Genomic DNA, 57671 nt, shown 5'->3' with positions numbered 1-57671 from the left:
GTAAGAAAAAACGTCCACAATTCCTCCTCTCACAGAAAATTCCCCTGGTTCGGAGACAAAATCAGTGTGGTTAAAATTATAGTGGTTCAGTAATTCTTCCGTAAAATCGAAATCCAGGGAATCACCTACTTTTATGGTGTGGGAAATTTGCTTGAAATCCTCCTTTTTCATCACTTTTTCAGCCAAAGACGAAAACGGAGCCACCATAACCTGCGGTTTTCTATTCTGGTGGATGCTGTTTAAAACTTCTGTTCGCAAAACCAGATTCGCGTTCTGGGTTTTTTCCATTTGATAGGGATCCAGATGGGTCGGCGGAAAATACAGCACGTTTTCCTTTCCCAGCAAATCTTCCATTTCTGCAGAAATATAGAGCGCTTCTTCTTTGTCATCGGTCAAAAAAAGAATAGATTTCTTTTGAACCAGAAACAGTTCCGCAGCAAAGACTGACGGAAAAGATCCTGCAAATCCTTTGATGGAGAGGTGCCGATGCTGCTCGATTTGATTGAAGATTTCCTTCCCGAATTCATTTTGCAAAAGATTCGGAAGAAAGGTTTCGTTAATTTTTTTTAAACCCATGGATTGAAAACGTTGTTGAATGCCGCAATTAATTTAAAACGACAAAAGCGATTTCGGGAGTACTCCGAAATCGTGAATCAAACGACAAATTTAGTGAAACTTCAGGAAAACGGTTCCCTTTCGCTTTAATTAAAATTTGGAAGCCCGTCTTCACTTTCCAGATCATCTTTCAGCCAAACTGATTTTGAAAGGAAATCTTGATCCGGATAATAAATAAAGAGGCAATTTTTTCCTTTGATCGTGTTGATAATCGGCTCCGCCAAAGCACGCGGAACGGCGGGACAACCCCAGCTTCTGCCGATTCTGTTTTGCGACCTGATGAAATCTTCACTCACATAATCCGCTCCGTGCATCACGATCGCGCGTTGCGTAGCATTGTCATTGAATCCGCGATCCATTCCCAAAAGCTTTAGGGAAAACCCGTTATTGCCATTGTAAGTTGATTCAGTGACATAAAAACCGAGGCTGCTTTGGTAGGAACTTTCGCGGTTTGAGAAATTTTTCGCAAATTCCTCGCCGGTATTTTTTCCGTGCGCAACCAGGGAATTAAACAAAACTTTCCGTTCGTTTAAGTCAATAATCCAAAGTCGCTTTTGGGTAGAAGAAAGAGAAAAATCACCGATGCTCAAAAGATGGGAATCGGCATCCAGTTTCCCCGCTTTTTTCAGATTGTTGAATCCTCGATACGCCTTCTCAAAAACTTCAGCACGGAGAATATTCGATGATTTAAAGTCGATGGATTCATAGATCTCAGCTGCGGCTGAGATCGTGTTTGCTTTAGGATTTTCGACTGATTTATGATTTAAGGAATCGGTAGAAACTTTGGGTTGGTTTTCGGAAACGGATTTGGGATGAATTTCATTTTTATAAAAAGATGTCGCAATAAATAAGACAAGGATAAGTGACAAAAGGATTTTCTTCATTCGATATTATGTTAAATAAATTGACCGGCGCAAATCTACAAAGATTTAGTTATCAGAGTATTGCCTTAAAAATTTTTAACGGTTTTTTATGAAAGATTAACGTATTCCTTTTCTTAAAATTAATTTCATTAAATTTGCGCAATCATGTTCAAGACATTGAAATTATTGCTGATCGTTTTGAGTTTGGGGGCATTTATCCTTCCTAAGCAAATGCTTTTTGCTCAGCAGACAGCGCAATGTTGCGAACAAAAAAAGCAGGAAGACAATTGCTGCAAGACTGAAAAAAAACAACCTTGCCACGACAGCAATTCAAAAAGTCATTCAGATAAGAATCATTGTGGAAATGATTGTGCAAATTGCCATTCATGCTCCCTTTTTTCATTATTTAATTTCGTTTCGCCGGAAACCCTGGCATCTGAGTCCATTCATCTGGTGGAGACCAAATTGAATTTCAACTACAGCATCTGCTTTATTTCCAACAATTTCAAAAACATTTGGCAACCGCCGAAAATAGCTTAATTTATTGAATTACAGCCAGAAGTCCGTTCTTTTGGCAACAAGTTTTTTAAATTAAATTATTTTCAAAATATGAAATCTTTACTGAAAGTATTTCTTACTTTCTCCATCTTATGTTCAACATTTATCTCCGCACAAACCATTACCAAATCTACTTTTTTGGTCAAAGGTGAATGTGGAATGTGCAAAGACCGAATTGAAACCACCGCCAAAAAGAATGGTGCAACCTCCGCAAATTGGAACGCGGAAACCCAAAAACTCGATGTGGAATTTGACGCCGACAAATTTTCTGCAGATGAAATCCTAAAAAAAATCGCCGAAGCCGGTCATGACAATGAGCGATTCTCTGCTTCCGATGCGGTTTATGAAAACCTTCCCGCATGTTGTCATTATGATAGAACACCCTCTTTCCTGAAAGCCAATACCACGGAGCAACCCCAAAAGAAAGACAATGAGTTTTTCGTTCATGGAAATTGCAGTTCATGCAAGGCAAGAATCGAGAAAGCCGCAAAAGATGCCGGAGCTAATTCTGCAAACTGGGATGTAGAAACCCAGAAAGTGACCCTTGATTTCAATCCCGCAAAAACTTCTGCCGACAAAATTCTGAAGAAAATTGCCGAAGTGGGGCACGATAACGAAAAGTATAAAGCTTCTGATGAAGTTTATAAAAATCTTCCGAGCTGCTGTTTATACGACCGAAGTCTTCCACTCGGTGTAAAAGGTGAATTGGCGCACAGCGATGAGGATTTGGCTCCGAAACAAAACTCGCCTTCAAAAGCTGACCATCTCGGGAAAACCCTGGAAGAGGTTCGTTTGCTAAAAATCCAACAAGCAACCGCTTTAAGCAAAAAAGAGGCCGGCTTGACCTACAACATCGGTTCAAAAGAGCTTTTGAAAGCGGCTTGCTGCAACCTTTCCGAAAGTTTTGAAACCAATGCCACAGTTGATGTTTCCTTTAGCAATGCCGTGACCGGAACCAAACAGCTTAAAATGCTCGGTTTAGACCAAAAATACACCGCATTGACCAAGGAACTTTTGCCTGAAATTCGTGGACTGGCTTCCGCATACGGACTAAATCTCATTCCGGGAAGATGGATTTCCGGAATTCAGCTGACCAAAGGCGGAAGCACCGTGACCAACGGTTACGAAAGCGTTACCGGACAAATCAACACTGAACTTCTGAAATTCAAAAATGAAAATGAAACTTCGATCAACCTTTTTGCAGATGCAAATTTGAGGACTGAAGCCAACATCACTTCTACCCAAAAACTTTCTGAAAAATGGAACCAAAGTGTTCTTCTTCACGGAAACGGAACTTTCGGAGAAGCCGACTACAATGACGACGGATTTCTGGACCAACCCAAAGGAAATCAACTGAATGCGGCTTACTTGTTAAATTTTGACGACTTGAATCAAAGCGGATTCGGATCCCATTTTGGGATTAATTTCCTGAAAGACGAAAGAATTGCCGGACAAAAGGGATTTGACAAGAAATTGCCACAATCTGCACAAAGCCTTTATGGAGTCGGAATCGATATTTCAAGAATTCAGCTTTGGAATAAAACAGGTTATGTCTTTAAAGGAAAACCCTACCAAAGCCTCGGTTGGATGAACCAGTTCACCCATCATGAACAGAATAGTTTTTTCGGTTTCAGGAATTATGACGGGCAGCAAAACACCTATTATTCCAATTTGATTTTCGAGGGAATTTTCGGGAATACCAATCATAAATACAAAACCGGGGCGAGTTTTCTATATGATGACTTCAATGAAAACTACCTGACTCAAAATTATAAACGCACCGAAACCGTACCGGGACTTTTCTTTGAATATACTTTGACCGGAGAAAAATACACTTTGGTAGCAGGTGCGAGAACCGATTTCCACAATTTGGCGGGAACACAGTTTACCCCGAAAATCAACTTCAAATATGACCTTTCGCCAAAAACCATTCTGAGACTTTCTGCAGGAAGGGGATTCAGAACTGCGAATGTTTTCGCGGAAAACCAACAGTATTTCGCTTCGAACAGGCAGATTGAAATTTTAGGAAATGGTGGAAAAATTTATGACCTAAAACCTGAAATCGCATGGAATTACGGCATCAGTCTTCAACAGGAATTCCAATTATTCAACAGAAAATCAATGATTGTAGCAGATTTTTTCAGAACAGATTTCCAAAATCAGGTTTTGACGGATTTGGACGCATCGCCTCACAAAATACTGTTTTATAATTTGGATGGAAAATCTACCGCAAACGCTCTGCAGACCCAATGGGATTTTTCCCCGGCAAAAAATTTCGACGTCCGATTGGCTTATAAGTATTATGATGTACAGGCAGAATATCTTTCCGGCAAAAGAGAGGTGCCATTTATGGCAAAAAATCGTGGATTTGCGAATTTTTCATATTCCACCAATAAAAATGATCAGGGCGGATTTTGGAGTTTTGACACTACTTTAAACCTGGTTGGGAAACAAAGAATTCCTGACACCAAAAGTAATCCTGCCGAATTCAGGCTTCCGGAATATTCCAATTCTTACGCTACTTTGAATGCACAAATCGCGAAAGATTTCAATAAAAATATTCGTGTATATTTGGGAGGAGAAAACCTGACCGGTTATACCCAGAATAATCCCATTTTGGATGCAAAAAATCCATTCGGAAACTATTTTGACGGCGGAATGGTTTATGCGCCGATTATGCCCACAAATGTTTATGTTGGAATTGATTTGAAATTTTAAGAAATATGAAAAGAGTACCCTTGTTAATGATTGTTGCCGCCTCGATTTTTTGGTCGTGTGACAAAAATAAGACCGAAACCGATTTGAAAGAGAATGCAAAGGTGGAATCTGCAACTTCCGATTCTGCTGCCGCGAACAATGCGCAAACGCAGACCGTGGAGTCGCAAGAAGCTGCAAATGTTTCCACACCTGAAAATGCTGTAGCAGTAAATAATTCCGGGAAAAAACCACAGCTTAATCCGCCACATGGAGAACCTTTCCACCGTTGCGAAATTCCTGTTGGCGCACCAATCGACAGTCAACCTGCCGCAACTCCTGCACCGCAAATGATGCCGACGCAAAGTGCTGCAAGCAACAACTTCAACACGAATCCGATTCCTTCGACTCCGCAACCGGTTGCAGCACCTTCAGCACAGAATCTGGGGCCAAAACCGGCGCTGAATCCGCCACATGGTGAACCGCACCACCGATGCGATCTCCAGGTTGGAGCGCCTTTGATTTGATCTTTAATTAATGGATAACAGAAATGCGGAATCTTTTTCAAGGTTCCGCATTTTGTTTATCACGCAAAGAATTTACTACTTAAATTTTCGACAGCAAATTTCTGAAATTCGTCTTTTCATCAATAATTCTTCGCAAATCTGAAACCGGAACTCTTTCTTGTTTCATGGTGTCGCGGTCTCTTAAAGTCACAGTGTGATCAGTCAAAGAATCATGGTCAACTGTGATGCAGAAAGGCGTTCCAATTGCATCCTGTCTTCTGTAGCGTTTTCCGATACTGTCTTTGTCCTCGTAAATCACGTTGAAATCATATTTCAGATCATTGAAGATTTTCTCACCATATTCGCCGAGTCCGTCTTTTTTCATCAAAGGTAGAATCGCCGCTTTCACAGGAGCCAACGCAGGTGGAAGTGTGAGAACTGTTCTTTCGGAACCGTCTTCCAAAACCTCATCTTTCAGACAGGTGGAGAAAATTGCAAGGAACAATCTGTCTAAACCAACCGAAGTTTCCACCACGAAAGGGGTATAATTTTCATTTCTTTCATTATCAAAATACTGCAATTTTCTGCCGGAAAACTTTTCGTGTGCAGATAAATCGAAATCAGTTCTGGAATGGATTCCCTCCAGTTCTTTAAACCCGAATGGAAACTTGAACTCAATATCTGCTGCGGCATTTGCGTAATGTGCCAATTTTTCGTGGTCGTGGAATTTGTAGTTTTCCCTTCCTAAACCTAAAGCCAAATGCCAATTCAGACGCTTCTGCTTCCATTCTTCATAATAGCCAAGCTCTGTTCCCGGTGGAACGAAGAACTGCATTTCCATCTGTTCAAATTCCCGCATCCTGAAAATAAACTGTCTCGCCACGATTTCGTTTCTGAATGCCTTTCCGATTTGTGCAATCCCGAAAGGAAGTTTGTGGCGCGAAGTTTTCTGCACATTCAAAAAGTTCACGAAAATTCCCTGAGCGGTTTCCGGTCTTAAATAAAGGTCGGTTGCATTTTCTGATGCAGCGCCGAGTTTTGTGCCGAACATCAAATTAAACTGTCGCACATCGGTCCAGTTTTTGGAACCCGTATCCGGATCAGCGATTTCCAATTCCTCGATGAGCGCCTTTACATCAGCCAAATCATTATTTTCTAGCGAGCGGGCCAATCTCTTCAAAATCACAGACTGTTTTTCACGGTATTCCAAAACTCTAGGATTGGTCGATTCAAACTGTGCCTTATCGAACGCGTCACCGAATCTTTTTTCTGCTTTTTCAATTTCCTTCTGTGCTTTGTCTTCCAGTTTCGCACAGTAATCTTCCAGCAAAACATCTGCTCTGAAACGTTTTTTGGAATCCTTGTTGTCAATCAAAGGATCATTAAATGCATCCACATGGCCTGAAGCTTTCCAAATGGTGGGGTGCATAAAAATCGCCGAATCAATTCCCACGATATTATCGTTCAGCTGAACCATCGCTTTCCACCAATATTGCTTGATGTTATTTTTCAGTTCTGCTCCATTTTGACCATAATCGTACACCGCCGAAAGTCCGTCATAAATTTCCGAACTCGGGAAAATAAAACCGTACTCTTTCGCATGTGAAATCACCTTTTTGAAAACATCTTCCTGCTTTGCCATCGAATTTTGAATTTGTGCAAAAATAGGGAAATTAATGGTGAGGATAAAATGTAAAAAAGCAGAAAATGATTTCTGCTTTTTTATGTTGAAAAGGAATTTTTCCTTAAAAATTATCACTCAGGGCAATTCCGTTTTCCGCTAAAGTAATTTGTGAAAATAAGGACTGTCCAAAAATAATCATACTAAGAAATAGTAGTTTCTTCATAAATAATTTTTCACTAATATACTGTCAAAATTGTGTTTGACAAAATTTATTTTCATTACCAAACCCACATATGTTGAGATGGATCGTAATTATACCTCATCACCGTAGAGCTGAATGTTGCATTTTTTAGATTTAAGACGAGTAGATTTAAGGTATTTTCATAAACCACAAAAAAAGCCTTCACAAAATCATATTTTGTTTTGTATTCTTTATGGTAGAAAACATTCGCAAGACAACTGTTCGTGGAGTACACCTGAAATTTGCGGATCTTCCAGTGTTTGTCAAAAGTCAATATTCGATAGCCTGTTTCCGGTTCGCTTGCTCCACAAAAACCCTGCTTATTGAAATTGGAGTCTCTCTCGAAATAGAAGAGAATCCTGTTTTCCTTTTTGTCTTCGAACGTGGAAATAATTTCGTTTCCACCATATTCATCCAAGACTCTTCGAAGGTTGTATTTTTTTCCGTTGGGCAGATTGAGCCATTCATTTCTTAAGGTGATGTCCAAATCATCCTTGAAAATTTGAATTCGATACTGCTTGCCGTTGTGCTTCATTTTACCATTTTGCGATTTTCCCGATCCTTGGCTGATTTGCAGAAACTCATTATAATTAGAGAATTCCGGGCATGGCGAAGTCCAGCAAAATGACTCTTCGTCTGAGATTTGTTTAAAACCTTGCTCACTATCAAAATTGTAGAGCATTAAATTTCCATTATAGAATCCCATCAAAGGAATTTTCTGCTTGTACTTATCATAATAATACCATCCTTTTACGGTAAAAACTTTGTCGTGCCATCCGGAATGTCCCAGGTATTCCAAATACATGGTAATCGGCTGTCCGGCAACTTTTCCCTTGAAAGTGGCAGAAGTTTGCCAGTCTTTCTGCAGTGAGATCTTCGGATCTATGAATTGGGCGAATAAAAAAATGCTTCCCAGCAGGAAACAAAAGGTGATCATTTTTTTCATTTTAATAATTGGTGTTAAACTTGAGATAAGCCATGAAAATTCAATGCCAATTTTAACATTTCATTAAGAAAAATTTATGTTTTTCTTAAGATTTTATTTTAGCAGTTGATTTTTGTAATTTTACCGAACAATAATTCCCATGTACAAATCCCTAATCCGCCCGTTTTTGTTCAAACTTGATCCCGAAAAAGCGCATCACCTCACTTTCTTTATGTTAAAGAATTTTGGATGGCTCGCAAAAGTCTTTCTGCCAAAGCCGATTGAGGATAAAAGGTTGGAGCGTGAAGTTTTCGGGTTAAAGTTTAAAAATCCGGTGGGTTTAGCAGCCGGATTAGACAAAAACGCTGTTGCTTTCAAAGAATTTTCAGACCTTGGATTTGGGTTTGTGGAAATCGGAACCTTAACCCCGAAACCTCAACCGGGAAACCCACCAAAAAGACTTTTTCGACTCATTGAGGATTCCGGAACTATCAACAGAATGGGTTTCAACAATGAAGGTGTTGATGCCGCCATCGAAAGATTAAAGAAAAATAAAAATGTCCTGATCGGTGGAAATATAGGCAAAAATAAAGTCACTCCTAATGAAGAAGCGGTCAATGATTACCTCATTTGTTTTGAGAAATTATTTGATTATGTAGATTATTTTGTGGTGAATGTTTCCTCGCCGAACACGCCGAATCTGCGCGAACTCCAGGATAGGGAACCTTTAACGAATCTTTTAGGCGAACTGCAAAACCGCAACTCTAAAAAAGAAAAACCCAAACCAATCCTTTTGAAAATCGCTCCGGATTTAACTGATGAACAGTTATTGGATATCATCGAAATCATTAAGGAAACCAAGATCGCAGGCGTAATTGCAACCAACACCACGCTTTCCAGAGAACACCTGAAATCCGAGAACAAAATAGAGTCCGGTGGATTATCCGGAAAACCATTAACCAAACGCTCCACGGAAGTCATCAAATTTTTATCTGAAAAAAGCGGCAATGCGTTCCCAATCATCGGTGTAGGTGGAATTCACACCGCAGAAGATGCCATAGAAAAACTGGAAGCAGGAGCAAGTTTGGTACAGCTATATACCGGATTTATTTATGAAGGGCCGGATTTGATTCGGGAGATTAACCAGCAGATTCTGGAAAAGTTGGAATCCAAATAAAATTACCCCTTTTTAGCATTTCCCAAAAATCAAAAACGCCATCAATCAACAGATTAACAGCGTTTTGAGTACCTCGGACGGGACTTGAACCCGTACGTCCTTGCGGACACAGGATTTTAAGTCCTGCGTGTCTACCAGTTCCACCACCAAGGCAGGTAGATAAATGAGCGAAAAACGGGATTCGAACCCGCGACCCCGACCTTGGCAAGGTCGTGCTCTACCAGCTGAGCTATTTTCGCAGTTCCAGAGAATTTATTCTCCAAATGTTATGTGCGGATGAAGGGACTCGAACCCCCACGCCTCACGGCACCAGATCCTAAGTCTGGCGTGGCTACCAATTACACCACATCCGCTGCTGAACTCTGTTCTTTTTTTTGGTGAGTGCAAATATAAAAACTTTTTCTCTTTCAGGCAAAGAAAAATTTGGAAAAATCTCAATAATTTTTCATCACCCGTTTTATTTTCTCTCGGTAATTTCATACTTTTACATCTTATAACAATTTGATTATGGAATTACAAGGAACAGTGAAGAAAATATCTGAAATCCAGACTTTTGCCAGTGGATTTCAGAAAAGGGAAATGGTGATTTTGACCGAAGAACAATATCCACAACCTATTAATGTAGAGTTTCTGCAGGAAAAAGGCGACCTGCTTAACAACCTGAAAGAAGGTGATAAAGTGAAAATTGGAATCAATCTGAGAGGTCGCGAGTGGACCTCGCCACAAGGGGAAGTAAAATATTTCAACTCCATTATCGGCTGGAGGGTAGAAAAATTAGACGGCACCAACATTTCCAACGAACCCACGGAGGCCGCTCCAGTTCAAAGAGCAGAACCGGCAAGTGAAGTGGCAAAAGGCGAAAATCCTTTTGGAAACGAGGAAGACGACGATCTGCCTTTCTAAATCGCCCGGAAAACAAGACCAAAATCCTGCTGAAAAAGTGGGATTTCTTTTGCATAAATGGTACGTCTCCATCCAAATGAAATTTCGTTTCCCGACCCCGAACTGTTGGAATCAGAATCGGGCTTAATGGCTATTGGAGGCGATCTGTCACCACAAAGATTACTTTTCGCCTATCAGCTGGGACTTTTCCCATGGTTTAATGAAGGTGACGAAATCTTATGGTGGTGCCCTGATCCGCGATTTGTTTTGTTTCCAAATGATTTGAAGATCTCCAAATCGATGAAGAAAATTCTTCGCGACCATGTTTTCACCTTTACCGAAAACCAATGTTTCAGAAAAGTAATGGAGGAATGTAAAAACGCGTTTAGAAAAGGTCAGGACGGAACCTGGATTTCGAAAGAGCTCATCGATTCCTTCGAAATCCTGCACCAACACGGTTTTGCAAAAAGTGTGGAAGTTTGGCAAAATGACGAATTGGTGGGCGGTTTTTATGGTGTTCTCATCGGGAAGATTTTTTGCGGCGAAAGTATGTTTTCCAAAGTAAGCAATGCCTCGAAAGCAGGATTCCTGGATTTTGTGCAAAGAAATGCCGAAAACTTCAAGCTGATCGACTGCCAAATTCACTCCGAACATCTGGAGTCACTGGGCGCCACCATGATTCCAAAACTTGAATACTTAAAAATTTTAAAAGAAAATCAATGAACCACGAAAAAGAAAAATGGATTCTGCTGACGATTTTGACCATCATTTGGGGTTCATCATTTATCCTGATCAAAAAATCCTTGGATTATTACAATCCTTATGAAGTGGGAAGTCTGCGGATAATAATTGCGGCAATTCTATTGATGCCCGTCGCATTTCTAAACATCAGGAAATTCCCCAAAAAACAGTTGAAATGGCTTTTGCTCGCCGCAGCGTGCGGAAATTTCTTTCCAATGTATCTCTTTCCGATGGCTGAAACCAAAATCAGCAGCAGTGTGGCGGGAATCATCAATTCCATGGTACCGATATTCGTGATTCTGATTGGGCCGTTTCTGTGGAAAGAGGTTTCCACAAGATTCCAAAAGATCGGCGTGGCAATAAGTTTCGCGGGTGTTTGCATCCTGACTCTCGGAAGTCATGAAGCCGGTGAGCTCAAACTCATTCCGATTCTACTATTATTGTTGGCCACTTTGATGTATGCGATCAATGCATTGACCGTGAAGAAAAAACTCAATCACGTGGAACCGGTTGCACTTTCTGCGTTTGTTTTTGGTTTCGTACTGTTCCTCCCATCGCTGATTTCGCTTACTATTTCCGGTTTTTTTCGCGATTTTCATTTCACCCAAGAAAATTTCATCGGCATTGGGTTCGTCTCTTTGCTTGCCATTTTCGGAACCGGTTTGGCGATGATGCTGAACTACAGGATATTGCGGATTTCCACAGCTTTATTCGCTTCCACAGTTACTTTGCTCATGCCGATTGTGGCGGTAATCTGGGGAATCATCGATGGGGAAAAACTGACTGCAATGCAAATTTTCGGGGGAATTATTATTTTAGCCGGCCTGATTTTCTTAAGGTCAAAACCAGCCGACAAAAAACAAAAAACTGCATTGCCCGAAGACAGCGCAGTTTGAAATAAATCTAATAAAAAGTAAAAATGAAAGGCGACAAAGATATATAATTGATTCTATACCAAGCAAATTTTTTTTGTCAAAATCCAAAATAATTTTAAAAATACCTTTCTCATTCAGAATTTTCCTAAATTTGAATAATGTTTATCAAAGATTATATTTCCAAAGACTACCCCGCATTTAATGTAAATGATTCCATAGAAGAAGCCAACGAAACCGCAAAAGAATTTGGCTACTCACACGTTTTCGTGAAAAAGAAAGGAATATTCCAGGGTGCGCTGAGCCAGTCTTTTTTAGAGGAAAGTCCGGAGGGAAACCTCTCTTCGCTCGCAATCCATTTTGAGAAATTTGCGATTTTGGAAGACAGCCACTTTTTTGATTCCATCAAACTTTTTCACACGTTCAGTGCGAATGTGGTTCCCGTGATCAACAAGCAGGAAAAATATCTGGGTTATATCTCTACCGATGATGTTTTCAGCGAGCTTTCAAAATATCCTTTGGTTTCGGAAATGGGCGCCATGCTCATTGTGCAGGTTCATGAAAAAAATTACTCCATGACCGAAGTCTGCAAAATAGTGGAATCCAACAATTCTAAAATCTATGGTTGCTATTTAAGCGCCATCGTGGAAGACGAAGTGCGGATTACCGTGAAAATCAGCAGCAACAATCTGACTTCAATTGATGAAACCTTTGAAAGATACGGATACAGCGTGGTCCATAAATATTATGATGACGAAAAAGAGGAACTTTTAAAAGACCGGTTCGGATTCTTCCAAAAATATCTTGAATTTTAATTAATGAAAGCAGCCATCTACACCCAAAAAAACGACCTAGACACCTTTCTGTATCTGAGCAGGTTCGTTTCAGAACTGGAGAAACGCGGAGTAAAGTCCATTCTGTACGAAAAAATGGCCAATGCGATGGAGTTTTCAAATATCTTCGAAACCTTCACCAATAAATCAGATTTGCAGGAAAAAGGAGTGGATCTTTTTTTCACTTTCGGTGGCGATGGAACCATCGTGAATTCATTGCTCTATGTGCAGGACTCGGAAATCCCCGTCGTAGGAGTAAATACGGGACGTCTAGGATTTCTGGCAAGTTTTACCAAAGAAGAAATTTTCCTGGAGCTAGACGACATCATAAAAGGTAATGTGAAAATAAGCAAACGCTCTGTAATTGAAGTAGTTTCGCCTAGAGAAGGAATGTTTTTTCCTTATGCCCTAAATGATGTATCGATTTCCCGAAAGGAAACCACCGCAATGATTACAGTGGATTCCTATATAAATGACGAATTCCTGAATATCTTTTGGGGAGACGGCCTGATTATTTCTACACCTACCGGTTCCACTGCCTATTCGTTAAGTTGTGGAGGTCCGATTATAGAACCCAACAACAACAATTTCGTCATCACACCGATTGCACCCCACAATCTAAATGTTCGCCCTTTGATAGTTAATGACGATGTAGAAATCAGATTAAGGATAAAAAGCCGGGTCCCGGAATATTCCATATCGCTCGATTCCCGCTTATTCCATTTAGAGACAGGAGTGGAAGTCCATATCAGAAAAGCGCCTTTCGAGATTTCTTTGATTCACCCGAATAATTTGAGTTTCTACGAAACCATCCGCCAAAAACTGCTTTGGGGAAATGACAAGCGAAATTAAACTGATCTTTACGCCATGATGAAGCTTAAACTGTTCGTTATGTTCTTGTTTTTAGGATCGCTTTGTTTTGCTCAAATGTGGATCAATGATCTGGATCAGGCAAAAAGACTGGCAAAAACCACCAATAAGTTAATCATCCTGGACTTTACCGCAAACTGGTGCAAACCATGCAAAGAGATGGAGCGCGAATACTGGAACAATCCAAAATATAAAGAATCTTTGGGCAGCTTTATCGCAGTTTCGGTTGATTTTGATTCCGAAAAATTCCTGAGGTCTTACTATGATGTCAAGTCAATTCCAAATGTAAAAGTTATTGATTACCAAGGAAATGTCATCCATCAGTCTTTAGGTTTTTTAAACGCAAAGATGTCTGATCTGGAATTCGGAGGTTTCCCTTCTGATGTTACATTGCTATATGATGTCCTAGAACTTCAAAAACTTAAAAATCCATCCGATGCAGAACTGATCGAACTCGGCAGTGCCTATCAAGGATTGGTTCAAAAGTCTGTAAACTCCAGAGCGAAGAACGCATTTGCCAAATTGAGCGACACTTATTTCAGCAAGTGCATTAAGAAGACCGAAAATGCGGATTTCAAAGAAAAAGCGGGTCTCGCAAAAGCTTTTAACAGTGTATTGACCGATAACCCAAAACGCGCGCTGAAAAACATAGACATTACCAAAGTTTCCGATGGCAACAAGCTTTTTGCATTCTATGTCCTTTTACATGCCTCCTATTCTACCGAAAACAGAGCAGATGCAGAAAAATGGTTCGCCGAAATCGAAAGGACCGGACAAGAAGACTGGATCAGAAACGCCCAAAAACTAAAGGCGAAATACGCCAAATAATTCCTTTAGTTTCCTTATCTTTACGTTTCTAAAAAGTAAAAATCAAATCTTTAAAAAAAATTCAATTATGAGCAGAAAGTTTCCGGCAGGTGTTGCCACAGGACAAATGGTTACAGACATCTTTCAATACGCGAAAGAAAATAAATTTGCACTTCCGGCGGTCAATGTGATTGGATCAAGCAACGTGAATGCCACCATGGAAACCGCAGCAAAACTCAACTCCCCGGTAATTATCCAGTTTTCAAATGGCGGAGCCGCTTTCAATGCCGGAAAAGGCATGAGCAATGATGGTCAAAAAGCCGCAATCTTGGGTGGAATCGCAGGTGCGCACCACATCCACACTTTAGCGGAAGCTTATGGAGCTACGGTGATTTTGCACACCGACCACTGCGCAAAAAAATTATTGCCATGGATCGACGGTTTAATGGATGCCAACGAAGAATATTTCGCGAGAACCGGAAAATCCCTTTATTCCTCTCACATGTTGGATTTATCTGAAGAGCCCATTGCTGAAAACTTGGATATCTCTTGCAAATATTTCGAGAGAATGGCAAAAATGGGAATGACTTTGGAAATCGAACTGGGCGTAACCGGTGGCGAAGAAGACGGAGTGGACAATTCCGGAGTAGATTCCTCAAAATTATATACCCAACCGGATGAAGTGGCATACGCTTATGAAAGGCTGAAAGCGATTTCTCCAAACTTCACGATTGCTGCAGCATTCGGAAACGTGCATGGCGTTTACAAGCCAGGAAATGTGAAACTGACTCCGAAGATTTTGGACAATTCCCAAAAATACGTTCAGGAAAAATTCGGAACGGGAGCGGAACCTGTGAATTTCGTCTTCCACGGTGGTTCGGGTTCTTCATTGGAAGAAATCCGTGAAGCGATCGACTATGGCGTTATTAAGATGAATATCGATACCGATTTGCAGTTCGCCTATACAGAAGGAATTAGAGATTACATGGTCGAAAAACTGGATTATTTGAAATCTCAAATCGGAAATCCGGAAGGTGAAGACAAGCCAAACAAGAAATTCTATGACCCGAGAGTTTGGGTTAGAAAAGGCGAAGAAACCTTCGGAAAACGTTTGGTTCAGGCGTTTGAAGACTTAAACAACATCAATACGCTTTAACAAAGCAATCTTATTTAAAAAGAAATTTTCTTCTCGGAGAAGATTTCTTTTTTTAACTTTGACCCCGAAATTATCAAAATTTCATTGGTCTCAGTTTAAAATTTTTATTTAATAGTACAAATTTGGAACTTGAAATCGATCTGTCGGCAGACAGACCTGCAACCTTAAACAAATTTTACAATGGCATTCGACTGGTTTAAAAGAAAGACACAAAATATCACCACTTCCACAGAAGACAAAAAAGATGTACCCAAAGGACTTTGGCACCAAACCCCGACCGGGAAAATCATCGAACACGAAGAACTGAAGGCAAACAACTACGTTTCGCCGGAAGACGGATTTCACGTGAGAATCGGATCCAACGAGTTTTTCTCCATCCTGTTTGATGACAACAAATACACGGAACTCGATGCAAATGTGGAAAGTGTGGATATGCTGAATTTTAAGGATACGAAAGCTTATTCCGACCGTTTGAAAGAAGTGAAATCAAAAACCAAACTCACTGATTCCATCAGAAATGCAGTGGGAACGGTAAACGGAACCGAAATGGTGATTTCCTGTATGGATTTCGCATTCATCGGGGGTTCACTTGGTTCGGTAATGGGCGAAAAAATCCGCAGAGCAGTCGATTACTGTATTAAAAACAAACTTCCTTACATGATCATTTGCCAATCCGGCGGAGCCAGAATGCAGGAAGCGACCTATTCATTGATGCAGCTGGCAAAAGTTCAGTCCAAATTGGCGCAACTTTCCGAGGCGGGATTGGTTTACATCGCTTATTTATGCGACCCGACTTTCGGCGGAATCACAGCATCTTTCGCAATGACTGCAGACATCATCATGGCGGAACCGGGTGCATTGATCGGATTTGCGGGACCAAGAGTAATCCGCGAAACCATCGGAAAAGATTTGCCGGAAGGTTTCCAGACTTCAGAATTCCTACAGGAAAAAGGGTTTGTGGATTTTATTGTGAAAAGAACCGAAATCAAGCAGAAAGTTTCACAAACCGTGAACCTTTTGACCAACGCTTAATCTTTTAACATCAAGAAAGTTAAAGAGTTAAGAATAGATTAACTTCTGATTTATCAATATCTTCGCGAACGAAAAATTGAGCGGCATAATTTATTCACCCATTAATTCTGTTAATAGTTGGTGAAAAAAGTTTAAACATTCCGCTTATTAAACTATAATAAACCAATACAAATCTCACTTCATCCGGTGGGATTTCTTTTATGAGGACGGCCAGAATTTTCATCAACGCCATCAGAACTCTGAGTTTTAAAAAAATCGTCAAGCTTTTGAAATTGACGGTTCCACATCCTCTGTTCACCATCCTGAGTTTTTTGGCCACCGTAAAAACTTTCACGATTGCACAAAACCATTTCCCAAAAACCAATTCAAACAGCGGAATCGGCAACGCTTTCAGACATGCACTTTGGACTTCCCTGATTTTGATGTATTGCTGCAAGATTTCCTCTCCAAAAAAAGCGCTGGAATTCTGCAAAAAAATGACCGACCTGCATGAGGAATTGTTCCCAAACGAACCCCTTGAAAAAGAAATGGATTTGCACAACAACAAAATAGGAATGAACCTTTTCATGGAAATGTTGCCCGGAATCCACCGGCAGTTTTTCGAAACCAGCTTTTTTGTCGAGCAACTATTAACGAAAGCAAAAACCGCCAGAATCCTTAAAAACATAGATGAAGATTACGGAAATGAGCTGGTTTTTTTAGATGGGGAAGAAAATTGGGAAGAAATCCCCGCACACCTTTAGTACCTGAAATTCCACAAAAAATTCCGCCCATTGCTGAGCGGAATTGCTATACAGATTCTTGCGAAATCTATTTGATTATTCTTTTTCGTAAAGGTTTACTACTTTCTGCGAAACACCGGTATTGCTGAAACCACCGTCGTTATAGAGGTTTTGCATGGTTACTTTTTTAGTCAGGTCAGAGAACATGGCGACACAGTAATTCGCGCAGTCCATCGCATCGGCATTTCCGAGCGGCGACATATCTTCCGCGTAACCCATGAAACCGGTAAAACCTTTCACTCCGCTACCTGCGGTCGTCATTGTTGGAGATTGGGAAATCGTATTGACACGTACTTTTCTTTCGCCCCAATAATACCCGAAAGTTCTGGCGATGCTTTCCAGATAGGATTTGTTATCCGCCATATCATTGTAATCTGGGAACGTTCTTTGTGCCGCGATATAAGTCAGTGCAAGGATGGAGCCCCATTCGTTCATGCAGTTCTTTTCCCATGCAACGCGCATCACCTTGTGAAAGGAAACCGAGGAAACATCCCAACCTTTTTCGAGCCAGTCATAATTCATTTCGGTATAGTGTTTCCCTTTTCGCACATTCACCGACATTCCGATGGAGTGTAAAATGAAATCAATTTTGCCAAATTTGGCGATGGCCGCATCGAAAAGTTTTTCCAAATCTTCGATGGAGGTTGCATCTGCACCGATTACTTCAGAACCGGTTTTTTCAGCAAGGGCATTCAGTTCGCCCATTCTCATGGCGATTGGCGCGTTTGACAGGATGAATTCTGCACCTTCTTCGTGACACCTTTCCGCTACTTTCCATGCGATTGAATGTTCATTCAGCGCACCGAAAATAATTCCCTTTTTCCCTTTTAGTAATCCGTATGACATAATTTTTATTTTCAGCAAAATTAAGAAATATATTGTTTGAGGCATAAAAAAAGGAAGTCAAATTGCTTTGACCTCCTGTCGTTAATATAAAGTCTGATTAATTAGTTGACTTCCGAAATTCGGATCGAACGTCTTCTGCTTTATCCTTGGTTTTTTCCCAAGTTTCCTCTGCAAAATCTTTCGTGCTTTCCCATGCGTCAGAAACTGCGTCTTTCGTATTTTCCCATGCATCAGCAACATTATTTTTTGCCTGTTCCATCCAGCCTTCGCGGGTTGGTTCTTCGTTATTATCACGCTTTTCACGGATATAAGCTTTTGCTTTTTCAGCATACTCGTTAATCGTCCATCTGGCTTTTTCTACAGCATTTTCTGCTTTGTTATAATCCTGTCTGTCCATAACAATATTTTTAAAATTAATAATTTGGTTAATCGAAAAAATCTAATTAGATAAATAGGTTGATTCAATAACCATTCCGTTGACATTTTAAAATTTTGTTAAATTTTGTTTAAATTTTTCACAATACGCCTGCAAAATATTCAAAAACTCATTTTCAGCTGAAATCTTTTATATTTACTTAAAATTTAAGAATAATGGAAATCATCCGATGCGGTTGGTGTGAAAAAGACGACCTCTACCGAAAATACCACGATGAAGAATGGGGAAAACCCGTTTATGACGACGACACGATTTTTGAATTCCTGGTTTTGGAAAGTTTTCAGGCGGGACTTTCGTGGTACACCATTCTAAATAAAAGAGAAAATTTCAGGAAAGCCTTTGAGGATTTCAATTACAGGAAAATTGCCGAATACAATGAAGATAAGATTGAAGAATTGATGCAAAATGCAGGAATCATCCGGAACAGGATGAAGATTTCAGCCACCATTGGCAATGCCCAAAAATTCTTGGAAATCCAGAAAGAGTTTGGGACTTTCAGCACATACATCTGGAATTTTGTTGGCGGAAAACCTATTGTCAATCAGCCGAAAACATTGAAGGAAGTTCCCGCTACTTCTGAAATCTCGGACGCTTTAGCAAAAGACTTGAAAATACGCGGTTTCAAATTTCTCGGTTCCACCGTGATCTATGCACACATGCAGGCAACCGGAATGGTTTGCGACCATTTAGTGGATTGTCATTGCAAGTGATTTGAAAAACCTAATACAGCTTCTTTCGGGATCTTTGAATGAAAAGGCCACGAATGCACGGATTTTGATTTAGAGTCTATCCGTGAATCGTGGCTAATTTAATGGCTTAAGATTTTGATGGAATCCCTTTCTTTGGAAGCCAAGTGTGAAAATCCGGAAAAGGCTTACTTGATAATCCTATCCAAAACCCATTCAATCATATTTTTCTCAGAGGCATGGTGATCGGCTGAAAACTCACCGCGTCTTCTGTTTGCAATCACGCAGTTCACTGTCAATGCTTTGTGTCCCAATAATTTAGAAAGTCCATAAATCGCAGAAGTTTCCATTTCAAAATTGGTAACTCCCAAATCATTCAAAGTTTCCAAAAACTGGTCATCGATGGCTTTCAAACGGAGCTGTCTTCCCTGCGGAGCATAAAAGCCCGGGAAAGTAGCGGTGTTTCCGTGATATTTTGCATCTTTATAATAATCCGAAATATCTTCTGCCCAATCTGCAAAATACAGCATCGGCTTGATCTTTTCATAAGGGAATTTTTCCAAAAAGTTTTTGGAAAACTCGTTTTCAAACTGGTAATCGGAGTAGAAATGTAGAAGTCCGTCCAATCCTACCACGTTTTGGGTAACGAGCATATTGTCCACTTCCACATCGGGATTCACACTTCCGCAAGTTCCCAAACGGAAAATTTGAAGCGCGGTGTGTTCAGATTTGAATTCCTTGTTTTTCAGGTCTATATTTACCAAGGCATCGAGTTCGTTCATCACGATATCGATATTTTCAGCACCAATCCCGCTGGACATCACGGTGATTCTTTCACCACGCAAAGTTCCGGTGTGGGTATAAAACTCCCTTTTATTTTTCTTGATTTCAATGGTGTCGAAATACTTCGAAACCTTCGGAACACGATCCGGGTCACCGACTAAAATGATTTTTCCGGCAATTTCTTCCGGCAATAAATTGAGGTGATAAACGCTTCCATCTTCATTCAGAACCAATTCGGAAGCAGCTAGTTTATTGAGCATAGCAAAAATTTTGTTTAAAGTTTAATTTTGAGGATTGTAGGATTTGAGATGTTTTCTGAAGTAATAGTTTCGAGCTTTAACTCGCTCAAAAATAGACTCGTGAAGCAAAATCGACTTTATTTCAACTTCTATTTCGCGGCGAACCAAATTCACACGGTGGTCTCATCCTCCCACCCTTTTCGTCTTATATCCCATTTCCTGTAGGATTTTCATGATCTTATCTCGATTGTCACCCTGGATTACGATGATTCCGTCTTTTTCAGAACCTCCAATTCCGAGTGTTACTTTGATTTTTTTCGAGATTTTTTTCAAATCTTCGTCACTTCCCTCAAAACCCTCGATCAATGTCACAGGTTTTCCGTTTCTGCCTTTCTTCTCGAATTTGCAGACGAGCGGTTCCTTCTGCACGAATTGTTCTTCCGGCATTTCAAATTCCTGCTCTTCGTGGTTGGGAAAAAGGTTTTTGAGTTGGTCTCTTAAATCCATTAAACAAAATTAAGGAAATAATGGTTTTGACAAAGGCTAAAGTGAAAAATTCTGCAGTTTTGAAAGCGTGATTAATTCCATTTAAGAAAAATCTACTGAATACGGACCGAAATTTATGTGGCCTTTGCACATTTTAACTAATTCCAATTTGGAGTGGAGCAAAAATAGTTTAATGGCAATTTTACTTAAAATTAATCTATACAGCAGATTGCAGCGAAACTGCACTTCAAAATTCATCGTTCCAAATTCTAATAAATAATCTCTATCGTTAAGATTTCACAAAACCCGGGATGAAGTTCGTTTCGTTCCGAACCATTTCCTTACTTTTGCTTCTCATTTGAGAAAAAAATGAAAATCGACAGCAGTATTTTTCAGGATTTGGTCAAATTTTACGGGGAAGCGTTCCATCTACCGCCGCTCTCCGCGAAAATTTATGCTTACCTCATTTTTGATTTTGAAAGAAAAGGGATTTGTTTTGACCAGTTCGTTGAAATTTTCCATGCTAGTAAAAGTTCGGTCTCATCAAATCTACAACACTTGCTTACTTCCAACCTCATTAAGGATTTCACTCCTATTGATTCACGGAAAAGGTATTTCGTCATTAATCCAAATTATATCAAGATTCGTTTCGAGGAAATCATGCGGAAAATGGCAAGCGAGATAGAAATTCTGGACAAACTTCACCATTTTCAAAACTCGGATGATGAGAATTACAATGAAAAATTCGAAATTTACAAGTCGCTTTTAAATAAAAATATTGAAAATATCCAGGAAACCCTTACGAAATTTTAGTGTATGAAAAACCAACTTTTAGTATATTCCATCGCAGCACTGACTATGATCGGCTGTAATAAAAAGGATGAAAAAAAACCGGACGGCCCGAAAGAAGTCCCAGTAGTTTCGGTAGAACAGCGAAATGTGACGGGTTACCAAACTTTCCCGGCATCCATTCAAGGACGAATAAATAATGATGTCCGTGCAAAAATCCAGGGATATATCACCGAAGTTCTGGTGGATGAAGGTCAACGAGTACAGAAAGGGCAACCACTTTTTAGACTGGAAACCAACACTTTAACCCAAACCGCAGATGCTGCCAAAGCCGCCATCGGAGCCGCTCAATCATCGGTCTCTGCCGCAAAAGCAAATGTGAATGCCGCTCAAGCCGCGGTCAACGCCGCACAGGTCGAGGTAAACAAGCTTATTCCGCTAGTGCAGAAAAATATCATCAGCATTGTGCAGCTGGAAACTGCAAAAGCGAATCTTTCAAAAGCGCAGGCACAGCTTTCCCAAGCGCGTGCAGGAGAATTGCAGGCAAGTGCCGGAGTTTCTCAAGCCACCGCAAATTTTCGGGGTGCTCAGGCAAATATTGATTATTCGATCATTCGTGCTCCAATTTCGGGCGTGATTGGAAAACTCCCTTTGAAAGTCGGAAGCTTGGTCGGTCCAACAGATGCTACTCCGTTAACTACAGTTTCTGATACCAGCGAAGTTTTTGCGTATTTTTCAATGAACGAAAAAGAATACCTGAATTTCCTGGAAGATTCCAAAGGAGCCACCGTTCCGGAAAAACTCAGAAATATGCCAATGGTGGAGCTGCAACTCGCCAACGGAAGCATTTATCCCGAAAAGGGGAAAATCCAGACCGTGACCGGGCAAATCGACCCGCAAACCGGAACCATTCAATTCCGGGTAGCTTTCCCGAACGCCGCAAAACTTCTTAGCAACGGAAACAGCGGAACGATCAGGGTTCCAAAACTGTATGAAAACGCGACCATTGTTCCAGAAAGCGCTACTTTCGAGCAACAAGGTTTAGTCTATGTTTACAGAGTGGAAAAAGATACCGCGAAGAACATTCTGATCGGTGTCACTGACCGAGTGAATAATTTGGTGGTGGTAAAAGACGGCGTGAAAAAAGGTGAAACCATAGTTGCACAGGGAGTTGGACAAATTAAACCAGGAACCGCCGTGAAATCAAAGCCAGTCCAATTCGACGATATCGTTAATGCCATAAAACCAATTTTCTGATGGTAAAACATTTCATCAATAGACCGGTTTTTGCATCCGTAGTTTCAATTCTCATTGTGATATTGGGGATTCTGGGACTTCAGGCGCTTCCGGTGACCCAGTATCCAGATATCGCACCGCCCACGGTGAGTATTTCTGCAAATTATACGGGAGCAAGTGCGGAAACCGTTATGAACAGTGTGGTGATCCCAATCGAGGAACAAGTAAACGGTGTAGAAGGAATGGATTATATCTCTTCTTCAGCCGGAAATGACGGTTCGGCTAGGATCCAAGTATTCTTCAAACAGGGAATCAATCCTGATATCGCAGCAGTGGAGGTTCAGAATAAAGTACAAAGAGCTATTCCACTTTTGCCCGCAGATGTTACGCGGTCCGGAGTTACCGTTCAAAAACAGCGAACGAGCGCATTGATGTTTCTTTCGTTTTATACCGAAAATCCAGATTTAAATGAAGTGTGGCTCCAGAATTATCTGAACATCAATGTGATTCCGGAATTGAAAAGGGTAAATGGCGTAGGTGAAGCACAGGCTTTTGGCGGAAAAAATTTCTCAATGAGAGTTTGGATCGATCCCGCAAAAATGGCGGCTTATGGTTTACAACCTACCGATGTCACCGCAGCAATCAACGAGCAATCACGCGAAGCAGCGGCAGGACAGCTTGGACAAAACAGCGGAAGTGCTTTTGAATACGTAATTACCTATAAAGGAAAATTTAACGAAGAACAGGATTATGGCGACATTATCTTGAAATCCCTCGGAAACGGACAGTTTTTGCGACTGAAAGATGTAGCAGACATCAAACTTGATGCGCAATCATACACCACCGTCGGGGAAAATAACGGCCGAAGTTCTGTGAGCATGGGGATTTTTCAGACTCCCGGTTCCAATGCGCAAACGATTATTAACGATATCAAAAAGTTCTTGGAAGAAAATTCCAAAACATTGCCTAAAGGAATCGGCTATACCATTAACTTTGACACCAACGATTTCCTGGAAGCATCAATCGGTAAAGTAGTTACAACACTTCTAGAAGCATTTTTGCTGGTGTTTTTGGTGGTTTATATTTTCCTTCAGGATTTCCGGTCCACACTTATTCCGGCGATTGCGGTCCCAGTTTCGATTGTGGGTTCATTCTTTTTCCTGAATTTATTTGGATATTCCTTAAACCTATTGACTTTATTCGCTTTAGTCCTTGCGATTGGAATTGTGGTGGATGACGCGATTGTGGTGGTGGAAGCAGTCCACGCCAAAATGGAACACGGAATTACCGACGCCAAAAAAGCTACCGTTTCTGCGATGGACGAAATTACCAATGCAATTATTTCCATTACGTTGGTCATGGCGGCAGTATTTATCCCGGTAACTTTTATTACAGGTCCGACAGGCGTTTTTTACCAACAGTTCGGGATTACGCTGATTGTAGCGATTTTGATTTCGGCTGTTAATGCTTTGACTTTAAGTCCGGTTTTATGCTCATTATTTTTAAAGCCAAATCCGTCACATCACCAAGAATATGCCCAATTGAGCTTCATGCAGAAATTCTTTTATAAATTCAATGTGGCATTCAAAGCGGCGACAAACCGATATGGACGAGCTTTCATTTTTCTTTTAAGGCATAAATGGGTAACTCTGATTATCTTCGGTTTGGGTGGATTATTTTTCTGGTGGTCCAATTCCAACATGCCGAAAGGATTCATCCCAAAAGAAGACCGCGGAATTATTTTCACCGATATTTCCCTTCCACCGGGAGCATCGATGGAGCGGACTTATAACGTTTTGAAAGGATTGCAGGAAGATGCTCGGAAAATCCCCGGTGTGGCAAACGTCACTTTCACGGCGAGTCGTGGGTTTATGTCGGGGAGTGGTTCCAACACAGGACAGGCTTTCGTGAGGTTAAAACCTTTTGCCGAAAGAGCACATGATGCAGACCTTTCCGTGGAAACCATTACCAAGAAACTTTTTGGAATTGCCTCGAAATATCCGGATGCGAAAATTGTGTTTTTCTCACCACCGAGTGTGCCTGGATTTGGTTCCAGTGATGGTTTTGCTGCCGTTTTGCTAGATAAGTCCGGAGGCGATTTAAAAGAATTGGACAATGTTTCCAAAAATTATATCAGTGCTTTGATGGAAAGACCTGAAATTCAGTTTGCCAATACCTCCTTCAACACGAACTATCCGCAGTACGAAATGGTAATTGATGTTCCGAAAGCAAAAGAAGTGGGTGTAAATGTTTCCGATATTTTGAGTACGATGCAGGGATATGTCGGCGGAGTTTACGCAGCGGATTTTTCGAAATACGGAAAACAGTTCCGGGTGATGGTTCAGGCATTTCCGGACTCAAGAAAAGAACCTAACGACCTCAACAGTATTTTTGTGAGAACAGCTTCAGGACAAATGACGCCGATTTCCCAGTTTGTCACCATGGAAAAAACCTTTGGACCAAAATCAGTGGAAAGATATAACCTGTTTACTTCAATTTCCATTTCAGGATCGAATAATCCTGGATTTTCTACCGGTGATGCCATTAAAGCGGTGCAAGAAGTTGCTGCTCAGAAATTGCCTTCGGATTATGTGGTGGAATTTACCGGTTTATCCAAAGAAGAGCTGAATTCCGGATCGCAAACCGCCATTATTTTTGTGCTGAGTTTGGTATTCGTCTATTTTATATTGGCTGCACAGTATGAAAGTTTTCTGCTTCCATTAGCGGTAATTATTTCGCTTCCGCTGGGAGTTGCAGGCGCCTATTTTGGACAAAAAATTGCAGGTTTGGAAAACAATATCTATTTCCAGATTGCCTTGATTATGCTCGTGGGATTATTGGCAAAAAACGCCATCTTAATTGTGGAATTTGCAGTTCAGCGAAGACACCACGGCGAAACTTTGGCGATGTCCGCGATCAATGCGGCGAAAGCAAGGTTAAGACCAATCTTGATGACTTCATTTGCTTTTATATTCGGGATGCTGCCATTGGTTTTCGCATCGGGAATCGGTAAAGTGGGTAACCAATCAATTGGTACGGGTGCTGCTGCGGGACTGTTAATCGGAACATTTTTCGGGCTGATTGCGATTCCTGTTTTGTATGTCATCTTCCAATGGTTGCAGGAAAAAATCAAACCGATAAAAGAGAATGAGATTCATTTGGCGGAATAAAGCTCCACACAATCGCAAATGATCGCTTTGAAGAGAAATTGTCAAAAAAATTAATATGAAAAGCATATTCAATATAAAAATTCTGATTTTATCTTTAGTAGGAATTCTCACACTTTCTTCGTGCATGGCACGAAAAAAATATGAGAGACCCAAAGATGCCGTTAATGAAAATCTTTTCCGGACCGATCGTCTTCCGAAAGATTCTTCGAGTATTGCGACCGTTTCCTGGCGCGAGATTTTCACAGATGCAGTACTCCAGAAACATATCCAAAACGGGCTCGACAATAACCTTGATATCAGAATTGCACTACAGAATATTGTGGCTGCAGAATCTTATCTGAAACAAAGCAAAGCCGCCTATCTTCCCACTATTGCTGTAGGACCTGGTTATACTTTTCAAACTCCGTCCTTGAATACTGCGAGTGGTCAACTTGCCAATGAAAGAAGATCACAAAATACTTTCGATGTGGGCGGCGACATTTCCTGGGAAGCGGATATTTGGGGAAAAATGAAAGCTTGGGAAAAATCACAATATGCCAATTATTTAGGAACCACCGCGGCACACAAAGCGGTAAAGACTGATCTAGTTGCAGCTATTGCTTCCGCCTATTATCAGCTTTTGACTTTCGACGAACAGAAACGGATTATCAACGAAACCATTATTTTGCGAAAAAATAATCTGGAAACCACTAAAGCACTGAAAGAAGCCGGAACTTTGACCGAAGTTGCGGTACAGCAAAGCGAAGCACTGGTTTTCAATGCGGAATCACTGCTTATCAATATCGATACCCAGATTGCGCTTTTGGAGAATTCGATGAGTCTGTTGATGGGCGTTCCATCCCAAAAAATAGACAGGACTACTTTGGCGCAGCAAAAAATGCCTGCTGAATATAAAACCGGTTTCTCGGCTAATCTTTTAGCGAACCGAGCCGACGTGATGCAGTCCGAATACAATTTGATGTCCGCTTTTGAACTGACCAATGTTGCAAAAGCTCAATTTTATCCAAGTCTGAGAATTGGCGGAAGTGGCGGAATCCAAAGTGCGGATATTGACAAACTGTTTAGTGCAAATTCTCTTTTTGCCACTGTGATCGGAAGTTTGACCCAGCCAATTTTGAATCAGAGGCAAATCAGAACCAATTATGAGGTGAGTTTGGCAAACAAGGAAAAAGCATATCTCAATTTCCGGAAAACCCTTTTGAATGCGGGAAAAGAAGTTTCCGATGCCTTGAAAATATATGATTCACAGGATGCGTTTATCGCGCTGAAAAAAAAGGAGCTTCATGCCTATCAAAATTCTGTGCAATATTCCCAGGAACTGGTGAATTATGGGTTGGCCAATTATCTGGAGGTGCTGAATGCGACAGTAAATTCCCTAAATGCAGAGCTCAATATTTCCAATGCCGAATATGCTAAAATGCAGGCAGGAATTGAACTGTATCGTGCTCTCGGCGGAGGATGGCGTTAATTGAATTGCTGAAATTGACGGGGATCTTTGAATGTTTTAGCGTTACTAAGTTTTCAAATCCGCCCAATGTTCCCGGTAATAAAACATCGGAATAATCAGCAACAGAATCAATGGCTGAATCACAAACCTTCTCATGTAAAAGGAAAAAAGGTATCCGATCTCGAATCTGGTGTGAACACAAAACAGATAAATCGGAAAAGTAATTGCGAAAACAATCGTAATCAGAATCGCCGCCTGAAAAGTCCATCGCTTATTCTTAAAAACAAACTGAACCACTACCGCCGAAAAAAATAAATTCAGCGAAAATCTGAACAGGTGGCCCACAAACAACTTCGCCCAATCGAAATCGGGGAAAAGCGCATGCTTATTGGCTTCGTGAAAAAAATTCAGAAAAGGATCGTAAAACAGCTGGTCTTCAAAAACACGAACTGCAACCAACCCCGAAATACCGAGAAATACCAAAAACCAGTTAAGAACTTTCATGATCCGGAGATTTTAAGGCAAAGAATTTAATCCAAATCAACCAAAGCAAAACCACACTTCCGTAGATAATCACCGGAAAAAAGAAGTTATGGGAAATTTTTCCGTATTCAGGATATTTCAGGAAGACCAAATTTAACCCTGCAATTCTGGAAACATTCATGATATGTAGGAAAAACAATCCCAATCCTGCGAAAACAAAAGTTTTGAGTCCCTTATAAAAAGCAAAGATAAATGCAATGAACAAAACCATTACCGACACGGCATTACAACCTTCGACCATTCTGGAAACATACTTCCCTTCCATCAAAAACCACGTGGTTTCCTGCGCCGGTTTTCCCTCAATCAGTGTCGTCTGGTAATTACAGGAATTTTGCAGAAAACCTGCTTGCTCTGCAACCCAAGTAGAAATTGGATCCAATCCAGAATTCTTAAATTCATTCAGATAAAATTGATACAACAAAACCAGCCCCAAGTAAATCAAAATGAATCGGAGTAGGATTTTCAGTACGGGTTTAAAATCTTGCAACATGCTACAAATATAATCTTTTCCGAAAATCTATTTTCGCTATATTTGTAAAATATGACCACTGAAAACGCGAGGCATTTCTTTGAAAAATACACCGGTGTAGAATCATCGGAATTTTTCATTTTGCCTCAAAGCGGATCGTCCAGGAAAAATTTTGTAGGCGAAGCTTCCGGTCAAAAATTCGTCATCACTTCTAATGAAAACCTTGCCGAGAATGAAAGTTTCTATTATTTCTCGGAAATATTTTCTGAACTGGAATTAAATACTCCGCGAATCTTAAGTATTTCGCCGGACCGCAAACTCTATATTCAGGAGTTTTTGGGAGAAAAAACCTTATCTGAAATTATTGCAGAAGAAGGGACTTCTGAAAGAACTAAATTTCTAGTTGAACAGGTTTTAAAAAAACTTTTCGAACTTCAGCGAAGAAGCGAAAATATCATAGACTGGAAAAAAACTTTCGAATATGAAAATTATGATGAGTTCCCGATCACCAATGATTTGTTTTATTTTAAAAGCTTTATCGCCGATGTCTTAGAAATCCCCTACCACAAAGGAAATCTGCTTAAAGAATTTAAAAAGCTCACTGAAGAGATCTCTCTGTTGGAGCCGAAAGGAATGATGATCAGGGATTTTCAGGCAAGAAACATCATGGTCAATAGAAAGGACGAGGTGTTTTTTATCGATTATCAATCCGCAATGAAAGGACCACTTATCTATGATGTGGTTTCTTTTCTGTTCCAGGCTAAAGCGAATTTTTCGCCAAATTTCAGGAGTGAAATGCTGGAATATTATTTCAGTTTATGGGAAAAGGAATTCGGAATCGAGCAAAGCGAAAAATTGACTCAACTAAAAAACTCGTTGAAGCCTATTCAACTAATTCGGTTCCTGCAGGTTTTGGGAGCATACGGATTTCGAGGGCTGATTCAAAGGAAGGAACATTTTATTTCCAGCATCGAAAAAGGAATTGAAAACCTGCGCCATTTTTCGGAGAATTGGCAAAAAATGAATGATTTCCCGGAATTGAGAAAATTAATTATTGAGTTGAACACGGATGAGACCTACAAAAAAATAAACCACATGATTTCAGGTTGAAAGCAAGACTCTTCATTTCTTGTGCTAATTTAAAACATTAAGGAAATGAAGGATTTAAGAATATTTTAGTCGAATATCTTTTTAAGATTTCACAAATGAAATATTAAGTACGGAAAATAGAAAAATAAACCTGAATTAATTCTTTAGAATTCTTAACGATATGAAGCACAATTGTCCTTAACCCCTTAATTTACTTAATGGTTCAATAGTAAATGTGGGAAATTTCAAACATGAAGAACATGAAGGATTTAAGAAAAATTTAGTTGCACTCCTTTCTTAATTTTTCACAAGTGAAAAATTAAGGTTAAAACTCATGAATCTTCTGATTTTTAAAATATTAACTGAAGAATGATCCGGACATCTTAAAACAAAGTATGTTAAAAGTTTAAACCTTAAAATTATGAGAACTAAAAAAGAAATCACTCAGTTATCATATGATATCACTGGATATGCAATTAAAGTTCACAAGGCACTTGGACCAGGATTGCTTGAAAGTGTTTATGAAAAATGTCTCATTCATGAATTAAGGAAGAACGGACATTCGATCCAACAGCAATTAAAAGTACCTATTATTTATGATGAAGAATTAATTTTTGATGCAGATTTAAAAGTTGATATATTAGTTGATGATACTGTTGTAGTAGAATTAAAAGCTACTGAAGATATGCGTCCCATCTATGAAGCACAATTACTCACTTACATGAAGATTTTGAAAAAACCGCAGGGATTATTGATTAATTTCTTTACCGACAACATCACTAAATCAATGAAACCTTTTGTCAATGAATACTTTCGTGAACTTGAGGAATAGTGAAAACATTTTATCTTTACAACTTGTAATCAATAAAATCTAAAATTAGAAAAAAACCTGAATTAATTCTTTAGAATTCTTAACGATATGAAGCATAATTGTCCTTAACCCCTTAATTTACTTAATGGTTCAATAGTAAATGTGAAAAATTTCAAACATGAAGGACATGAAGGATTTAAGAAGAAATTTAGTTTACTTTTTTTTAAAAGATTTCACAAATGAAATATTAAGTACGGAAAATCGAAAAATAAACCTGAATTAATTCTTTAGAATTCTTAACGATATGAAGCACAATTGTCCTTAACCCCTTAATTTACTAAATGGTTCAAAAAAATGTCGTTAATTTGAACATTAGGTCACGATAGAATTAAAAAGAAATTATTTTCATTTTCCTAGTAAGACATAATACTAAAACTTCCCAACAAATAAAAATGAGCTTAACAATAGAAATACACAGTTTCTCCTATAAAAAAGGAGGAATCCCGAAAGATGAAAGTGGAAATGGCGGCGGCTTCGCCTTCGATTGCAGAGGAATCCTGAATCCGGGCAGAGTTGAAGAATATAAACTGCAAACCGGTTGTGATAGCGCTGTCCAGGAATATCTGGAAACAAAAACCGAAATGCCGAAATTTCTGGAGTTGGTCAAAAACCTTGTTTCCATTAACATTGACAATTATCTGGCGCGCGATTTTGAACACCTGCAAATCAACTTCGGATGTACCGGCGGACAGCATCGCTCGGTTTACGCTGCGGAAAAAATCGCTACATTTATACGGGAAAAATATCCCCAAATTACCGTAAAACTCAATCATGACGAACAACCTCAATTAAATAACTATGTTTAAAAACCCTTTCTCATTTGATGGCAGAATCCGCAGAACGGAATTTGGAATCTCCTACATTATCTACATTGCTTTTGCAGTCATCACTCAATTAGTTGCAGGTGCAGCAGAAGGAAATAATAACCCAGCGATCATCATTGTGCTGCTTGTCGCTTACATTCCGCTACTTTGGTTTTTGTTAGCACAAGGCGCAAAAAGATGCCACGACCGTGGAAATTCCGGATGGTTTCAGCTGATTCCCTTTTATAGTTTATGGATGCTTTTTGGGGACAGTGAAGTGGGCGAAAACGAATTCGGACCCAATCCAAAAGGAATTGGAAATGGGAGTGAGATTAGTGAAATCGGAAGTAGTGAGGCCATTTAAATGAAAGCATTAATTTTTGCTGCAGGAAAGGGAACCCGCCTAAAACCGTTTACCGACTACCATCCCAAAGCATTGGCCGTGGTGAACGGAGTTCCGCTATTGGAACGAAATATAAAATACCTCCAAAGTTTTGGGATTAATGATTTCGTGATCAATGTGCACCATTTTGGAGAACAAATTATAGACTTCTTAAAAAAGAAAGACAATTTCGGGGCAAAGATCGAGATTTCAGATGAGCGAAAAGAACTCCTGGAAACCGGAGGCGGACTGGTTTTTGCCAAAAAATACCTGGATTTCGATGAGGATTTCCTGATTATGAACGCCGATATTTTGACCGATTTGAACCTGAATTATTTCGTCAAGTACCATTCCGAGAAAAAAGATTTTGCTACATTAGCGGTTTCCGACCGAAAAAGTTCACGCAAACTTTTATTCGACGAGAAAATGGTTTTGAAAGGATGGCTCAATGTGGAAACTGGGGAACAGCGGCTTGCAGAATTCAACAAAGACTTCAAACCATTGGCTTTCAGTGGAATACATTGTGTAAACCCAGAGATTTTCAAAAAAATCAAAAGAACCGGCAAGTTTTCAATCATGGAGGAATATCTGGATTTAATGGGCACGGAAACCATTCACGGATATGAACATTCGGCAAACCTTATTGATGTGGGAAAGCCGGAATCAATTTCTGCGGCCGAAAAACAATTTAAGTAAGAATATGTCAAAAATAAAAAGAGGAAAAGGATCAATCAGCGAAAACAGCGAAAACGAATTCCAATTTGATCAAAAAGTACAGAATTCCTTCAAGAAAAAAACCTGGGACCAAACCGTGACGAAGGACAGCTGGATGGTTTTTAAAGTAATGGCGGAATTTGTAGATGGCTATGAAAAACTGGCAAAAATTGGTCCATGTGTTTCCATATTTGGATCGGCACGGCTGAAGACTACGGATCCTTATTATCAAGTAGCAGTGGATATTGCTGAAAAAATCACCGAAATCGGTTTCGGGGTGATTACCGGCGGTGGCCCCGGAATTATGGAGGCAGGAAACAAAGGAGCAAGAAAAGGAGGCGGAAAATCAATCGGGCTGAATATTGAACTTCCTTTTGAGCAGCATTTCAATCCATTTATCGATAAAGGGTATAGCATGGATTTCGATTATTTCTTTGTGAGAAAAGTAATGTTTGTGAAGTATTCCCAAGGATTTATCGTGATGCCGGGAGGGTTCGGAACACTGGATGAGTTGACGGAAGCAATGACCCTGATCCAAACTAATAAAATTGGGCGGTTCCCAATTGTCCTGGTGGGAACGCAATACTGGTCCGGACTTTTGGATTGGTTTAAAAATACTTTGCTGGCCAACGGGATGATTTCGGAAGAAGATTTGAACCTTTACCGAGTGGTGGATACGGCTGAAGATGCGGTTGCACACATCAAGGCATTTTACGATAAATACGCAGTGGACGTGAACTTTTAATTGGCATTATATTTGAGATTATAGCTTTACAACTTATGGAGATGAAAAAATTTTTAAATATTGCTGGAGTTTTTGCATTGATGGTAATGATGGGTTTTGCAGTGGCAGATTTTTATTCCTCAATGACAAAAGTAGATTATGTGGAAGGAAGCAAGACTTTGAAGTTTACTACAAAAATGAACACCGCTCACGTTGCTGATGCGATTAAGATCAATCCAAATACGGCAGGATTTGAAGCAGAGGTGAAAAAATACGTGAACAACAATTTTGATGTTTATGTGAACGGAAGTCCTAAAGTCCTCACTTTCACAGGAAGCCAGGTTAATGGGGAATCCGTCTGGGTCTATTTCGAGACTGGCGGAGTAACCGACATCAGTACGATTAGAATCAAGAACACCATTTTGCTTGGTACTTTTCCCAAACAGCTGAATCTGGTCAATATCGCCTATAAAGGAAATCAGAAAACGATGAATTTCCAGCGGGGAAAAGAAGTGAATGAAGCCAGTTTTTAAGATCGGCTTTCTATTAAAGTAAATGAATCTGTCTCCGAAAATGAGGCAGATTTTTTTTGGGAAATCTATTGGCCTGTCGTCCATTTTCCTTAAAAAATGACTTTGGATCTATTTCAAAATATCAGCGGAAATTACGCTTCAAATTCCTCAACCACTACCTCTAATTTTAAAAACAAAAAGACCGCACGAATGCGGCCTTTAAATTTATCTTTACACCAGATTACTGAACCTGGATGTTGTCAATCTGTGCAGTAGTGGTCACTCCGCCTCCAACACCTGTGTATTTGAAGACGATGAATCCGTTTCCGCTCTCTGTGAAAGTATAGGTTCCGGAAGGTGCTAAAGTTCCGTATCCACTCACAGGTCCGGTTTGGAACGTAAAGCTGGAAGTAATATCTTTTAAAGTAGCAGAAGTAATATCGTCACCCACTTTGTAATCGGTAGTAGTGTAAACTTTCAGAACCTTTCCATTATCAAATCCGAAGTTGTGGTCAAAGGTCAACTTTTTGCCCGGAACAAAATTTACCGGCACCATGAAGCTTGTTTCTACTGCTGTAGTTCCGCCATTGTTGCTAGTTGTTGCACCGTTTGCTGTCAACTGAATATATTTGTTTCCGCTGAAGTTTCTAACTTCCCAATATCTGATTCCCAAAATATTATAATTGATATATTTAGGGAAAGTGTTAAACCATGGAGCGGAGGTAGATGGATAACTTTCAAAATTTTCTAGGAAAGTCTGTGGATAAGTAATATCGGTTCCTCCTTTTGGCGGGTATGGATTAAATCTAGGTCCTGAAGCTGCAATTTTCACATCGTCTAAGCTTCTGATGATCATCTGGTAATTTGCATTGTATTTGCTCACTACGAAAGTCAGGTTTCCAGAACCTTTTGGAAGAAGCGTTGCTCCGAAAGTAGAGAATCCGGAAGATCTCAATACTGTTGAACTTCCTGATGAGTCCTCAATATTTCTATCGGTATCCACTCCCGCACCTCCTACGAAGTCCACGTAAGCTTTTTGTACTGGATAGATCTCTCCAAAATTAAATTGAACATTAGGAACAGTAACCAGCGTGTTTAGATAGATATCTTGTTTAGCTGCTGCAAGATTTGTCAAAACCCTCGGTTTGATAGTAACCACATCCATTGCATTTCCATTACATACGGCTGACAAATATCTGTTTAATAAAACGCTCGGGATTCTACCGATCGCGAAATTAGGATCCACGGAACCGATTTTCCATGTACCTCTGTCCAAACCTAATCTCAACCCTTTTGCATTGATTCTAATGTGGGTGCCAATCGGGAAATCTGCGTAGTTGCTAGCTTTATCCACTTCGATTTGAAGACCTACAGTTGGGTTTTCCGGTTTATCCTGGAAAGAGATTGTTTTGTAAAAGTTACCGTTTTCATCACTGGAAACTACATAACCATCAAAAATCTTGTCGTCAGTAATTAACACATAACCTGAGGCAGGAGCCAAAGCTTTGAAATCAGCCATGCTGATGTTTGGCGCATCAAACTTATTGTTACAGTTGATTGGCGGGGTATCCCACTCGTCCTTGTTCACACAAGAGCTTAGTGTAACTGCAGAAACGGCAACTACAAAAGCAGATTTTAGAAATTTTGTGATATTCATTGTATTGTTCTTTTTAAATTTTGTAAAAGGTATTAAAATCTTACTTGAAGGTTGATGAAATAGGATCTTCCCTGGGTGTACCAATATTTCGGCCCAAATAATGGGAATTCACGACTTTTTTCAATCAAATAGGTATTATATTTCACGTTTCTCACCTGCTCGAAACCGCCTGTGATATATTTGGTATTATCCAAAATATTGTTGACAGAAGCTGTAAGCATCACATAATAGCTTCCGAATCTCCAGGATTTACCGGCATTTGCGTTGAGGAAGAAAGCGGAAGGCAGCTGCACCTGTTGCAAAAGATCGCGTAATTTTTCAGGAGTCACGCCATCAAAAGGAGTACCTGTCACAGGATTCTGAACAAAATTTTCCGTCCTCAAGATAGCCGCCGGGTTCAGATAATTGTCATCCAAATAATTCCAGCTTGCTCCAAACCACCAGTATTGCGGTGAGCTGTATCTAAATCCTAGAGAGAATGCCTGCTGTGGTGTTCCTCCCTGTTTATATCCGTTCAAAGCTGCTTTGCCGAAATCTTGATAGGCTTTGCCGTCTTTAGAAACTCCTGCAGCATCAGATGCGAAATATAAATGTGGATCATTTCGGTAGGTAAAGTTCCCGTAACTTGCAACTCCCTGCAAAGATAAAGTAGGTAATACTTTCACGTCAATTCCCAATTCTGCACCAATATTTCTCTTGTCCACATTAGAAAGGACTTCGGTCACGAATGCACTTTGAACGGTGCTTTCATCACCTTCCTGTCCCGTTTTTGAAAGCGTGATTCCATCAGCGAAATATCTGGTAACATCGGTACTGTTTTGAGTATCCACCAAATATCCGGTCAATCTGAACTTAACGAATGGCGAGTTCAAAACATAGCTCAAATCATTGGCATTTACATAAGAATTCTTAACATTTGGCGCAGTGGAAGAATTAACTCTCGGATTGATGAACAAATCTTCCAAGAACGGAGCTTGTGAGAATGTGGCACCGTTGTAAACCAAGAAGTTTCTACCATCTAATTTGTAGATGACCTGCCCCTTCAAACCAAAATCAAAGAATTCATAGTTTGGACTTTTTCCGAATGAATCAGCATACAGATAATGGTGATAAAGCCCTTCTCTGGCAGAAGTGGAATATGCCGCCAAACCTGAAACGAACACATCAAATTTACCGGACTGGAATTTGAATCCCGGATTCATTTTCACTTCCTGTCTTGATAAGATGTAATCATAAGTCATTTTATCTCCTACCCTTTTCGCCACATTCGTTTCTCCTTCGTTATAAAGCCCGCTCTTTCCTGGATTGTTGGTTGCAGCAAATGGGTCTCTGTTTAGAACAAAGTCTGCTCCTAATAAATCTTTCACTTCCCTATACAATTCAGACTTATAGTTTTCGTATGAAAGGTTCAGGATAAATCTTGAAGTATCAGAGAAATTATAGGTGTAGTGAGTTCCGGCATTGAAGATTTTATCGTCGCTCACATCATTAACTTGATAATAAAGCGCTTTCTTTCCGGTTTCTCCATAATAAGTTCCGGCCGGTTGGGTCATGTTTCTCTTGTAAAGTGCATCCCAATTTAACTGTGTGAAATCTGCACCAGATTGCCATCCCGCCAAAGAGGTTTGATAAGCATCCTGCATGGTGGTCACATTTCCATTTGGGTCAATTACCGAAGCATTCGGATCTAATGAATCATAATAACTTGGCAACCATCTGTAATAAGTTGGTGAAGGGTTCTGAACTCCTTGCCAATCCAATCTTGCGCTTTTATCTTTCCCCCACTGGTAAGATATCGCAGTGGCCAAGCTAGATTTTTTATTGATCTTCCAGAAATCCTGCATCTGCACGATCGGCTGGAAACCAGCTCTTACTCTTTCACTTCTTTTCTTGCCATCTTGCCATCCCCAGTAGGAGTTGTAGTGAACTCCCCTGTAATCATAGACCTCCTGTGTACTTGGACTGGAAGTAGATCTTCTATACGGGGATGCAAAAGCATTTAAAGTGATGGTATGCGCATCGTTGATTTTTTTCTCAATTCCTAAGAATCCGCCGTAAGCATCATAGAAAGTACCTTCCTGGATTCCCTCCTGTGCCCATCTTCTTGCACCCATTACGGTGAAAGCCCATCCGTTTTTATTCATTCCGGAGGTGTATCTTAAAGATGCGCGGTTGTTATAGTTTCTGTTGGTCAGTGAGTAAGTCGCCTGGAAACCTTTTCGGTATTCGCTTGCGTTGGTATTTTTAAAGATCACTCCACTCGCTCCACCAAATGCATACTCGGAAGGCGCGTGATTTGCGGCAGTTTCCGGATATCTGGTGATTTCATTAAGCCCACCCCAATTGCTGAAGTCCACGTTTCCGTTATCGGATTTCACCATGGAGACCCCATTCATCATGGTTTCGCCTGTTCTTCCGTCTATACCTCTTGGCCGGAACCAATATGCGCCTAAATCATAAGACGCAATTCTGTTGAAAACATCCTGAGAAGACTGCAGTAAACCAACTGTGGTACCTTGGCTGCTGTTTTCTTCGTCACCAGTATTCTCAATGATCACCAGTCCCTGATCAGCATTGGTCAATGTAGAATAAAGTGTGATCACCCCCAAGTCTTTTCTTTTTTCCTGGTTGATGTCAAACTCCATTACTTTGGTCTCGTAATTCGGTTTCGTAATCACGATCTGATAATGACCTGCTTTCAGATCGACAAACTGGAAATACCCAATCTTGTCTGCCTTCACATCATTTTCAGAACCTTTCAAGTCAACCTCTGCACTTTCCACCGGTTTTCCGTCGGCATCTTTCAGATATGCGAAAACGGTAGTCTGCGCAAAATAAAAAGAAGCTGGAAGCAGCGTAAACATGGAGATTAATGATAGCTTTTTAATCATGTTTATAATTTATTTTTAACTTTCTAATCTATCCCAAATCTAACTTATTAGAATTGGGATTGCAAATTTACTCTAAAAATCAGTAGCTTAAAACTTTTTAACATAAATTTACTTAAAATTCCATTAAAACATTTCTCATGTTAAAATATAGTCGCTTCGATTATAATTTATCATTAGATTTGCACCTCAAAACTTATTTTATTTAAAAATGAAAAAATTTTTCACTTTGTTCGCGATCGCACTTTTTTGCTATTCTTTTTCTCAGCAGAAAGGTCAGCTGCGAAGAGTTGCCACCATTGGATTCCTCAATGTGGAAAACCTGTGGGACACCATTGCCTCGGCTGATTATATCGATGGCACTAAAGACATCAGCAATCCCGCATTTCACCGAAGCGTTCCTTTGGATTCATTGAAGTACCTGGAAACCACAGAAGATTACAAAGGTGAATGGAGCGACAACCTTCTGAAAGGGAAAAAGGTGGTCAGAAACCAAATCCTTTCCGATGATTTCACTCCCAGAAGCGGAAAAAATTGGAATACCAAAAACTATAAACAGAAGTTGGCCAATGAAGCCCAGGTCATCTCCGAAATGGGTGCCCAATACACCAAAACCGCTCCTGCAATAGTGGGACTAATTGAGGTGGAAAACAGACAGGTGATTCAGGATCTGATCAAGCAACCGCAACTCGCAAAATACGATTACGGAATCATCCATTACAATTCTTACGACGCAAGAGGAATTGATGTGGCCCTGATTTACCAGAAAAGAAGATTCACCCCTACCAATTCCCTGAAAAAGGAAATCAAAATCTTTGATGACGGAAAACGAGTCTATACTCGTGATATCCTTGTAGTTACAGGATTATTAGATAATGAAAAAATCGCGGTCTTCATGAATCACTGGCCATCAAGAAGTGGTGGCGAAGCAAAATCTTTGCCGAGAAGAAACGCAGCCGCAGTGGTCTTGAAACAGCAAATGGACAGTGTGCGCGCTTTGGATCCGCACATCAAACTTTTCGCTATGGGCGATTTTAATGATGACCCGGTAAGTTCCAGTTTGAAAAACTACCTGAAGGCAGTGGGGAATCCGAAAGATCTCAGCGCAGATACACCGTACCTTAATCTAATGTATCCGCTCTATAAAAAAGGAGTTGCTTCTTTGGCTTACCAGGATTCACCGAACCTTTTCGACCAGATCATCGTTTCCGGAAATTTGATTTCAAATGAGTTGGGCAAGGAATTTTCGGTATTTAAAGCTGAAATTTACGCACCACCTTACCTCATTACCAAAGAAGGAAACTGGAAAGGATATCCGTTCAGATCCTGGAATGGCGATAAATTTACCGGCGGTTATTCCGACCACTTCCCGGCATTCGTAGTGGTGCAAAGGGACAATTAAAAAAATTTTTCTTAATGATAAAACCGCTTTCGGGCGGTTTTTTTATGCAGAATCATTTCCTGCCAAAATATAAAAAGCCTGTCCGCATTATTTTTTTATCTTTAAATCAAAAAAAAATGAGGATTTTTCTTTCAGTCTGCTGCCTTTTATTATGGTCTTTTTTCACTTCGTGCAACAGCAGCGATCCGAGCAATTCCAGAGCTTATGTTACCGGAAAGATCGTTGGAACACAGGTGGATTACAACAAGGTCACCATTAAAATTATCAGTGATAATATCTCGGTGGCAACAACCATTCCTGACAGTTCGGGTGATTTCACTTTATCCGGACCGCTCCCCAACCAAAAGTTTTCATTGGCTTTGAACCAGAAAATCAAATCTTTTTCTGCCTCTAAAAACGGTTGTGAACGCTCTAGCGATCAATTACGAATCGAAATTCCCATCGGAACCACCTATATCACCTTTCACGAAATAATCCTGGAATAATGAGAAAACTCGCATTGCTTTTATTGCTTACTTCCACCCTGCTTTTTTCCCAAAAGAAAAAGAAATTTGATCTGGACGTGGTCGCCAATATTGATGCCAAAATGATCCTGATGACCGCCGTGGGAAACAATTCATTTTCTACGCTGGTGAGACCTTTCTTTGGTTTTGGCTTTGGCGGAAATTTGATGACGCCGATCAATTATGGGGTGGGTTTGGATGTGAACTTTCTTTATTCCAACGTGATTTATGGAGAAGAGAGCAGATATGGAAACATCGGTTCGCCAAGCATCATTTCCTTTGATTTTTTCCTCACGCACCGCGATTATCTCTCCGAGGATTTTTTTCTGGAAGAAATGGCCGGATTTACTTTCTATAGACAAACCAATCTTTATATCGATGAAAAAAGTGCCAAAAACGTGAATCTGGGAAGCGGGATCAACCTCGGCGCAAAACTGGTCTATATGATGACTGAACCGCAACAGGTTTTTCTTTCCGCAAAACTCAACACCTACAAAACCAATATTTACAACGAGAACAAGGACATTGAAAAATTCTATAACCAATCCACTTTTATTAGTTTTGGTTTGGGATACCGTTATCAATTCTAAGAAAAATTCCCATCTTGATTGAAATCAAGTTTTCATCGAAATTAATAGGCTAACTTTCCCAAAAAAATAAAATGAAAACAACTTCGATGTTTTTCGCCCTGTTCCCTATCGCTTTTTTGTTGACACCTGCCAGATGCGAACCGCAATATGTGGACAATTCCAGAATCTTCGTGGAAGGTAAAATCTCCGGAACCGAAACCTCGCAATTACCACTCAAAATTTCTGCGGGAAACATCGTGATCACGGAAACGCAAACAAAATCTGACGGCACGTTCAAAATGGGAGGCCCCGGAACAAATTCCGATAAAAACTTAGAAATCGGACGCAAAATATTGTCTTACAACAGCAATGTGGCTTGTCAACTTTCTTATGATTCCACCGCAATTGTATTGCCTTCCGGGAAAAACTATTTCAAATTTTCAAATATCAATATAGCTCCATGAAAAAGTTATTCTGTTATTTTCTGCTGATTTCTCTTTCCGTTTCTGCACAGAAAAGAAACAACTTTAATTTTGAAATAAAAGGAAACACCTATACCGGAATTGGCAACAATTATATTGCAGATGGAACCGGAACATTCACAGGATTCGGTATTGGTTTGGGATTTTTTGTGGTTAAAAATTTTGGTTTGGGATTTGAGTTCAACAATGCTTATGGCAAAGTGAAAGACCCGTCAGTTTTCGGGGAGCTGCGCAGTCCACAGTGGTCGAGTGGCGAAATCTACGCATTTTACCGGCATCCGTTTTCGGAACGATTTGATGCAGAAGGATTTATCGGCAGCGGTTTCCATAGCATGGTGAGTAAATCAAACTATAGCAGCAAAGATTTCCGCGAAGGGGGTTCCAGTTTTTTATTGGGTGCAAAAGCACTTTACAGCATTTCATCGAATAAGAAGGTTTATGTTTTTGCCAGTCCGAAATTCTATTTTCTCACCAATTTCACAGAAATGGACGATTCCGCTGTTCAAAAATATTATGCAGAACCCACACTTTTTAATTTTTCGCTTGGACTAAGATTTTATCTCTAAAATCATCTAAATTTGCTCCATGCTAAATTTCATTAAGAAAAAAATCGCGTTAATCTGGGCAAAAAAACACCTCAAGGAAACTCGAAACTTTAAGAAAAATGCTCTTGAAGACCAGGAAAAACTATTGATTTCTTTGGTAAAAACTGCCGAAAAAACATTGTTCGGAAGAGAAAGAAACTTTGAGGAAATCAAAGACATTCCCACCTTCCAGTCTCAAGTTCCAGTTGCTGACTACGAAGATTTAAAACCCTACATAGAAAAAATAAAACGCGGCCAGAGCAATATCCTTTGGCCAGAAATCCCCGAATATTTTGCAAAAACTTCCGGAACGACTTCCGGCTCAAAATACATCCCGATTTCCAAGGAAGGAATGCCGTTTCAGATCGCGGCTGCCCAAAGTGCCATATTTCACTATATCGCCGAAAAAAACAATGCCGATTTCGTTTCAGGAAAGATGATCTTCCTGCAGGGAAGTCCGGAATTGGAGGAAATTAACGGAATAAAAACGGGGAGACTTTCGGGAATCGTGGCACACCATATTCCAAACTATCTGCAAAAAAACCGTTTGCCGAGCCTGAAAACCAACCTCATTGAAGACTGGGAAACCAAAGTGGACCAAATCGTAAAAGAGACCGAAAAACAAAACATGACTTTGATTTCCGGGATTCCACCGTGGCTGATTATGTATTTTGAGAAACTGATCGAAAGAAACGGGAAGAAAATCACAGACCTTTTCCCCAATCTGCAGCTTATCATCACAGGCGGTGTCAATTTCGAACCCTACCGTGAAAAAATGAACGATCTCCTCGGAAAAAAAGTGGACACCATTCAAACTTTTCCAGCGAGTGAAGGTTTTTTTGCATTTCAGGATGATTATCAAAAAGAGGGTTTACTGCTCCTGACCAACCATGGAATTTTTTACGAATTTATTCCATTAGAAGAATATGGCCGCTCCGACTCTGCTCAACGACGGACCAGATTAACTTTAAAAGACATCGAACTCAACAAAGATTATGCGCTGATTCTCACCACCAATTCAGGACTTTGGGCCTACTCAATCGGCGATGTGGTGCGGTTTATTTCAAAAGATCCCTACCGGATTTTGGTTTCGGGAAGGACAAAACATTTCACCTCAGCTTTTGGAGAACACGTCATCGCTTTTGAAGTAGAGGAGGCGATGAAGGCCACTGTGGAAAAGTTCCCGGCGCAGATTACCGAGTTTCATTTAGCTCCACAGGTGAATCCGGCAGAAGGTTTGCCTTATCACGAATGGTTCATCGAGTTTGAAAAAGAACCGGAAAATCTGGATGACTTTAGAAAAAATCTAGATGAAGAATTGCGGAAACGAAATACTTACTATGATGATTTGATTGCCGGAAATGTTCTGCAGCCTTTAATCATCACAAAACTGAAGAAAAACGCTTTCCAAGATTACGCAAAATCTGAAGGAAAACTTGGCGGACAAAACAAAATTCCGCGATTGGCAAATGACCGAAAGATTGGGGATTTTTTGGAAAATTTCAAGAGTGAGCACCCTTAATTTGAAACCATTTTCAGTCCGACTACAGAAGCGATAAGCGTACAGACAAAGAACATCCTCCAAAAAGTGGCCGGTTCATTAAAAATAAAAATTCCAGCCAAAACTCCGCCTACTGCGCCGATTCCGGTCCAAACCGCATAAGCGGTCCCAATCGGAATGGGATGGTTTCCAAAGGAAATTGATTTGTACATCAAAAACATACTGATAAAAAGCGCGACCACAAATCCAGCCCACCAAAACAGACTTTCCTTGCCCGAAGTTTCCTGCGCTTTTCCAAGGCATGTCGCAAATCCGGTTTCAAATAATCCCGCAATAATCAGAATAATCCAGTTCATAAGAAAAGTTTTAAGTTTGAGGCCTGTCTGCCGACAGGTAGATTTCAAATTTCAAGTTTCAAGTTTCAAGAAAAAATTCACCGCGTAGCAAATTCACTTCTAATACTTCATCTTCCGCAGCTTCGGCACAGTGGTTCCCACAATCAAGGCAACGAGCAAAGTCATCGTTCCACCGAAAACCACAGAACGGACGACTCCGAGGAGTTTCGCGGCAACTCCGCTTTCAAACTGTCCCATTTCATTACTCGACATGATGAAAATGGAATTCACGCTCAGTACTCTTCCTCGGATATATTCCGGCGTTTTCAACTGGACAATCGTTCCGCGGATGACTACAGAAATCCCATCCAACATTCCGCTCAGCATTAACAACCCGAAGGAAAGCCAGTATAGTTTTGACAAACCAAATCCGATGATGCATAAACCAAATCCGGCAACCGCAAAAAGCAGAATTTTTCCCTGATTTTTCCTGAGCGGCACGAATGCCAAAAATGCGATAATACACATCGAACCGATATCTGAAGCCGCATTCAGCAAACCGAAACCTTCGGAACCTACCTTCAAAATATCAGTCGCATAAACCGGAATCATTGCTACTGCGCCACCGAAAAGCACCGCAAACATATCGAGACACAGCGCGCCCAAAATTTCTTTGGTTTTGTAAATGTAGGCAATTCCTTCGCGCATACTTTGCAACACATTGATTTCCTTTTCCTTGATTTCCGGATGGTGTTTATTCAGCATCCAAAAGAAAACCGAAGAAAAAATCATCAAGCCTACCACCACCAAAACAGTCCCGGGAATATCAATCCAGTGAATCATAAATCCACCTAATGCATGCCCCGTAACCGAAGCCGTGAGAAAGGTTCCCTGATTCAGCGTAATCGCATTGGGCAAAGTTTCGCGCGGAACAATTTTGGGAATCATGGATGGAATAATCGGCCCCAAAAATGCCCGACAAAATCCTGTAAAAAAAATGATCGCATAAATAAAATAGGTAATATGCCGATTATCCAAATGCAGCGAATCATGACCATAAAAAGCCGGGATCGCCAAAAGTGCGATCAAAAAAACATAAGCGTAATTGCAAATGAGCAATAACCTTTTCTTTTCCGAATTATCAATCACGTGACCTGCATAAAGCGCAGTAGAAACCGCGGGAATCACCTCTGACAAACCGATGATGCCGATTGCGAAAGGATCGTGGGTCAACTGATAAATCCACCATCCCATCAAGGTAGCCAACATTCTAAAAGACAAAACCAGGAAAAATCTCCCAGTCATCAAATATCTAAATTCGCGTATTTTTAAGGTCTGAATCGGTTCCAGTGAAAACATTTTGCAAAAATAAGTTATAGTTATGAAATACTGGTTAATTCTTATCAGACTTGGGATTTGAGTTTGGCTTTCTAATTGAAGGATGATCCCTGAAAAAATTCTGATTCTGCTCTACCCGCTCCTCAAATCCGGCATTTTCAACCGGCAAAAGCTTCCATCCGGATTCTGACTCCCACTTTCTAATTTAAAGACTTACCAACATAACAATTCAATGACAACCAACGTTTTAACAGTAATATTTTGTTTTTTGTTAGTTAATAAAATCTTAAAATATCATAAAATTTATAACTTTGCTCAATGACTCAAAAGGAAACACTATCATCTTTAATCCACGGAAATTTTGCGAAAGAACTCTCTATTTCAGATGGCAAACTACCGCCAAATGCAGTAGATTTCGAAAAATTGGTGATCGGAACTTTTTTGATTGACAAGAAAGGACTCGATCATTCCATCGATTTATTGACGCCGGAAGTTTTCTATGATCCAAGACACCAGGAAATTTTCCGGGCAATCCTGAAATTGTTTGAAGGAAACCATCCGGTGGATTTAATGACCGTAATTCAGGAACTGAAAAAAACCGAAAGATTGGGTTTTGCCGGTGGTGATCATTACATCATCGACTTGACGATGGGTGTTTCCTCCAGTGCGCATATTGAATATCACGTACGGGTGATTCTGGAAAAATTTATTTTAAGGAGTTTGATTAATGTTTCTGCAAACGTCATCGACAGTTCTTACAAAGAATCTACCGACGTTTTCGAACTTTTAGATAAAGCCGAACAGAGTTTCTTCGAAATCACCAACGGAACCATCAAAAAAGGTTTCGATACCGCAAACAATTTGGTGAAACAGGCAATCGACACCATTAAATCCCTAAAGGACAAAGAAGGACTTTCCGGGATTCCGTCAGGTTTTAGGGATATCGACAAAGAAACCGGCGGTTGGCAAAATTCTGACCTTATCATTATTGCGGCACGTCCGGCAATGGGTAAAACCGCTTTCCTGTTGTCAATGGCTAGAAATATTGCAGTCGAACATAAAATTCCTTTGGCTCTATTTTCCCTGGAAATGGCATCCGTGCAGTTGATTACCAGAATGATTGCTTCAGAAACAGGGATTTCTTCGGAAAAATTAAGGAAAGGTCAAATGTCCGACGAAGAATGGCAGCGGCTTTTCTCCAACGTTTCAGAACTGGAAAACGCTCCTTTATTCATCGATGAAACTCCTTCACTTTCCGTATTCGATTTCCGTGCAAAATGCCGAAGATTGGTTATGCAGCACGGAGTGAAAATCATCATGGTGGATTACCTCCAGTTGATGACCGCAAATTCCGGAAAAGGAGGAGCAGGAAACCGCGAACAGGAAATCGCCATGATTTCCCGATCACTAAAAGCCATTGCCAAAGAACTGAACGTTCCGGTGATTGCGCTTTCCCAGTTATCCAGAAGTGTGGAAACCAGACCGGGTAAAAGACCCCAACTTTCAGACCTCCGTGAATCCGGTGCGATTGAACAGGACGCGGATATCGTGTCATTCATCTTCCGTCCCGAATATTACAAAATTGCAACCTGGGACAATGATGAAGACGGTGCCGAAACTTCCACCGAAAACCAGGCTGAACTCATTATCGCGAAACACAGAAACGGTGCGACAGCTGATGTGAGAATGTCTTTCTATAAAAATATTGCAAAATTTGCCGACCTCGACTTGTTTGGAAGCGGTTACGGTTACCAACCGTCAAACTTCGGACAGCAGGAAGAACCGAGCGGTTTCGACCGGATAAGGACGACCATCGATCCAGGCGCAGCATTTGGGATGTCTGATAACCAGAATCTCTCCGGCTCATCGATGAATGATTTGGATGATGATGACGATTTTGCTTATTAATCTATCACTATGACTTTGTAGCAATTTGACAATCAGATTACTGCAATATTTCATTTACACCTTCTTACATTGAGTTTAAAAATCGAAATCTTCACAGACGGAGCATGCAGTGGAAACCCCGGAAAAGGCGGTTACGGAATCGTGATGAAAGTTCCCGAGAAAAATTACGAGAAGCAATATTCAAAAGGATTCCGTTTGACGACCAATAACCGAATGGAACTTCTGGCGGTAATCGTGGCACTTGAAAAACTCAAATCTGCTGACAATGAAATCCACATCTATACCGACAGTAAATACGTTTCCGACGCCATCAACAAAAAATGGATTTATGGCTGGATCCGAAAAGGTTTCAAAAATGTGAAAAATCCCGATTTGTGGCAAAGAATTATTCCCTTGATTCGATTGCACAACCCGACTTTCCATTGGGTAAAAGGGCACGCCGGACATCCCGAAAATGAAATCTGCGACCAATTGGCCGTGAAAGCAGCGCAATCCCCAAATCCGGAAATCGATGGATTTTTCGAGCAGCAGAGAGATGGCGGATTGTTTTGAGATGAATCTGCGGTGTTGTGAACTTCGATTCGTGGGGGAATTTTTATAACTCATCTATATTTTAATAGCATTTAAAATTCGCACCAAAGGAAATTCACGCCAAGCGATTCACTCACGAGGCAAAATTCTTTATCTTTGTTAGATGAATTATATTGAAGCCTTAGAAAAGCGCTATTCCGTGAAAAAATTCGATATCGAAAAGAAAGTAGCGCCTGAAGTTTTAGAAAATATTCTGGAAGCGGGACGGCTTTCTGCAAGTTCGCTCGGTTTGCAGCCCTACAAAATTTACGTAATTGAGAATCCGGAAATCCTCAAAAGGTTGCAGGACGCATTTTATAATCCCTCACAGATTACCACTTGTTCGCATTTGATTGTGATTGCCGCAAAAAGGGATATTGAAGAACAATATATTGACGGATATTTCCGGCATATCAGCGATGTGAGAAATGTGACGATGCAGACTTTGGAAGGGTTCAGGAACAGTGTCATGAGTTTCCGGGATAATATTGAAAAAGAAAATTTGCTCCACTGGAACGAAAAGCAGGCCTATATTGTTTTGGGCAACCTAATGTTTGCGGCGGCTTTGGAAAATGTGGATTCATCTCCGATGGAAGGTTTCCGGCAGGAAGTAATTGCCGAAACTTTAGGCTTAGACCAAGTAAAAGAAAAAGTGACCGTTACTTTGGCACTAGGTTATCGCGCGGAAGACGATCCATTCCAGAAAATGAAAAAAGTGCGTAAACCTGGCGATAAACTTTTCAAGTATATTTAAAGTGCTTCAAATTGAAAGCAAAACGACAAAGCTTTGAAATTCCTGAAAAACTGAAAAAACGGATTCTTAAAAGGCTAAAAAGTTCTGATCCAAAAAAATTAATTCTTGGCAAGAAATCCGCGAAAAATATTGATCCCGAATTAAACCTTAAAAACTAGCATCCAGCAACCCGTAACTCGAAACCCGCAAATCCATGATAAAAGCAGACGTACTGGTAATTGGCTCCGGAATTTCCGGACTTTCTTATGCAATAAAGATTTCACAAAAAATGCCGGATGCCAAAATCATCATTGTCACTAAAGCCGATGAAGATGAAAGCAACACCAAATATGCTCAAGGCGGACTCGCTGTGGTAACCGATTTTGACAAAGATAACTTCCAGAAACATATCGACGACACGATGAGAGCCGGCGATGGTGAAAACAAACTGGAAGTAGTGGAAATGGTAATCAAGGAAGGACCCGCGAGATTTCAAGAACTCGTGGAATGGGGAACCAGATTCGACGAAAAGGATGGCCATTTGATGCTCGGAAGAGAAGGTGGACACACCGAAAACAGAATTGTTCACCACAAAGATGTTACCGGGGCAGAAATCGAAAGAGCACTTTTGGCCACGATAAAAAAATCACCGAATATCGAGATGATGGCGCATCATTACGTCATCGATTTGATCACGCAACACCATGTTCCGGACAAGGTTTTCGATTTGGAGAAAATTGATTGCTACGGTGCTTATATCCTGGATGAAAAGAACAAGAAAATCAAAAAAATCACTGCGAAAATCACTTTAGTTGCCACCGGAGGAGCCGGTCACGTCTATAAAAACACCACCAATCCGATTATTGCTACTGGAGATGGAATCGCTTTTGTACACAGAGCGCGAGGGAAAGTTTCGAACATGCAATATTACCAGTTTCACCCAACTGCCCTTTATTCAAAAAGAGACGGTATGCTCTTCCTGATTTCGGAGGCGGTTCGTGGCGACGGCGCAAAACTTCGTCTAAAAAATGGCGAAAAATTCATGCATAAATATGATGAGCGCGAAGAATTAGCTTCCCGAGACATTGTGGCAAGAGCTATCGATAACGAACTGAAAATCAGCGGTGACGAATATGTTGGATTGGATTGCCGGGAAATGGATCATGAAAAATTTGTGGAGCATTTTCCGAATATTTACCAAAAATGCCTGGACGAAGGAATTGATCCTTTTACACAGATGATTCCGGTGGTTCCCGCTTGTCATTATTTAATGGGAGGAATTGAAGTGGATATGGATGGGCAAAGTTCCATCAAAAACCTCTTTGCAGTGGGCGAATGTACCAATTCCGGACTTCATGGCGCAAACCGACTGGCTTCCAATTCTTTGTTGGAAGGTTTGGTTTTCGGTCACAATGCCGCGATGAAAACGGTGGAGCTGCTCAAAATCAACGACTTTAATTTTGATGATTTAAAGGCGGTTCCCGAATGGAACGAGGAAGGAATGAAAATGATGGACGAAATGGTGATGGTTTCCTATCTGAGAAGACAACTCCAGGAAATGATGAGCGATTTGGTGGCAATTGTTCGCAGCAATTCCCGATTGGAACTGGCCAAAAAAAAGCAGCGCGAGATTTATGAAGCCGTGACGGAATTGTACAACTACTCTATTCTTTCGCCACAACTTTCCGAGCTCAGGAATTTGGTGAACGTGTCGTACCTCATCATCAAACACTCACTGCAGATGAAGGAAAACAAAGGCAGTTTTTATAATAAAGATTTGGCAACGAAACCGTTGACGATTTCAGAAACTTAGATCAAAAGTCTGTTTATGAAAAGTATAATTCTCTTTTGTGTATTTCTTTCCAATATGGTTTATTCACAGATCATCAAGGATTCGATTTTGGGAAAACCACGATATGTGAAAGAATACGTTCTATTTCTTAATAATTCAGGACCTTATACTTTTTTGAAAAGTGATAGTGAATATGGACACGCCATCATAATGACACCTAAAAATTTGCGTGAAAGTATGCGTAGCAGTTGGTTTGAAACGGACTTTTGCAGATACACCAATAATGAAACCTACTATGATAAAAATAGAAATATTACAAAAGAAATCTGGTATTACGAATCTGGTGAGATCGTAGATGATTATAACTATACTTACGATAGTGTGGGAAGGAAAATAAATGAAAATTCTGGTAATAAACATGCCGCTCGTAATATTCAGTACTTTTACGAGGGGGCAAGCAATAAATTAAAATTTGTAAAATATAGCTTAAAATGGAAAGACGAACCCACTAAAACATATTTTGGCAATCGCGAAACTTATACCCCCTTTACGATTACAAAATATGACTCAGTATCAAAAACCGACAGCATATTTACCGTTACCGATTTTATCAGGAAGAAGGTTGGCGAAAATTCTTACCAAGATGCAAAAGACTCGATATTTAGAAAAAAACTTACTCGAGTCAACTTATATGACGAGAATTTTCAGATCAAAGAATCAAAGTATTTTGACCATAAAACTGATTACAATAATAAAAAACTTTTTCAAAGCGGTTTTACTAAATTTGAATATGACTCGTTGGGCAGAACGACAAAAGAAACTCAAATTCGGGATGACAAATACCACTATTTCATTTTAGAAGAAAACGGAAAATATCGGGAAGAACTGAAAGACGGTGAATATCCAAGTGTTTCCTCGGTTGAATACGAGTTTGACAAAAATGGCAACATTATTAAAAAAACTCGTATTTACCAGGGAAGCATTACAAATCAAGCGCAGTTTGTTTTGGATAAAAACCAAATTCAAAAACTCTATTATATAGATAGTTGGGGAAAGAAAAATGAGGAGTTAGTGCCAAATAATGTTCTATTTAAATACAAATATGATCAGCATAATAACTGGATTGAATGTATAAAAAATGTAAATGGACAAGATCTTTATCTCTGGAAGAGAGAAATCAAGTACTACTAACGAAAACCTATTCTAAAAAAGTTCACGATATAAAGAAATATTACAAAGAAGAAAATTCCAAAACTCATTCATCATTAATCGCTAATCAATCATAAATATGAACCGACCACCTTACGTAACCGACAAAGCATTAAAGGAATTCATCAAATCCGCATTGGATGAAGATATTCAAGACGGTGATCATTCCACACTTTCCACCATTCCGAAAGATCTTCAGCAGAAAGCAAAACTGCTGGTTAAGGAAGACTGTATTCTGGCCGGAGTGGAACTGGCGGAGATCATTTTCAAACAGTTTGATAAAAATTTGAAGGTTGAAGTTTTCATCAAAGACGGAGAAAAGGCGAAGGCGGGAGATATCGCATTTTATGTGGAAGGAAGCGCTCGTTCTATTCTCTCAACTGAGAGACTGGTGCTGAACTGCATGCAGCGAATGAGCGGGATTGCCACGATGACTTTCGACTGGGATTCCAGGCTTTTAGGGACCAAAACAAAATTGTTGGATACCAGAAAGACCACGCCGAACTTCAGGATTTGTGAAAAATGGGCAGTTGCAATTGGCGGCGGAACCAACCACAGATACGGGCTCTATGACATGATCATGCTGAAAGACAACCATATCGATTATAACGGAAGCATTACCAATGCCGTGAAAATGGCAAAAGATTATGTGAAAAAACTCAAAAAGCCGATAAAAATAGAAGTCGAAACCAGAAATCTCGCTGAAGTGGAAGAAGCCATCAAATCCGGAGCAGACCGTATTATGCTGGATAATATGGATATTCCGATGATGAAAAAAGCAGTATCCCTCATCAAAGGGAAAGCAGAATCAGAAGCTTCCGGTGGAATCATCCGGGAAATGCTGAAAGAGGTGGCAAGTACCGGCGTAGATTTTATTTCGGCGGGCGCACTGACCCATTCCGCAGAAAACATTGACCTCAGTCTAAAGGCAGTGAAATAAATTATGGATTGAATAATTTGTAAAGATGCTTTCTGAGAATTACACAAAGATAATTTTTAAGAGCGCAGAAATATTTTTTATTTTAAATTTTGATGTTCAGCTATTTAGGTGTAATTTTAACAAAATTTTAAATATTAACAAATTATTAATATTTCTTTGGCTTAATAAGATTACTTTTGCACCAGAGTTAAATTAATCATAAATTTTAAGTAAAATGAATTTAAATCCAATCAAGAAACGGGTACTGATTGCCGCTTTGGCCTTCACTGGTTTTGGCGCAGTACATGCGCAGGTTACTACGAGTAACATGACGGGAATTGTGACACAGTCTGATGGTAAAGCAACTTCTGGCGCTACAATTACTGCGACCCACTTGCCTTCCGGAACTGTTTACTCGGCAAAAGCAAACGCTTCTGGAAATTACAACTTGGCAAACATGCGAGTTGGTGGACCTTACAAAGTTGAAGTGACTCAACCGGGAGAAAAACCTGTTGTTTATGAGGATGTTTATTTGGAACTGGGACAACCTTTCGTCCTAAATCCAATCGTTAATGAAAATACCACCCAAATCCAGGAAGTGGTGATTACCGGTGCTGCAAATAGAAATATCAACAAAACCGGAGCTGCAACAAATATTGGGCTCAAACAGATTCAGGACTTACCTCAAGCTAACAGAAGTATTACAGAATTTACACGATTGACTCCGCAGGCAAACGGCAATTCATTTGCAGGTAGAGACGCAAGATATAACAACCTACAGATTGACGGAGCAAACTTCAACAATGGATTTGGATTGAGCAGCAACCCACTTCCGGGCGGGAACGCACAACCTATCGCACTGGATGCAATCCAAGAAATTTCTGTAAACATCGCTCCATTTGATGTGACACAGTCTGGTTTCACCGGTGCGGGAATCAATGCGGTGACGAAATCCGGAACCAACACCTTCCATGGATCACTTTACGGTTATTATAATGGCAAAGACCTGAATGGCTGGAAAGTAAATGGAGAAGAAATCGTGAAAGATAAAAGCCAGCGTGTAGGAGCAAAAATGACCAACGGTTTGACGGTGGGTGGTCCAATTATTAAAAATAAATTGTTCTTTTTCGTAAGTGGAGAACGTGAAATCGCAACTGGAGCAAACGCATCGGGAGCAAACCTTTGGAAAGCATCTCAAAATGGAGTTTCTGATATTGCAAATAATATCACCAGAGTTAAAGAATCAGACTTAATCGCAGTTCAAAACCACTTGAGAACAGTTTGGGGATACGATCCGGGACGATATCAGGGATATGCCAACGAGGCAATCCAAACCGGAGACAAAATCTTGGCAAGAATCGACTGGAACATCAGCGACAAACACAAATTGGCGGTACGTTACAATATGCTTGATGCCAAATCGGATGCATTGGCAAACGGAAACTCAGGACCATCTCCTAGATCTTCCGCAAACCGGGTCAGTGACAAGTCCATGACCTTTGAAAATGGTAATTATGGTTTCAATAATACCGTTTCTTCAATTACTGCCGAATTGAACTCCTCATTTACTTCCAATCTTTCGAATAAATTCTTGTTCACTTATTCGAAAATTCAAGACAAGAGAACTACTCCTTCAGACAGACTTTTCCCATTTGTTGATATTTGGGACGGATCTGCCAACGGATCAAACTACATGAGTTTCGGTACAGAGTTATTCTCTTATTTGAATGATGTGGTGAATGATAATTTCTCTTTTACAAACAACTTGACTTACAATGCGGGAAGACACACCATAACCGGTGGTATTGCTTATGAAGTACAAAAATTTGGCAACTCCTACACCAGAATGGGAACAGGATATTACCGATATGCCTCTGTAGCGGATTTCCTGAAAACAGGTACCGCCGCTGAAGTTGCACCAATCATGTTTGGTCTAACTTATCCTTACGCAGGGCAGGACACTTATTCAAGAATTAACTTTGGACTTGGTTCGGCTTATGTACAGGACAGAATTGCATTGAATGACAAGTTAAACTTCACAGTAGGACTTCGTGCTGAATTGCCGATGTACCTCAATGATCTTACAGCAAATCCATCTATCGATAATTTGACATTACTGGATGTAAATGGTAATCCTAAAAACTATTCTTCTGGCAAATGGCCAAAATCGAGAGTAATGCTATCGCCAAGATTCGGATTCAATTATGACGTATTGGGTGACAGATCGTTAACTTTGAGAGGTGGAACAGGAATCTTCACGGGTAGAGTTCCGTTTGTTTGGTTAACCAACATGCCTACTAACGCAGGTGTTCTTCAAAACACCATCGAACCTGGAAGTTATGCAGCTGTAGCTCCATGGATCGGACAGATCAGATTCCATCCGGAAGATATCTATTACTATGTAAATAATCCAGTTTACTATACTTCTGGCGGACAACAGGTTACACCTTTCATCACTTCGCCATCTGGTGGTGTTCCATCATCTTTTGCTTTGGTTGATGATTCCTTCAAGATGCCTTCGGTTTGGAGATCAAGCTTCGGGATCGATTACAAAATTCCGCAAAGCCCAATCACCTTGACCGCTGATATTCTTTATACCAAAGATGTAAACGGGGTATTCCAGTTCGGTGCAAACAGAAAAGTTTCAACAGCACAAATGGTTTATGCAGACCGTGTTTATTATCCAGATGCTGCATCATATACTTATAATCCTGCAATCGGAGGCAACAGCGCAACTGTACTCACCAATACCGATACCAAAGGTCATGCGTTCTCTGCAACTTTCGGTGCGTCGGTAAGACCTTGGAACGGACTTTCAGGATCAGTATTTTACACCTTCTCCGAGTCTAAGGAAGTATCTGCAAATGCAGGTTCCAGTGCAACTTCAGCATGGGGCGGATCACCAACCATCGATTCACCAAACCAACAATTCTTGAGTATTTCTGATTATTCAGTACCTCACAGAATTGTAGCGAATTTCACCTATGAACTTAAGAAAACAGGAACCACTTTCGGGGTTTACTATAACGGAGCTAATCAAGGTAGATATTCCTACTATTATTCTAATGACGTGAATGGCGACGGAATTGCAAATGACTTGATGTACATTCCTTTGAACTCAAACAACATGAAGTTTTCAGATATCACTACTGGTTCAGGAAGCAACGTGACGGTATTGTTTACAGCGCAGCAACAGCGTGATGCTTTTGACAAATTTATCGCCGATAATGGACTTGAAAAATACCGAGGACAAATCCTTCCAAGAAATGAATTCTTGCTTCCTTGGCTGAACCGTTTTGATGTGAGATTGGCTCAGAACCTATTCAAAGACATGGTAAGCAAAGGTGACAAAGTTCAGATTTCATTAGACATCTTGAATTTTGGAAACCTGTTGAACTCCAATTGGGGTGTCAGAGACTACACCGTGAGTTCTTATGGTGCAGCAATCTTGTCAAGAGCTGGAAATCTTTCACCAGATCCATCATTCACCATGTTGAGAGACGGCGCTGGATTAATTCAATCTCCAACAAGACCGGCAAACACTTCAGTGACTACTTGGTCTGCAATGCTTGGATTCAAATACTCTTTCTAAGGGTTCTATTTAACACTATTTTAAAATCCCGGCAATCGTCGGGATTTTTCTATCTTTGCAACTAATCATTAAAAATATTAAAAATGGATTTCAATCTAATGCTCAATGCGCACCGTGGATTCGCTTATTTGATTTTACTCTTAACTGCGATTTATGTGATTGCACTTCTGCTGACGATGTTCGGTTACTCCGGAAAAATCACAAAATTGCTTAAAAAATCAAGCCTTTTCACGATGATTTTCTTTCACACTCAAGCTTTGATCGGTTTGATCATGCTGTTCTTTTTCTCGCCTGGATTTAAAGAAGCTACAGCAACCGGAACTTTAATGAAAGATGCAGTGGCAAGAAATACCTATGTGGAACACCCCACTTCCATGATTATCGCAGCAATCTTGTTGACCATCGTAAACAAAAAATTCAAAACCAATGACAAAATGAAAATGTCTTGGGCGGTGATGGCGTTCATCGCAATCGCTTTAATGCTTTGGGCATTCCAATGGAAAAGACTTTTTGGAGCGTAAAGACTTGTTCAAAAGGTTTAAAATTGTTCAACATAGTTTAATAGTGTTATGGCAGCTATAAAACATTTTGAGGATTTAGAAATTTGGCAGCTTTCAAGGGTTTTGTGCAATGACATATATGATGTAATTGAAAGCACTAATTTGAAAATCAACTATAAACTCAGTAATCAGATTGATGGTTCTTCAGGTTCTGTGATGGACAAATTCGCAGAAGGATTTGAGCGAAACGGCAACAAAGAATTCTCACAATTCCTGTCTGTTGCAAAGACATCTTGTGGAGAAACCAGATCTCAGCTTTATCGTGTTCTCGACAGAAAATTCATAGACGAAATCAAATTTGAAAAGCTAAAATCTCAAACGGAAATTCTTAGCGTAAAAATTAATAATCTGATGGATTATCTGTCCAAAAGTGAATTGAAAGGACCGAAATACAGAAACAGACCTTAAACAATTTGAACAAGTTTGAACCAATTAAACAATATTGAACTAATATAATGAAAATAGCAGTTGTTGGCGCAACCGGAATGGTGGGCCAGATTATGTTGAAAGTTTTGGAAGAAAGAAACTTCCCAGTAACCGAACTCATTCCTGTAGCTTCTGAAAAATCAGTGGGCAAGAAGATCACTTTTAAAGGCAAGGAATTCGAAATTGTCTCGATGCAGAAAGCCATTGATCTAAAACCGGAAATCGCCTTATTTTCAGCGGGAGGGGAAACTTCCAAAGAATTTGCGCCAAAGTTTGCCGAAGCCGGAACTACCGTGATCGACAATTCTTCCGCATGGCGAATGGATCCAGACAAAAAACTGGTGGTCCCAGAAATCAACGCGAACGAAATTTCAAAAGAAGACAAAATCATAGCAAATCCAAACTGCTCCACAATTCAGCTCGTCATGGTGCTGCATCCTTTGAACCAAAAATATGACCTGAAAAGGGTGATTGTTTCCACCTACCAATCCGTAACCGGAACGGGGAAAAATGCGGTGGACCAATTAAACGCTGAAATCATCGGGAATGACGACGTGGCAAAAGTCTATCCTTATGAAATCTTCAAAAACGCACTTCCTCAATGCGATGTTTTCGCAGAAGACGATTACACGAAAGAAGAGCTCAAACTGATGAAAGAGCCGAAAAAAATCATGGCAGACGACACCTTTAACTTAACGGCAACTGCAGTACGTGTGCCGGTTCAGGGTGGCCATTCAGAAAGTGTAAACATTGAATTTGAAAACGATTTCAATTTGGATGAAGTCCGAAAAATACTTTCAGAAACTCCTGGCGTCGTGGTGATGGACGATGTGAAAAACAAAATTTATCCGATGCCACTTTATTCCGAAGGAAAAGATGAAGTTTTCGTGGGAAGGATCAGAAGAGATTTATCCCAACCGAAAACCATGAACCTGTGGATTGTGGCAGACAACTTGCGAAAAGGGGCCGCAACCAATGCGGTGCAGATTGCAGAGTATTTGGTTGGCAATCAATTGGTTTAGAAATTGTTTCGTATTTTTGGTTAAAATTACTGTGATGACGACCATCGAAAAAAATATCTTAGAAACTTATCTGCTTCAAATTGAGAAGTTAAGTTCCTATGCGAAAATTGAGATTATTGAAAGATTATTGAAATCACTCAAAAAAGAAAAAGACGAAGAAAAGGAGCGTGAAAGAAAATTTTTTGCTTCTGCGGGCGGATTTGGTTCTAGCAAACCTTCTGATGAAATCATCAAGGAAATAAAGGAAAGCAGACACTTTAGAAAAAGAGAAGTCGATT

The 57671-nt window shown here is 40.2% G+C and carries 55 protein-coding genes and 3 tRNA genes (2 of these 58 running past the window's edge); 41 read left to right on the top strand and 17 right to left on the bottom strand.

All coding sequences use genetic code 11. The features are described from left to right. Both mfd and ACM44_RS03625 read right to left on the bottom strand, forming a co-directional pair. Positions 1-576, bottom strand: the beginning of a protein-coding gene (gene mfd / locus ACM44_RS03630; RefSeq protein WP_048498741.1) for a transcription-repair coupling factor. It extends 2784 nt beyond the left edge of the window; 576 of the gene's 3360 nt are visible here — the first part of the coding sequence; its start codon is at positions 574-576; its stop codon lies off the left edge, out of view. A gap of 125 nt (positions 577-701) precedes the next feature. Then, positions 702-1499 (bottom strand): murein L,D-transpeptidase catalytic domain family protein, encoded by a 798-nt coding sequence (locus ACM44_RS03625; protein WP_048498740.1) that lies wholly within the window; start codon positions 1497-1499, stop codon positions 702-704. 588 nt (positions 1500-2087) lie between these two features. On the opposite strand from ACM44_RS03625, the gene ACM44_RS03615 reads away from it, so the two are divergent. After that, on the top strand, positions 2088-4754 hold the full coding sequence (locus tag ACM44_RS03615) for a TonB-dependent receptor domain-containing protein (protein WP_053215429.1): 2667 nt from the start codon (positions 2088-2090) through the stop codon (positions 4752-4754). A 5-nt stretch (positions 4755-4759) separates the two neighbouring features. Further along, on the top strand, positions 4760-5257 hold the full coding sequence (locus ACM44_RS03610) for a hypothetical protein (protein ID WP_152669292.1): 498 nt from the start codon (positions 4760-4762) through the stop codon (positions 5255-5257). Between the two features lie 79 nt (positions 5258-5336). On the opposite strand, the gene ACM44_RS03605 is transcribed toward ACM44_RS03610, so the two are convergent. Both ACM44_RS03605 and ACM44_RS03600 read right to left on the bottom strand, forming a co-directional pair. Further along, positions 5337-6878 carry a glycine--tRNA ligase gene (locus tag ACM44_RS03605; RefSeq protein ID WP_048498809.1) on the bottom strand — a complete coding sequence of 514 codons (1542 nt, stop codon included), beginning with the start codon at positions 6876-6878 and terminating at the stop codon, positions 5337-5339. Positions 6879-7138: 260 nt separating this feature from the next. After that, positions 7139-8047 carry a hypothetical protein gene (locus ACM44_RS03600; protein WP_048498737.1) on the bottom strand — a complete coding sequence of 303 codons (909 nt, stop codon included), beginning with the start codon at positions 8045-8047 and terminating at the stop codon, positions 7139-7141. A gap of 139 nt (positions 8048-8186) precedes the next feature. Here ACM44_RS03600 and ACM44_RS03595 point away from each other — a divergent pair, with 139 nt between their 5' ends. Beyond that, complete coding sequence (locus tag ACM44_RS03595; protein WP_048498736.1) at positions 8187-9203, top strand: quinone-dependent dihydroorotate dehydrogenase; 1017 nt, start codon at positions 8187-8189, stop codon at positions 9201-9203. A gap of 69 nt (positions 9204-9272) precedes the next feature. Here ACM44_RS03595 and ACM44_RS03590 read toward each other — a convergent pair. From ACM44_RS03590 to ACM44_RS03580, 3 genes are all read right to left on the bottom strand, one after another. Then, positions 9273-9356: transfer RNA gene (locus tag ACM44_RS03590), tRNA-Leu, on the bottom strand. 13 nt (positions 9357-9369) lie between these two features. Continuing rightward, positions 9370-9442, bottom strand: a tRNA-Gly gene (locus ACM44_RS03585). 32 nt (positions 9443-9474) lie between these two features. Beyond that, positions 9475-9556, bottom strand: a tRNA-Leu gene (locus ACM44_RS03580). A 154-nt stretch (positions 9557-9710) separates the two neighbouring features. Between ACM44_RS03580 and ACM44_RS03575 the strand changes: the two genes are divergently transcribed. The 9 genes from ACM44_RS03575 (at position 9711) to ACM44_RS03535 (ending at position 17139) form a co-directional block, all read left to right on the top strand. Further along, positions 9711-10106, top strand: a complete 396-nt coding sequence (locus tag ACM44_RS03575) for a DUF3127 domain-containing protein (protein WP_048498735.1) — start codon at positions 9711-9713, stop codon at positions 10104-10106. Positions 10107-10163: 57 nt separating this feature from the next. Then, a complete protein-coding gene (gene aat, locus ACM44_RS03570; protein ID WP_048498734.1) occupies positions 10164-10808 on the top strand; it encodes a leucyl/phenylalanyl-tRNA--protein transferase in 645 nt (214 codons plus the stop codon). After that, positions 10805-11722, top strand: a complete 918-nt coding sequence (locus ACM44_RS03565; protein WP_048498733.1) for a DMT family transporter — start codon at positions 10805-10807, stop codon at positions 11720-11722. The genes aat and ACM44_RS03565 overlap by 4 nt, the downstream gene beginning before the upstream one ends. Before the next feature lie 137 nt (positions 11723-11859). After that, a complete protein-coding gene (locus ACM44_RS03560) occupies positions 11860-12513 on the top strand; it encodes a CBS domain-containing protein (RefSeq protein ID WP_048498732.1) in 654 nt (217 codons plus the stop codon). Positions 12514-12516: 3 nt separating this feature from the next. Then, complete coding sequence (locus ACM44_RS03555; protein ID WP_048498731.1) at positions 12517-13383, top strand: NAD kinase; 867 nt, start codon at positions 12517-12519, stop codon at positions 13381-13383. A gap of 15 nt (positions 13384-13398) precedes the next feature. After that, complete coding sequence (locus tag ACM44_RS03550) at positions 13399-14229, top strand: thioredoxin family protein (protein WP_083993638.1); 831 nt, start codon at positions 13399-13401, stop codon at positions 14227-14229. Between the two features lie 67 nt (positions 14230-14296). Beyond that, the gene (gene fbaA / locus ACM44_RS03545) at positions 14297-15364 is read left to right on the top strand and encodes a class II fructose-bisphosphate aldolase (RefSeq protein ID WP_048498729.1); all 1068 of its coding nucleotides are present in this window, start codon (positions 14297-14299) and stop codon (positions 15362-15364) included. A gap of 180 nt (positions 15365-15544) precedes the next feature. Further along, positions 15545-16396: an acetyl-CoA carboxylase, carboxyltransferase subunit beta gene (accD, locus tag ACM44_RS03540; RefSeq protein WP_048498728.1), complete on the top strand. Its 852-nt coding sequence runs from the start codon at positions 15545-15547 to the stop codon at positions 16394-16396. A gap of 200 nt (positions 16397-16596) precedes the next feature. Further along, positions 16597-17139, top strand: coding sequence for a DUF6973 domain-containing protein (locus tag ACM44_RS03535; RefSeq protein ID WP_048498727.1), 543 nt, complete (start codon positions 16597-16599; stop codon positions 17137-17139). Between the two features lie 75 nt (positions 17140-17214). Here ACM44_RS03535 and ACM44_RS03530 read toward each other — a convergent pair whose 3' ends face one another. Next, complete coding sequence (locus ACM44_RS03530; protein WP_048498726.1) at positions 17215-18024, bottom strand: enoyl-ACP reductase FabI; 810 nt, start codon at positions 18022-18024, stop codon at positions 17215-17217. A gap of 97 nt (positions 18025-18121) precedes the next feature. Further along, a complete protein-coding gene (locus ACM44_RS03525) occupies positions 18122-18421 on the bottom strand; it encodes a hypothetical protein (protein ID WP_048498725.1) in 300 nt (99 codons plus the stop codon). Between the two features lie 194 nt (positions 18422-18615). Here ACM44_RS03525 and ACM44_RS03520 point away from each other — a divergent pair, with 194 nt between their 5' ends. After that, positions 18616-19170 carry a DNA-3-methyladenine glycosylase I gene (locus tag ACM44_RS03520; protein ID WP_048498724.1) on the top strand — a complete coding sequence of 185 codons (555 nt, stop codon included), beginning with the start codon at positions 18616-18618 and terminating at the stop codon, positions 19168-19170. A gap of 164 nt (positions 19171-19334) precedes the next feature. Here ACM44_RS03520 and ACM44_RS03515 read toward each other — a convergent pair whose 3' ends face one another. Both ACM44_RS03515 and ACM44_RS03510 read right to left on the bottom strand, forming a co-directional pair. Further along, entirely contained in the window at positions 19335-20189 is an 855-nt protein-coding gene (locus ACM44_RS03515) for a nucleoside phosphorylase (protein WP_048498723.1), read from the bottom strand. A gap of 162 nt (positions 20190-20351) precedes the next feature. Beyond that, complete coding sequence (locus ACM44_RS03510; RefSeq protein WP_048498722.1) at positions 20352-20675, bottom strand: translation initiation factor; 324 nt, start codon at positions 20673-20675, stop codon at positions 20352-20354. Between the two features lie 348 nt (positions 20676-21023). Between ACM44_RS03510 and ACM44_RS03505 the strand changes: the two genes are divergently transcribed. From ACM44_RS03505 to ACM44_RS03490, 4 genes are read left to right on the top strand one after another with little or no spacing between them, the layout of a single operon-like run. Then, positions 21024-21467, top strand: coding sequence for a GbsR/MarR family transcriptional regulator (locus ACM44_RS03505; RefSeq protein ID WP_048498721.1), 444 nt, complete (start codon positions 21024-21026; stop codon positions 21465-21467). A gap of 3 nt (positions 21468-21470) precedes the next feature. Next, positions 21471-22700 (top strand): efflux RND transporter periplasmic adaptor subunit, encoded by a 1230-nt coding sequence (locus ACM44_RS03500; RefSeq protein ID WP_048498720.1) that lies wholly within the window; start codon positions 21471-21473, stop codon positions 22698-22700. Next, positions 22700-25849, top strand: a complete 3150-nt coding sequence (locus ACM44_RS03495) for an efflux RND transporter permease subunit (RefSeq protein WP_048498719.1) — start codon at positions 22700-22702, stop codon at positions 25847-25849. The genes ACM44_RS03500 and ACM44_RS03495 overlap by 1 nt, the downstream gene beginning before the upstream one ends. Positions 25850-25904: 55 nt before the next feature. Then, positions 25905-27317 carry an efflux transporter outer membrane subunit gene (locus ACM44_RS03490; protein WP_048498718.1) on the top strand — a complete coding sequence of 471 codons (1413 nt, stop codon included), beginning with the start codon at positions 25905-25907 and terminating at the stop codon, positions 27315-27317. Between the two features lie 45 nt (positions 27318-27362). On the opposite strand, the gene ACM44_RS03485 is transcribed toward ACM44_RS03490, so the two are convergent. Together ACM44_RS03485 and xrtF are read right to left on the bottom strand one after the other, a co-directional pair. Further along, positions 27363-27800 (bottom strand): exosortase F system-associated membrane protein, encoded by a 438-nt coding sequence (locus ACM44_RS03485; protein WP_048498717.1) that lies wholly within the window; start codon positions 27798-27800, stop codon positions 27363-27365. Continuing rightward, complete coding sequence (xrtF, locus tag ACM44_RS03480; protein WP_048498716.1) at positions 27787-28329, bottom strand: exosortase family protein XrtF; 543 nt, start codon at positions 28327-28329, stop codon at positions 27787-27789. Before xrtF ends, ACM44_RS03485 begins: the two co-directional genes overlap by 14 nt. 51 nt (positions 28330-28380) lie before the next feature. Between xrtF and ACM44_RS03475 the strand changes: the two genes are divergently transcribed. From ACM44_RS03475 to ACM44_RS03445, 7 genes are all read left to right on the top strand, one after another. Then, positions 28381-29418: an aminoglycoside phosphotransferase family protein gene (locus ACM44_RS03475; RefSeq protein WP_048498715.1), complete on the top strand. Its 1038-nt coding sequence runs from the start codon at positions 28381-28383 to the stop codon at positions 29416-29418. 400 nt (positions 29419-29818) lie between these two features. Then, on the top strand, positions 29819-30229 hold the full coding sequence (locus ACM44_RS03470; protein WP_083993637.1) for a GxxExxY protein: 411 nt from the start codon (positions 29819-29821) through the stop codon (positions 30227-30229). A 431-nt stretch (positions 30230-30660) separates the two neighbouring features. Then, on the top strand, positions 30661-31074 hold the full coding sequence (locus tag ACM44_RS03465) for a RapZ C-terminal domain-containing protein (protein WP_048498713.1): 414 nt from the start codon (positions 30661-30663) through the stop codon (positions 31072-31074). Continuing rightward, on the top strand, positions 31067-31435 hold the full coding sequence (locus tag ACM44_RS03460; protein ID WP_048498712.1) for a DUF805 domain-containing protein: 369 nt from the start codon (positions 31067-31069) through the stop codon (positions 31433-31435). Before ACM44_RS03465 ends, ACM44_RS03460 begins: the two co-directional genes overlap by 8 nt. Continuing rightward, a complete protein-coding gene (locus tag ACM44_RS03455) occupies positions 31436-32149 on the top strand; it encodes a nucleotidyltransferase family protein (RefSeq protein WP_048498711.1) in 714 nt (237 codons plus the stop codon). A gap of 4 nt (positions 32150-32153) precedes the next feature. Beyond that, positions 32154-32912 carry an LOG family protein gene (locus tag ACM44_RS03450; protein WP_083993636.1) on the top strand — a complete coding sequence of 253 codons (759 nt, stop codon included), beginning with the start codon at positions 32154-32156 and terminating at the stop codon, positions 32910-32912. Between the two features lie 41 nt (positions 32913-32953). Beyond that, positions 32954-33424, top strand: a complete 471-nt coding sequence (locus ACM44_RS03445; RefSeq protein ID WP_048498807.1) for a DUF6702 family protein — start codon at positions 32954-32956, stop codon at positions 33422-33424. A 220-nt stretch (positions 33425-33644) separates the two neighbouring features. Here ACM44_RS03445 and ACM44_RS03440 read toward each other — a convergent pair whose 3' ends face one another. Together ACM44_RS03440 and ACM44_RS03435 are read right to left on the bottom strand one after the other, a co-directional pair. Continuing rightward, entirely contained in the window at positions 33645-35060 is a 1416-nt protein-coding gene (locus ACM44_RS03440) for a DUF5689 domain-containing protein (RefSeq protein WP_048498710.1), read from the bottom strand. 32 nt (positions 35061-35092) lie between these two features. Continuing rightward, positions 35093-37951: a carboxypeptidase-like regulatory domain-containing protein gene (locus tag ACM44_RS03435; RefSeq protein WP_048498709.1), complete on the bottom strand. Its 2859-nt coding sequence runs from the start codon at positions 37949-37951 to the stop codon at positions 35093-35095. Positions 37952-38159: 208 nt separating this feature from the next. Between ACM44_RS03435 and ACM44_RS03430 the strand changes: the two genes are divergently transcribed. The 6 genes from ACM44_RS03430 (at position 38160) to ACM44_RS03405 (ending at position 43010) form a co-directional block, all read left to right on the top strand. Further along, positions 38160-39350: an endonuclease/exonuclease/phosphatase family protein gene (locus tag ACM44_RS03430; protein ID WP_048498708.1), complete on the top strand. Its 1191-nt coding sequence runs from the start codon at positions 38160-38162 to the stop codon at positions 39348-39350. A 116-nt stretch (positions 39351-39466) separates the two neighbouring features. Beyond that, positions 39467-39835 carry a hypothetical protein gene (locus tag ACM44_RS03425; RefSeq protein ID WP_152669291.1) on the top strand — a complete coding sequence of 123 codons (369 nt, stop codon included), beginning with the start codon at positions 39467-39469 and terminating at the stop codon, positions 39833-39835. After that, on the top strand, positions 39835-40443 hold the full coding sequence (locus ACM44_RS03420) for a hypothetical protein (RefSeq protein WP_048498706.1): 609 nt from the start codon (positions 39835-39837) through the stop codon (positions 40441-40443). The genes ACM44_RS03425 and ACM44_RS03420 overlap by 1 nt, the downstream gene beginning before the upstream one ends. A 71-nt stretch (positions 40444-40514) precedes the next feature. Continuing rightward, positions 40515-40886 carry a hypothetical protein gene (locus tag ACM44_RS03415; protein WP_048498705.1) on the top strand — a complete coding sequence of 124 codons (372 nt, stop codon included), beginning with the start codon at positions 40515-40517 and terminating at the stop codon, positions 40884-40886. Next, entirely contained in the window at positions 40883-41470 is a 588-nt protein-coding gene (locus ACM44_RS03410; protein WP_048498704.1) for a hypothetical protein, read from the top strand. Before ACM44_RS03415 ends, ACM44_RS03410 begins: the two co-directional genes overlap by 4 nt. Before the next feature lie 19 nt (positions 41471-41489). Then, entirely contained in the window at positions 41490-43010 is a 1521-nt protein-coding gene (locus ACM44_RS03405; RefSeq protein WP_048498703.1) for a GH3 auxin-responsive promoter family protein, read from the top strand. Here ACM44_RS03405 and ACM44_RS03400 read toward each other — a convergent pair. Next, the gene (locus tag ACM44_RS03400; protein WP_048498702.1) at positions 43007-43345 is read right to left on the bottom strand and encodes a DMT family transporter; all 339 of its coding nucleotides are present in this window, start codon (positions 43343-43345) and stop codon (positions 43007-43009) included. The genes ACM44_RS03405 and ACM44_RS03400 overlap by 4 nt on opposite strands. Before the next feature lie 99 nt (positions 43346-43444). Beyond that, positions 43445-44683, bottom strand: a complete 1239-nt coding sequence (locus tag ACM44_RS03395; RefSeq protein ID WP_048498701.1) for an MFS transporter — start codon at positions 44681-44683, stop codon at positions 43445-43447. Positions 44684-44980: 297 nt separating this feature from the next. Here ACM44_RS03395 and dnaB point away from each other — a divergent pair, with 297 nt between their 5' ends. The 11 genes from dnaB to ACM44_RS03340 all read left to right on the top strand — a co-directional run. After that, a complete protein-coding gene (gene dnaB / locus ACM44_RS03390) occupies positions 44981-46570 on the top strand; it encodes a replicative DNA helicase (protein WP_048498700.1) in 1590 nt (529 codons plus the stop codon). Positions 46571-46639: 69 nt separating this feature from the next. Beyond that, positions 46640-47122, top strand: coding sequence for a ribonuclease HI (rnhA, locus tag ACM44_RS03385; protein ID WP_048498699.1), 483 nt, complete (start codon positions 46640-46642; stop codon positions 47120-47122). Between the two features lie 142 nt (positions 47123-47264). Next, on the top strand, positions 47265-47894 hold the full coding sequence (locus ACM44_RS03380; RefSeq protein ID WP_048498698.1) for an NAD(P)H-dependent oxidoreductase: 630 nt from the start codon (positions 47265-47267) through the stop codon (positions 47892-47894). Positions 47895-48087: 193 nt separating this feature from the next. Then, on the top strand, positions 48088-49686 hold the full coding sequence (gene nadB / locus ACM44_RS03375; protein ID WP_048498697.1) for an L-aspartate oxidase: 1599 nt from the start codon (positions 48088-48090) through the stop codon (positions 49684-49686). 15 nt (positions 49687-49701) lie between these two features. Next, entirely contained in the window at positions 49702-50856 is a 1155-nt protein-coding gene (locus tag ACM44_RS03370; RefSeq protein WP_152669290.1) for a hypothetical protein, read from the top strand. 97 nt (positions 50857-50953) lie between these two features. Further along, positions 50954-51814: a carboxylating nicotinate-nucleotide diphosphorylase gene (gene nadC, locus ACM44_RS03365; protein WP_048498695.1), complete on the top strand. Its 861-nt coding sequence runs from the start codon at positions 50954-50956 to the stop codon at positions 51812-51814. A gap of 214 nt (positions 51815-52028) precedes the next feature. Further along, positions 52029-55385: a TonB-dependent receptor gene (locus ACM44_RS03360; RefSeq protein WP_048498694.1), complete on the top strand. Its 3357-nt coding sequence runs from the start codon at positions 52029-52031 to the stop codon at positions 55383-55385. Positions 55386-55468: 83 nt separating this feature from the next. Next, positions 55469-55906 carry a hypothetical protein gene (locus ACM44_RS03355; RefSeq protein ID WP_048498693.1) on the top strand — a complete coding sequence of 146 codons (438 nt, stop codon included), beginning with the start codon at positions 55469-55471 and terminating at the stop codon, positions 55904-55906. A 48-nt stretch (positions 55907-55954) separates the two neighbouring features. Continuing rightward, complete coding sequence (locus ACM44_RS03350) at positions 55955-56353, top strand: four helix bundle protein (RefSeq protein ID WP_048498692.1); 399 nt, start codon at positions 55955-55957, stop codon at positions 56351-56353. Between the two features lie 47 nt (positions 56354-56400). Beyond that, complete coding sequence (locus ACM44_RS03345) at positions 56401-57393, top strand: aspartate-semialdehyde dehydrogenase (protein WP_048498691.1); 993 nt, start codon at positions 56401-56403, stop codon at positions 57391-57393. A gap of 34 nt (positions 57394-57427) precedes the next feature. Continuing rightward, positions 57428-57671: the 5' portion of a hypothetical protein gene (locus tag ACM44_RS03340; protein WP_048498690.1), read on the top strand. 5 nt of this gene lie beyond the right edge of the window; 244 of the gene's 249 nt are visible here — the first part of the coding sequence; its start codon is at positions 57428-57430; the stop codon falls past the right edge of the window.

It is taken from the genome of Chryseobacterium koreense CCUG 49689 (genome assembly GCF_001045435.1).
Taxonomy (GTDB): Bacteria; Bacteroidota; Bacteroidia; order Flavobacteriales; family Weeksellaceae; genus Kaistella; species Kaistella koreensis.
This window is presented reverse-complemented; position numbering and strand designations above follow the sequence as displayed.

Coding starts and splice junctions, on each gene's coding strand:
- ACM44_RS03625 (WP_048498740.1), bottom strand. CDS start 1,499: ATGAAGAAAATCCTTTTGTCACTTATCCTTGTCTTATTTATTGCGACA.
- ACM44_RS03615 (WP_053215429.1), top strand. CDS start 2,088: ATGAAATCTTTACTGAAAGTATTTCTTACTTTCTCCATCTTATGTTCA.
- ACM44_RS03610 (WP_152669292.1), top strand. CDS start 4,760: ATGAAAAGAGTACCCTTGTTAATGATTGTTGCCGCCTCGATTTTTTGG.
- ACM44_RS03605 (WP_048498809.1), bottom strand. CDS start 6,878: ATGGCAAAGCAGGAAGATGTTTTCAAAAAGGTGATTTCACATGCGAAA.
- ACM44_RS03600 (WP_048498737.1), bottom strand. CDS start 8,047: ATGAAAAAAATGATCACCTTTTGTTTCCTGCTGGGAAGCATTTTTTTA.
- ACM44_RS03595 (WP_048498736.1), top strand. CDS start 8,187: ATGTACAAATCCCTAATCCGCCCGTTTTTGTTCAAACTTGATCCCGAA.
- ACM44_RS03575 (WP_048498735.1), top strand. CDS start 9,711: ATGGAATTACAAGGAACAGTGAAGAAAATATCTGAAATCCAGACTTTT.
- aat (WP_048498734.1), top strand. CDS start 10,164: ATGGTACGTCTCCATCCAAATGAAATTTCGTTTCCCGACCCCGAACTG.
- ACM44_RS03565 (WP_048498733.1), top strand. CDS start 10,805: ATGAACCACGAAAAAGAAAAATGGATTCTGCTGACGATTTTGACCATC.
- ACM44_RS03560 (WP_048498732.1), top strand. CDS start 11,860: ATGTTTATCAAAGATTATATTTCCAAAGACTACCCCGCATTTAATGTA.
- ACM44_RS03555 (WP_048498731.1), top strand. CDS start 12,517: ATGAAAGCAGCCATCTACACCCAAAAAAACGACCTAGACACCTTTCTG.
- ACM44_RS03550 (WP_083993638.1), top strand. CDS start 13,399: ATGATGAAGCTTAAACTGTTCGTTATGTTCTTGTTTTTAGGATCGCTT.
- fbaA (WP_048498729.1), top strand. CDS start 14,297: ATGAGCAGAAAGTTTCCGGCAGGTGTTGCCACAGGACAAATGGTTACA.
- accD (WP_048498728.1), top strand. CDS start 15,545: ATGGCATTCGACTGGTTTAAAAGAAAGACACAAAATATCACCACTTCC.
- ACM44_RS03535 (WP_048498727.1), top strand. CDS start 16,597: ATGAGGACGGCCAGAATTTTCATCAACGCCATCAGAACTCTGAGTTTT.
- ACM44_RS03530 (WP_048498726.1), bottom strand. CDS start 18,024: ATGTCATACGGATTACTAAAAGGGAAAAAGGGAATTATTTTCGGTGCG.
- ACM44_RS03525 (WP_048498725.1), bottom strand. CDS start 18,421: ATGGACAGACAGGATTATAACAAAGCAGAAAATGCTGTAGAAAAAGCC.
- ACM44_RS03520 (WP_048498724.1), top strand. CDS start 18,616: ATGGAAATCATCCGATGCGGTTGGTGTGAAAAAGACGACCTCTACCGA.
- ACM44_RS03515 (WP_048498723.1), bottom strand. CDS start 20,189: ATGCTCAATAAACTAGCTGCTTCCGAATTGGTTCTGAATGAAGATGGA.
- ACM44_RS03510 (WP_048498722.1), bottom strand. CDS start 20,675: ATGGATTTAAGAGACCAACTCAAAAACCTTTTTCCCAACCACGAAGAG.
- ACM44_RS03505 (WP_048498721.1), top strand. CDS start 21,024: ATGAAAATCGACAGCAGTATTTTTCAGGATTTGGTCAAATTTTACGGG.
- ACM44_RS03500 (WP_048498720.1), top strand. CDS start 21,471: ATGAAAAACCAACTTTTAGTATATTCCATCGCAGCACTGACTATGATC.
- ACM44_RS03495 (WP_048498719.1), top strand. CDS start 22,700: ATGGTAAAACATTTCATCAATAGACCGGTTTTTGCATCCGTAGTTTCA.
- ACM44_RS03490 (WP_048498718.1), top strand. CDS start 25,905: ATGAAAAGCATATTCAATATAAAAATTCTGATTTTATCTTTAGTAGGA.
- ACM44_RS03485 (WP_048498717.1), bottom strand. CDS start 27,800: ATGAAAGTTCTTAACTGGTTTTTGGTATTTCTCGGTATTTCGGGGTTG.
- xrtF (WP_048498716.1), bottom strand. CDS start 28,329: ATGTTGCAAGATTTTAAACCCGTACTGAAAATCCTACTCCGATTCATT.
- ACM44_RS03475 (WP_048498715.1), top strand. CDS start 28,381: ATGACCACTGAAAACGCGAGGCATTTCTTTGAAAAATACACCGGTGTA.
- ACM44_RS03470 (WP_083993637.1), top strand. CDS start 29,819: ATGAGAACTAAAAAAGAAATCACTCAGTTATCATATGATATCACTGGA.
- ACM44_RS03465 (WP_048498713.1), top strand. CDS start 30,661: ATGAGCTTAACAATAGAAATACACAGTTTCTCCTATAAAAAAGGAGGA.
- ACM44_RS03460 (WP_048498712.1), top strand. CDS start 31,067: ATGTTTAAAAACCCTTTCTCATTTGATGGCAGAATCCGCAGAACGGAA.
- ACM44_RS03455 (WP_048498711.1), top strand. CDS start 31,436: ATGAAAGCATTAATTTTTGCTGCAGGAAAGGGAACCCGCCTAAAACCG.
- ACM44_RS03450 (WP_083993636.1), top strand. CDS start 32,154: ATGTCAAAAATAAAAAGAGGAAAAGGATCAATCAGCGAAAACAGCGAA.
- ACM44_RS03445 (WP_048498807.1), top strand. CDS start 32,954: ATGAAAAAATTTTTAAATATTGCTGGAGTTTTTGCATTGATGGTAATG.
- ACM44_RS03440 (WP_048498710.1), bottom strand. CDS start 35,060: ATGAATATCACAAAATTTCTAAAATCTGCTTTTGTAGTTGCCGTTTCT.
- ACM44_RS03435 (WP_048498709.1), bottom strand. CDS start 37,951: ATGATTAAAAAGCTATCATTAATCTCCATGTTTACGCTGCTTCCAGCT.
- ACM44_RS03430 (WP_048498708.1), top strand. CDS start 38,160: ATGAAAAAATTTTTCACTTTGTTCGCGATCGCACTTTTTTGCTATTCT.
- ACM44_RS03425 (WP_152669291.1), top strand. CDS start 39,467: ATGAGGATTTTTCTTTCAGTCTGCTGCCTTTTATTATGGTCTTTTTTC.
- ACM44_RS03420 (WP_048498706.1), top strand. CDS start 39,835: ATGAGAAAACTCGCATTGCTTTTATTGCTTACTTCCACCCTGCTTTTT.
- ACM44_RS03415 (WP_048498705.1), top strand. CDS start 40,515: ATGAAAACAACTTCGATGTTTTTCGCCCTGTTCCCTATCGCTTTTTTG.
- ACM44_RS03410 (WP_048498704.1), top strand. CDS start 40,883: ATGAAAAAGTTATTCTGTTATTTTCTGCTGATTTCTCTTTCCGTTTCT.
- ACM44_RS03405 (WP_048498703.1), top strand. CDS start 41,490: ATGCTAAATTTCATTAAGAAAAAAATCGCGTTAATCTGGGCAAAAAAA.
- ACM44_RS03400 (WP_048498702.1), bottom strand. CDS start 43,345: ATGAACTGGATTATTCTGATTATTGCGGGATTATTTGAAACCGGATTT.
- ACM44_RS03395 (WP_048498701.1), bottom strand. CDS start 44,683: ATGTTTTCACTGGAACCGATTCAGACCTTAAAAATACGCGAATTTAGA.
- dnaB (WP_048498700.1), top strand. CDS start 44,981: ATGACTCAAAAGGAAACACTATCATCTTTAATCCACGGAAATTTTGCG.
- ACM44_RS03380 (WP_048498698.1), top strand. CDS start 47,265: ATGAATTATATTGAAGCCTTAGAAAAGCGCTATTCCGTGAAAAAATTC.
- nadB (WP_048498697.1), top strand. CDS start 48,088: ATGATAAAAGCAGACGTACTGGTAATTGGCTCCGGAATTTCCGGACTT.
- ACM44_RS03370 (WP_152669290.1), top strand. CDS start 49,702: ATGAAAAGTATAATTCTCTTTTGTGTATTTCTTTCCAATATGGTTTAT.
- nadC (WP_048498695.1), top strand. CDS start 50,954: ATGAACCGACCACCTTACGTAACCGACAAAGCATTAAAGGAATTCATC.
- ACM44_RS03360 (WP_048498694.1), top strand. CDS start 52,029: ATGAATTTAAATCCAATCAAGAAACGGGTACTGATTGCCGCTTTGGCC.
- ACM44_RS03355 (WP_048498693.1), top strand. CDS start 55,469: ATGGATTTCAATCTAATGCTCAATGCGCACCGTGGATTCGCTTATTTG.
- ACM44_RS03350 (WP_048498692.1), top strand. CDS start 55,955: ATGGCAGCTATAAAACATTTTGAGGATTTAGAAATTTGGCAGCTTTCA.
- ACM44_RS03345 (WP_048498691.1), top strand. CDS start 56,401: ATGAAAATAGCAGTTGTTGGCGCAACCGGAATGGTGGGCCAGATTATG.